The 56977-nt window shown below is 41.1% G+C and carries 53 protein-coding genes, 3 tRNA genes, 2 rRNA genes and 1 pseudogene (1 of these 59 cut by a window edge); 16 read left to right on the top strand and 43 right to left on the bottom strand.

The annotated features are described in order from the left end of the window. Positions 1–689 carry the 3' portion of a hypothetical protein gene (locus Q8N22_00990; protein MDP3052513.1) on the top strand. It extends 88 nt beyond the left edge of the window, so 689 of the gene's 777 nt are visible here — the last part of the coding sequence; the start codon falls outside the window, past its left edge; the stop codon is at positions 687–689. Positions 690–734: 45 nt separating this feature from the next. On the opposite strand, the gene Q8N22_00985 is transcribed toward Q8N22_00990, so the two are convergent. The 3 genes from Q8N22_00985 to Q8N22_00975 form a co-directional block, all read right to left on the bottom strand. Next, on the bottom strand, positions 735–1025 hold the full coding sequence (locus tag Q8N22_00985; protein MDP3052512.1) for a hypothetical protein: 291 nt from the start codon (positions 1023–1025) through the stop codon (positions 735–737). A 46-nt stretch (positions 1026–1071) separates the two neighbouring features. After that, positions 1072–1347, bottom strand: coding sequence for a hypothetical protein (locus Q8N22_00980; GenBank protein ID MDP3052511.1), 276 nt, complete (start codon positions 1345–1347; stop codon positions 1072–1074). Positions 1348–1541: 194 nt separating this feature from the next. Further along, on the bottom strand, positions 1542–1700 hold the full coding sequence (locus tag Q8N22_00975; protein ID MDP3052510.1) for a hypothetical protein: 159 nt from the start codon (positions 1698–1700) through the stop codon (positions 1542–1544). A 43-nt stretch (positions 1701–1743) separates the two neighbouring features. Between Q8N22_00975 and rpmA the strand changes: the two genes are divergently transcribed. Continuing rightward, on the top strand, positions 1744–2016 hold the full coding sequence (gene rpmA, locus Q8N22_00970; protein MDP3052509.1) for a 50S ribosomal protein L27: 273 nt from the start codon (positions 1744–1746) through the stop codon (positions 2014–2016). Here the strand turns inward: rpmA and rplI are convergent. Genes rplI through thpR form a run of 3 tightly spaced genes read right to left on the bottom strand, consistent with a single transcriptional unit; the run spans position 1994 to position 4312 of the window. Continuing rightward, positions 1994–2476, bottom strand: a complete 483-nt coding sequence (rplI, locus tag Q8N22_00965) for a 50S ribosomal protein L9 (GenBank protein MDP3052508.1) — start codon at positions 2474–2476, stop codon at positions 1994–1996. The genes rpmA and rplI overlap by 23 nt on opposite strands. Positions 2477–2483: 7 nt before the next feature. Next, complete coding sequence (locus Q8N22_00960) at positions 2484–3695, bottom strand: S41 family peptidase (protein MDP3052507.1); 1212 nt, start codon at positions 3693–3695, stop codon at positions 2484–2486. 59 nt (positions 3696–3754) lie between these two features. Continuing rightward, on the bottom strand, positions 3755–4312 hold the full coding sequence (gene thpR, locus Q8N22_00955; protein MDP3052506.1) for an RNA 2',3'-cyclic phosphodiesterase: 558 nt from the start codon (positions 4310–4312) through the stop codon (positions 3755–3757). Positions 4313–4333: 21 nt separating this feature from the next. On the opposite strand from thpR, the gene Q8N22_00950 reads away from it, so the two are divergent. The 6 genes from Q8N22_00950 (at position 4334) to obgE (ending at position 8824) form a co-directional block, all read left to right on the top strand. Beyond that, positions 4334–4609, top strand: a complete 276-nt coding sequence (locus Q8N22_00950) for a hypothetical protein (GenBank protein ID MDP3052505.1) — start codon at positions 4334–4336, stop codon at positions 4607–4609. Between the two features lie 2 nt (positions 4610–4611). Beyond that, the gene (gene def, locus Q8N22_00945; protein ID MDP3052504.1) at positions 4612–5118 is read left to right on the top strand and encodes a peptide deformylase; all 507 of its coding nucleotides are present in this window, start codon (positions 4612–4614) and stop codon (positions 5116–5118) included. Between the two features lie 2 nt (positions 5119–5120). Beyond that, the gene (gene fmt / locus Q8N22_00940) at positions 5121–5981 is read left to right on the top strand and encodes a methionyl-tRNA formyltransferase (GenBank protein MDP3052503.1); all 861 of its coding nucleotides are present in this window, start codon (positions 5121–5123) and stop codon (positions 5979–5981) included. Between the two features lie 248 nt (positions 5982–6229). Then, positions 6230–6814, top strand: a complete 585-nt coding sequence (locus Q8N22_00935; protein ID MDP3052502.1) for an LAGLIDADG family homing endonuclease — start codon at positions 6230–6232, stop codon at positions 6812–6814. 86 nt (positions 6815–6900) lie between these two features. After that, positions 6901–7797, top strand: a complete 897-nt coding sequence (locus Q8N22_00930; protein ID MDP3052501.1) for a GDP-mannose 4,6-dehydratase — start codon at positions 6901–6903, stop codon at positions 7795–7797. Positions 7798–7861: 64 nt separating this feature from the next. After that, positions 7862–8824 carry a GTPase ObgE gene (obgE, locus tag Q8N22_00925; protein ID MDP3052500.1) on the top strand — a complete coding sequence of 321 codons (963 nt, stop codon included), beginning with the start codon at positions 7862–7864 and terminating at the stop codon, positions 8822–8824. A 14-nt stretch (positions 8825–8838) separates the two neighbouring features. On the opposite strand, the gene typA is transcribed toward obgE, so the two are convergent. From typA to Q8N22_00905, 4 genes are all read right to left on the bottom strand, one after another. Then, the gene (typA, locus tag Q8N22_00920; protein MDP3052499.1) at positions 8839–10641 is read right to left on the bottom strand and encodes a translational GTPase TypA; all 1803 of its coding nucleotides are present in this window, start codon (positions 10639–10641) and stop codon (positions 8839–8841) included. 90 nt (positions 10642–10731) lie between these two features. Further along, on the bottom strand, positions 10732–12033 hold the full coding sequence (locus tag Q8N22_00915) for a DEAD/DEAH box helicase (GenBank protein MDP3052498.1): 1302 nt from the start codon (positions 12031–12033) through the stop codon (positions 10732–10734). Between the two features lie 285 nt (positions 12034–12318). Then, positions 12319–12624: a hypothetical protein gene (locus Q8N22_00910; protein ID MDP3052497.1), complete on the bottom strand. Its 306-nt coding sequence runs from the start codon at positions 12622–12624 to the stop codon at positions 12319–12321. A gap of 51 nt (positions 12625–12675) precedes the next feature. Next, positions 12676–13842: a hypothetical protein gene (locus Q8N22_00905; protein ID MDP3052496.1), complete on the bottom strand. Its 1167-nt coding sequence runs from the start codon at positions 13840–13842 to the stop codon at positions 12676–12678. Between the two features lie 401 nt (positions 13843–14243). On the opposite strand from Q8N22_00905, the gene Q8N22_00900 reads away from it, so the two are divergent. The 3 genes from Q8N22_00900 to mltG (Q8N22_00890) are packed head-to-tail and all read left to right on the top strand — an operon-like array spanning position 14244 to position 15942. Next, positions 14244–14852 (top strand): alpha/beta hydrolase, encoded by a 609-nt coding sequence (locus Q8N22_00900; GenBank protein ID MDP3052495.1) that lies wholly within the window; start codon positions 14244–14246, stop codon positions 14850–14852. Next, on the top strand, positions 14853–14987 hold the full coding sequence (locus Q8N22_00895; protein MDP3052494.1) for a hypothetical protein: 135 nt from the start codon (positions 14853–14855) through the stop codon (positions 14985–14987). Next, positions 14974–15942 (top strand): endolytic transglycosylase MltG, encoded by a 969-nt coding sequence (gene mltG, locus Q8N22_00890; protein MDP3052493.1) that lies wholly within the window; start codon positions 14974–14976, stop codon positions 15940–15942. Before Q8N22_00895 ends, mltG (Q8N22_00890) begins: the two co-directional genes overlap by 14 nt. Positions 15943–15955: 13 nt before the next feature. On the opposite strand, the gene Q8N22_00885 is transcribed toward mltG (Q8N22_00890), so the two are convergent. Genes Q8N22_00885 through Q8N22_00875 form a run of 3 tightly spaced genes read right to left on the bottom strand, consistent with a single transcriptional unit; the run spans position 15956 to position 18269 of the window. Further along, entirely contained in the window at positions 15956–16864 is a 909-nt protein-coding gene (locus Q8N22_00885; protein ID MDP3052492.1) for a permease-like cell division protein FtsX, read from the bottom strand. Between the two features lie 12 nt (positions 16865–16876). Next, the gene (ftsE, locus tag Q8N22_00880) at positions 16877–17563 is read right to left on the bottom strand and encodes a cell division ATP-binding protein FtsE (GenBank protein MDP3052491.1); all 687 of its coding nucleotides are present in this window, start codon (positions 17561–17563) and stop codon (positions 16877–16879) included. A 10-nt stretch (positions 17564–17573) separates the two neighbouring features. Next, positions 17574–18269: a peptide chain release factor-like protein gene (locus tag Q8N22_00875; GenBank protein ID MDP3052490.1), complete on the bottom strand. Its 696-nt coding sequence runs from the start codon at positions 18267–18269 to the stop codon at positions 17574–17576. A 37-nt stretch (positions 18270–18306) separates the two neighbouring features. On the opposite strand from Q8N22_00875, the gene Q8N22_00870 reads away from it, so the two are divergent. Further along, positions 18307–18687, top strand: coding sequence for a diacylglycerol kinase family protein (locus Q8N22_00870; protein ID MDP3052489.1), 381 nt, complete (start codon positions 18307–18309; stop codon positions 18685–18687). Between the two features lie 5 nt (positions 18688–18692). Here Q8N22_00870 and Q8N22_00865 read toward each other — a convergent pair. The 14 genes from Q8N22_00865 to murB form a co-directional block, all read right to left on the bottom strand. Beyond that, a tRNA-Thr gene (locus tag Q8N22_00865) sits at positions 18693–18765 on the bottom strand. Positions 18766–18773: 8 nt separating this feature from the next. Beyond that, positions 18774–18844, bottom strand: a tRNA-Gly gene (locus tag Q8N22_00860). 10 nt (positions 18845–18854) lie between these two features. Further along, entirely contained in the window at positions 18855–19397 is a 543-nt protein-coding gene (locus tag Q8N22_00855; GenBank protein MDP3052488.1) for a hypothetical protein, read from the bottom strand. Then, positions 19384–19677 (bottom strand): hypothetical protein, encoded by a 294-nt coding sequence (locus tag Q8N22_00850; GenBank protein MDP3052487.1) that lies wholly within the window; start codon positions 19675–19677, stop codon positions 19384–19386. Before Q8N22_00850 ends, Q8N22_00855 begins: the two co-directional genes overlap by 14 nt. Further along, the gene (locus tag Q8N22_00845) at positions 19677–21788 is read right to left on the bottom strand and encodes a DUF4012 domain-containing protein (protein ID MDP3052486.1); all 2112 of its coding nucleotides are present in this window, start codon (positions 21786–21788) and stop codon (positions 19677–19679) included. The genes Q8N22_00850 and Q8N22_00845 overlap by 1 nt, the downstream gene beginning before the upstream one ends. 34 nt (positions 21789–21822) lie before the next feature. Beyond that, entirely contained in the window at positions 21823–22968 is a 1146-nt protein-coding gene (locus tag Q8N22_00840; protein ID MDP3052485.1) for a glycosyltransferase family 1 protein, read from the bottom strand. 57 nt (positions 22969–23025) lie between these two features. Then, positions 23026–24150 (bottom strand): glycosyltransferase, encoded by a 1125-nt coding sequence (locus Q8N22_00835; GenBank protein MDP3052484.1) that lies wholly within the window; start codon positions 24148–24150, stop codon positions 23026–23028. Further along, complete coding sequence (locus Q8N22_00830; GenBank protein ID MDP3052483.1) at positions 24147–24758, bottom strand: sugar transferase; 612 nt, start codon at positions 24756–24758, stop codon at positions 24147–24149. Before Q8N22_00830 ends, Q8N22_00835 begins: the two co-directional genes overlap by 4 nt. Positions 24759–24762: 4 nt before the next feature. After that, complete coding sequence (locus tag Q8N22_00825) at positions 24763–25065, bottom strand: nucleoside triphosphate pyrophosphohydrolase (protein ID MDP3052482.1); 303 nt, start codon at positions 25063–25065, stop codon at positions 24763–24765. A gap of 24 nt (positions 25066–25089) precedes the next feature. Further along, a complete protein-coding gene (locus Q8N22_00820; protein ID MDP3052481.1) occupies positions 25090–25419 on the bottom strand; it encodes a hypothetical protein in 330 nt (109 codons plus the stop codon). A gap of 62 nt (positions 25420–25481) precedes the next feature. Beyond that, positions 25482–25832, bottom strand: coding sequence for a DUF5674 family protein (locus Q8N22_00815; protein MDP3052480.1), 351 nt, complete (start codon positions 25830–25832; stop codon positions 25482–25484). A 78-nt stretch (positions 25833–25910) separates the two neighbouring features. Further along, positions 25911–28388 (bottom strand): preprotein translocase subunit SecA, encoded by a 2478-nt coding sequence (gene secA, locus Q8N22_00810; protein ID MDP3052479.1) that lies wholly within the window; start codon positions 28386–28388, stop codon positions 25911–25913. Next, positions 28339–28707 (bottom strand): ribosome-associated translation inhibitor RaiA, encoded by a 369-nt coding sequence (gene raiA, locus Q8N22_00805; GenBank protein MDP3052478.1) that lies wholly within the window; start codon positions 28705–28707, stop codon positions 28339–28341. The genes secA and raiA overlap by 50 nt, the downstream gene beginning before the upstream one ends. Before the next feature lie 660 nt (positions 28708–29367). Further along, complete coding sequence (gene murB, locus Q8N22_00800; protein MDP3052477.1) at positions 29368–30279, bottom strand: UDP-N-acetylmuramate dehydrogenase; 912 nt, start codon at positions 30277–30279, stop codon at positions 29368–29370. A gap of 418 nt (positions 30280–30697) precedes the next feature. Between murB and Q8N22_00795 the strand changes: the two genes are divergently transcribed. From Q8N22_00795 to Q8N22_00785, 3 genes are all read left to right on the top strand, one after another. Then, a complete protein-coding gene (locus Q8N22_00795; protein MDP3052476.1) occupies positions 30698–33337 on the top strand; it encodes a LamG-like jellyroll fold domain-containing protein in 2640 nt (879 codons plus the stop codon). Between the two features lie 826 nt (positions 33338–34163). After that, a complete protein-coding gene (locus Q8N22_00790; GenBank protein ID MDP3052475.1) occupies positions 34164–34298 on the top strand; it encodes a hypothetical protein in 135 nt (44 codons plus the stop codon). Positions 34299–34362: 64 nt separating this feature from the next. After that, on the top strand, positions 34363–34776 hold the full coding sequence (locus Q8N22_00785) for a GreA/GreB family elongation factor (GenBank protein ID MDP3052474.1): 414 nt from the start codon (positions 34363–34365) through the stop codon (positions 34774–34776). A 490-nt stretch (positions 34777–35266) separates the two neighbouring features. Here Q8N22_00785 and Q8N22_00780 read toward each other — a convergent pair whose 3' ends face one another. Next, positions 35267–36301, bottom strand: a complete 1035-nt coding sequence (locus Q8N22_00780) for a ParB/RepB/Spo0J family partition protein (GenBank protein MDP3052473.1) — start codon at positions 36299–36301, stop codon at positions 35267–35269. A 10-nt stretch (positions 36302–36311) separates the two neighbouring features. Then, entirely contained in the window at positions 36312–37121 is an 810-nt protein-coding gene (locus Q8N22_00775) for a ParA family protein (protein MDP3052472.1), read from the bottom strand. Between the two features lie 263 nt (positions 37122–37384). Here Q8N22_00775 and Q8N22_00770 point away from each other — a divergent pair. Continuing rightward, positions 37385–37468: transfer RNA gene (locus tag Q8N22_00770), tRNA-Leu, on the top strand. 18 nt (positions 37469–37486) lie between these two features. Here the strand turns inward: Q8N22_00770 and Q8N22_00765 are convergent. The 14 genes and pseudogenes from Q8N22_00765 to Q8N22_00700 all read right to left on the bottom strand — a co-directional run bounded on the left by Q8N22_00765 (position 37487) and on the right by Q8N22_00700 (position 56797). Further along, a complete protein-coding gene (locus tag Q8N22_00765; GenBank protein MDP3052471.1) occupies positions 37487–38017 on the bottom strand; it encodes a phosphatase PAP2 family protein in 531 nt (176 codons plus the stop codon). A gap of 47 nt (positions 38018–38064) precedes the next feature. Continuing rightward, positions 38065–38271, bottom strand: a complete 207-nt coding sequence (gene rpsR, locus Q8N22_00760; GenBank protein ID MDP3052470.1) for a 30S ribosomal protein S18 — start codon at positions 38269–38271, stop codon at positions 38065–38067. 4 nt (positions 38272–38275) lie between these two features. Continuing rightward, positions 38276–38734: a single-stranded DNA-binding protein gene (locus tag Q8N22_00755; GenBank protein ID MDP3052469.1), complete on the bottom strand. Its 459-nt coding sequence runs from the start codon at positions 38732–38734 to the stop codon at positions 38276–38278. A 4-nt stretch (positions 38735–38738) separates the two neighbouring features. Next, the gene (rpsF, locus tag Q8N22_00750) at positions 38739–39164 is read right to left on the bottom strand and encodes a 30S ribosomal protein S6 (protein MDP3052468.1); all 426 of its coding nucleotides are present in this window, start codon (positions 39162–39164) and stop codon (positions 38739–38741) included. A gap of 83 nt (positions 39165–39247) precedes the next feature. Next, a complete protein-coding gene (rpoC, locus tag Q8N22_00745) occupies positions 39248–42778 on the bottom strand; it encodes a DNA-directed RNA polymerase subunit beta' (protein ID MDP3052467.1) in 3531 nt (1176 codons plus the stop codon). 36 nt (positions 42779–42814) lie between these two features. Then, positions 42815–45940, bottom strand: a pseudogene (locus Q8N22_00740) (DNA-directed RNA polymerase subunit beta). A 17-nt stretch (positions 45941–45957) separates the two neighbouring features. Then, the gene (gene mltG, locus Q8N22_00735) at positions 45958–46980 is read right to left on the bottom strand and encodes an endolytic transglycosylase MltG (protein MDP3052466.1); all 1023 of its coding nucleotides are present in this window, start codon (positions 46978–46980) and stop codon (positions 45958–45960) included. A 7-nt stretch (positions 46981–46987) separates the two neighbouring features. Then, the gene (locus Q8N22_00730; protein MDP3052465.1) at positions 46988–48052 is read right to left on the bottom strand and encodes an FtsW/RodA/SpoVE family cell cycle protein; all 1065 of its coding nucleotides are present in this window, start codon (positions 48050–48052) and stop codon (positions 46988–46990) included. Positions 48053–48089: 37 nt separating this feature from the next. Beyond that, on the bottom strand, positions 48090–48872 hold the full coding sequence (locus Q8N22_00725; GenBank protein MDP3052464.1) for a hypothetical protein: 783 nt from the start codon (positions 48870–48872) through the stop codon (positions 48090–48092). A gap of 42 nt (positions 48873–48914) precedes the next feature. Continuing rightward, a 5S ribosomal RNA gene (rrf, locus tag Q8N22_00720) occupies positions 48915–49024 on the bottom strand. Positions 49025–49128: 104 nt separating this feature from the next. Continuing rightward, a 23S ribosomal RNA gene (locus Q8N22_00715) occupies positions 49129–53210 on the bottom strand. Positions 53211–53614: 404 nt separating this feature from the next. Further along, complete coding sequence (locus tag Q8N22_00710) at positions 53615–54307, bottom strand: hypothetical protein (GenBank protein MDP3052463.1); 693 nt, start codon at positions 54305–54307, stop codon at positions 53615–53617. A gap of 119 nt (positions 54308–54426) precedes the next feature. Next, positions 54427–55119 carry a type II secretion system protein gene (locus tag Q8N22_00705; protein MDP3052462.1) on the bottom strand — a complete coding sequence of 231 codons (693 nt, stop codon included), beginning with the start codon at positions 55117–55119 and terminating at the stop codon, positions 54427–54429. A gap of 16 nt (positions 55120–55135) precedes the next feature. Beyond that, positions 55136–56797 carry a hypothetical protein gene (locus tag Q8N22_00700; protein ID MDP3052461.1) on the bottom strand — a complete coding sequence of 554 codons (1662 nt, stop codon included), beginning with the start codon at positions 56795–56797 and terminating at the stop codon, positions 55136–55138. Between the last annotated feature and the right edge of the window lie 180 nt (positions 56798–56977).

Below are 56977 nucleotides of genomic sequence, written 5' to 3'. Positions count from 1 at the left end.
AAATCAAAGCCAAGCCGGCGCTTTATCGCTTTTACGCCGAAATGAATAATTTTAACGCAGGGGAAGCGGTCAAAAATGCATCAGCCGCCGAAGGCACTTTAATGCACGAAACAGTTGAGCAGTTTCTTATCGGTCAGTCCCCCGTTGTTGACCCGACAATTGCTCCGGCGGTTGACGCATTTTTAAAATTTAAAGAAGCCAAAAACATCCAGGTTGATGAACAGTTCGTGGAAAAACAAATTATTAATTTTGATGAACGCTACGCCGGCACTATTGACGCCTTGGCCCTTATTGACGGCAAATTCGGAGTTTTAGACATTAAAACTTCCCAGGCGATTTATCGCGATTATAATCTCCAAACATCCGCTTACATAGCGGCCGTCCAAAATGATTTTAAAAATATTCAGACACGCTGGATTTTAAGAATTGACCAGATTAAAACTTGCCTTAACTGCGGCGCCACTTTACGCCAAAAAGGCGGCCGGGAAAAAATAAAATTGCCGTGGCTTAACGGCGGCTACAGCGCAAAAGCCAGAAATTGCGAACACCAGTGGTCGGAACTCAAAGGCGACATCGAACTAAAGGAATTTCCTTATTGGCAGGAAGATTTTAAGGCGTTTTTGGGCGCCAAGAAACTTTGGGAATGGGAAAATGAATACTGGCTGAAACAGACCGGATATATATCATAAAAAATAGCCCGTAAAATTTTACGGGCTATTATAATTAATATTTCTTTAGTTTCGCCGTTTTTCCTCTCTTTTTTCTTTTTCTATGAGGGCTTTATAGATTTTATTTAGCCCAATTTTTTTCAGAGAAAACGGAAGATTGTCCGGCCTAAAAATTATCATCTCGTCTATTGATTTCTTGAGATGAGACTTAAGGACTTCGATAAGCTCCGGATAGGTCATAAATCCATGGTCGATTGATTCTTGGAGCCGTTTTATGGCTTTCTGTGCTGTATATTCGGCCTGTTTCATTATTTCTTCCGGGGTCATTGCTTTTCCAAGAGTTTCTTTCTTGCTCATTTTGCACCTCCTTTGATAGATTTGCGTTATTAATTTTCGGGATTATTTAAGTAAATCCTTGTCGGCAATCCATTCTAGCTAATTTCCGTGACTTTTCGTTCGTCATAATTCCGAGCATTTCCGCATGTGCCATTATCCAGCCAATCCATCTGCCAGCTTTCACTGAATCATCGAATTTTTGCATCTCTTGCATCATCCAAAGAAGATATGCCGGGGTGTTTTTCAGATTTTTCCTCGGCTTAACTTTCGGAAACTTTTCTCTCAATCGTTTGGATATGAATCCTATTACATTCGGATAATATTTTATATGATTACCCTTCATGGTATTTATCCCTCCTTTTTTATATTTCTTTTTTTAAAGAACAAATTATTCAAATATAAAATTATTATAATACATCGTTTTAATTTTAGCAAATCTATCTGTCGTAAAATAAGGGTTGTTGCAACGAATAAATTATTCGTCGCAAAACCCCAAAGAGATTTTGCAACGCTATAAATATCGTCGCAAAATTTCTTTTATCCCGAGCATTTTTCAATAATAATCGGGGCGTGGTTGTTCTCTTTGGCGAAAAGATAACCCAAACCGAAGCTTAAAGAGATTACAAGAATCAACAGAAAAGTTATTATGATATTTCTTTTATTTTCCTGAATTAAATTTTTGAAACTTGACAACATATATTATATAAATTAGAATTTAATCTGATTTTGATTTTTTAATATGGCACATACAAAAGCAAAAGGCTCAACAAAATTAGGCAGAGATTCAGCGGCTCAACGATTGGGTATTAAAGTGACCGACGGCCAGATAGTGAAAATAGGCGACATCATTGTTCGCCAGCGGGGTACTAATTATTTCCCCGGTCTTAATGTCCGCCGCGCGAATGACGACACGCTTTACTCTCTTAAAGCGGGGAAAGTTAAGTTTGCTCATAAAAGACACACTCGTTTTGACGGCGTCAACCGGTCAGTTAAGGTTGTGAGTGTACTTTAATTTTAACTTTTGATTTAATTCCTTTTCCGAGGTTTATTTCCACCAAGTGTTCTCCTAATTCTTTAATCGGTTTCTCCAGTATTACTTCAAAATTTTTTATTTCTTCGGAATACTTTTTTAAAGTATCCAAGTCTTTAATGGCCTTTATGATTTCCGCGGCGCTGACTGAACCGAAAATTGATACTTTCTCCCCTGCCTGCGCAGGCAGGCTTACTTTCATGGGAAAATCCAAGACGGCGCTTTTAAGCTGATCGGCGATTTTCTCAAAGTGCTCGAGAATCTCTTTTTCTTTATTTTCCCAAACTGTTTTTTGCTGAGTAAGAATTTTAAGATTGGCTTCGTTTGCCGCTTTGGCTAATTTTCCGGGTATTAAAAAATTTTTGGCGTATCCGTCCTTGACTTCCTTGATTTCAAATTTTTTACCCAGTCCCTTGATGTCTTCTGATAAAATTATTTTCATAATTAGATTATTTAATTTCTGCTTTTATAATTTCCATTGCTTTGTCCAGTTGGGGGTCTTTTCCGGCCGTAGCGTCTTCCTCGGTTAATTCAACGACAATATCTGGAGTTATGCCTTTTTTGTCAATTGTTTCGCCGTTAGGCAAAAGCCATTGGGCAATTGAAACTTTCATTTCCGAGCCGTCAGTAAATCTTTTAAGTTCCTGAACCGTTCCTTTGCCGAAAGTGGTCTCGCCGATGATTTTGACATGACGGTTGTCCCGCAAGGCACCGGCTAAAATTTCAGAAGCCGAAGCTGAACCGCCATTGACTAAAACAACCACCGGTAAATCGGCTAAGGCGCTGTTGCCTTGGGCTTTAAGAACATCCTGTTTACCGGAACTGAATTCTTCTCTTACGACCACATCCCCGCTTTTCAAGAACCAGCCGGCGATATTAGTCGCCGCGTCTAAATAGCCGCCGGGATTGTTGCGAAGGTCTAAGATTATACCTTTAGCACCGCTTATAAGAGCCGGCAGGGCGGCTTTATAAAATGCCAGGGGAGCGTTTTCGTTGAAACTATAAAGCTGAATGTAAGCGATATTGTCTGATTTCATTTCCCAGTCAAGAGTAGGCACGGCGATGGTGTCTCTGATAATAGATATCTCTTTAGGCAATGCCCAGCCGTCTCTTAAAATTGTGAGGACAACCGTCGTTCCTTTTGTTCCGCGAATCAGTTTTACCGCTTCTTCAATCGTGGCGAGAGTGTCGGTGGAGGTACTATTAATTTTCAGGATTTTATCACCGCTTTTCAGGCCCACTCGTTCAGCCGGCGAATCTTTCAAAGGAGCAACGACCATTAATTGACTATTGCGGATATCAATTTGGGCGCCGATTCCTCCAAAGTTTCCGTTTAAATCCTCTTCGAATTTATTGGCATCGCTGGGCTTAAGAAAAACAGTGTAAGGGTCGTTGCCCGCGTTTACCAGGCCGGAGATGGCTCCGTAAAGCATATCCTGGTCGGTTATATCCTTGCTATGAACGAAGTTTTGTTTAAAAGTATCCCAGGCCTTCCAGAATGTAGAAAAATCAGCGGCGATTTCCGGATTATCTTTGTATACGGTTTTCGGTTCGGCATTACGAAGCCCGCCTTGGAAACCAAAAGAATAGGAAACGCTGACTAGCAAAGCAATCCCGAGGATTAAACCGTAATTTTTATTGGATGTTTTTTTGTTTTCCATTTTTGAAATTTGCCAAGAATCTATCTCTTGTCCATGATTTATAAATTTTATATTAAAAATTAATGAAAATCAAATTCAGAAAGTACTTCATATTCCGCGCCGGTTTGCTTGAGATGTGATTCCATTAAATCAAGAGTTTCGGCTTCAAAAGACAATGATAGTGGAGTTATTAGTTTATCGGGCAATTTTCCCAAGGGATCGGGAAATCGCACTAAAGTAAGATGCGCGTTAAAACGCCGGTTGTCTTGCTTGAATTTTATGCCATTCTCAATAAGCGTTTCGTCTAATTTTATTTTCAGTTCGTTTAATTTTTCGGAAGTTTTTTTAACGCCGGTCAGCCAGACCATCCGAGCCGGTTTGCCAGGCGGCCCGTAGCTGATGCTTTCAAAATCTATTTTTACGTGGGTAAATTGTGCCGCGGTTTCTTTGATTGATTTAAGAATAGAATCCAAGGCCTCCGGCGGCTGGTATCCTAAAAAAGTGATGGTCAGATGCCAATTGTTTTTCGGCGAAAAGTGGGCTGAATAATTATCAAAAAGTGGCTTGATTTTATTAACCGCTTCTTCTATGACATTTTTTGTTTTTTCAGGCAGATTTATGGCAATAAAGAGACGCATACGGTATAATTTTATCATAAAATGTCCATAAATATAGACAAAGATTATCTGAATATCATCAAAGAACGGAAAAAAACCAGCCGGGTTTATGAAAAATTTCAGTTTACCGGTTTAACAATCGCTCAAATACTCGGCGATGAAAAACATAAATCGCTTTATATTAAAATGGCTAAAAAACATGACGAGCATAAATTAATTACCACAGCCAAGAGTGTCGCCGAAAGAAAAAATATAGAAAATAAAGGCGCTTATTTTATGAAGGTTTTTTATCAAGAAATAAAAAATAGCAAAAAATAATAATGAATATTTTAACTGTCAACAATAAAAAAGAAGAAAAATTTTTACGGCGAAAAACGCCTGATTTTGATTTCGCCAAACATAAAAAGGCAGAAATTAAAGAAATAATCAAAAAAATGCGAGCGGCGATAAAAAAAGTAAAAGGCATCGGCTTGAGCGCTAATCAGCTCGGCTTTGACTGGCGGCTTTTTATCGCGGAAATCCCAAGCGATAAAGGCAAGCCGAAATTTTATGCTATTTTCAATCCCGGCATTGTTAAGGTTTCAAAAGAAAAGATTGAGCTTGAAGAGGGTTGTCTTAGCGTGCCGGGGATTTGGGGTTTAGTGGAAAGGCCGGAACAGATAACGCTGGCGGGTTTTGATAAAAACGGAAAGAAAATAAAGATTAAGGCCTGGGCATTGCCGGCACGGGTATTTCAGCACGAAATAGATCACTTGAACGGGATTCTTTTTGTTGACAGGACTAATAAACTTTTCAAAGAAGCCCTAGAGGAAACGGCAAAAATATAATTATGAAATACGCATTTTTCGGCACGCCTGATTTTGCGGCTGTTATTTTGGAAAAATTGATTAAATCCGGTTTTCCGCCGGCGGCGGTTGTTTGCAACCACGATAGGCCGGTTGGCAGGAAAAAAATCATCACTCCCCCGCCGACTAAAGTTCTGGCCGAAAAATATGAGATTAAAGTTTATCAGCCGGAAAAATTAGAAATTAGAAATTTCCAATTAGAAATTGGCGAAATAGATTTTGCTGTCGTCGCCGCTTACGCCCAAATTATTCCCAAAGAAATTTTAGAAATGTCGCGGCTGGGAACTATCGGCGTTCACCCTTCGCTTTTGCCGAAATACCGCGGTTCCTCCCCTATTCAATCGGCTATTCTTAGCGGAGAATCCGAAACCGGCGTCACTTTGTTTTTGGTGGATGAGAAAGTAGACCATGGCCCAATTTTCGCCCAGCGAAAATTGGAATTTTCAATTTCTAATTTTCAATTTTCAAAATTACAGCAATTACTGGCGGAGTTGGCTGGATATTTACTGATTGAAACCCTGCCGAAGTTTTTAAAAAGCGAAATCACTCCCCTTCCGCAAGACGAAAGCCAGGCTACTTACACGAAAAAATTCAAAACCGAAGATGGCTATGTTGATTTAGAAAAGGATGATCCTATAATTATTGAAAGAAAAATCTGCGCTCTTAATCCGGAGCCGGGAGTTTGGACTATTTTAATTCCGGAAGAGTTATCTTCTCTAATTCGCGCGAATAGTTCCATACAAAACAAAAAACGGGTAAAACTTTTGGAGGCCGAATTGGTTGACGGAAAATTGAAATTGACTAAAATCCAATTTGAAGGCGGAAAACCTCAAATAATACCCTAAGTCCAATCGATTGGACTTAGTTTTTAGATTTGCGAAGCTAAGGAGATTTTGGCAGTATTATGCTAGATTAATAGATATTGCCTAGTCGTCTAATGGTAGTAATTTTATACTTTTTATGGTAAAATTACTACGTAATGAAGTCAAGTTGGAATAAAGGATTCACTAAAGATACACATCCCTCTGTATTGAGGACAGCTAGGACAATGAAGCGGAAAAAAATTGATAATTTTAAGGAATGGCGGGAAAGAATGCGAAGAATTGGAAAAATTCCTCAAAATTATCCTCCCCTTTCCTTGTCTGGTAATTTAGCGGAATATATTGGAGTTGTTCTTGGCGACGGCAATATTAGTAAATTTCCACGAACAGAAAGAATTATAATTTCAGCAAACTCTAATAATTTAGGTTTTGTTAATCGTTATACTAAATTAACTAAACAAATATTTAATAAGAAACCAACAGTTAGCAAGGTTTACAATAAAAACAATATAAGAATCGGTCTTTATCAAAAAGAAATTTCAAAAAGATTAGGTATCCCTTCAGGCGATAGAGGTCGTTTAAACATAAAAACTCCTAATTGGATTTTAAAAAACCAAAGTTATTTAATCAGATATTTAAGAGGGTTATTTGAAGCGGAGGGTTCTTTATCGGTTCATAAACCGACATGTACTTATAACTTTCAATTTTCCAATAAAAACCAAAGTTTATTAAAAAATGTTGAGAATGGGTTAAAATTACTTGGTTATAATCCCGAGATTAGAAAAACTTCAACTAGACTTCGTAAAAAATTAGAGGTTGAAAAATTTAGAAAATTGATTAAATTTAGAGTATATTAAATGTAATTGCGGGGTCTGCTAATGGTAGGCAACATGGCTCTGAACCATGGAATCTAGGTCCGATTCCTAGCCCCGCAGCTAAATTTATGAAAATATTACTTACAGGCGGTTCGGGATATGTTGGCACTTGCCTTAGGCGCAAGCTCGGCCATATTTATTCATTTATTAATTACGACATAAAAAATAATCCCAAAGATGACGTTCGCGACTTAGCGCGATTAGAGAGAGCGGTCAGGGGCGTTTCCGGAGTTATTCATCTTGCGGCCATATCGCGGCCGAAGGTTGCGTTCATAGATCCGCATACTTGCCTTACGACGAATATCGGCGGGACGGCAAACGTTCTTGAAGCGGTAAGAAAGAAAAATCCGAAGGCATGGGTGGTATTTTCATCAAGCCGAGAGGTTTATGGCGGTCATACCAAATTTCCAGTAACCGAAAAAAGTTTGCGTCTGCCTTTGAACGCCTACGCCGTTTCCAAGGTTGCCGGCGAAGATCTAATGCAACAGTACGCCCGTAATTACGGCTTGCGCGCGCTCATTCTGCGCTTTTGCGGGGTTTATACCGGAGCCGACGATATTCTGGACCGGGTTATCCCCCGTTTCATAATTCTCGCCTTGAAGAATAAGCCGATAACTCTTGAGGGCAACGGCAAGAAGAAGATGTTTGATTTTGTTTATATTGATGACGTAATTAATGGAGTGAATAAAACTATCGGGTATGTTAAAAATAAGCCGAATGGCTTTTGCGATGACTTCACTCTAAGCGCCAACAATCCTATCTCGCTCTATGATCTTGCAAAACTCATAATAAAAATCACGGAAAGTCGCTCAAAAATAGTTAATATTCCGGAGCGTTCTTACGATGTTTCCGGCTTTTGGGGCAGTTATACCAAGGCAAAAAAACATCTCGGCTGGGAACCTAAGGTAAATTTTGAGAACGGTTTAGTTAAAAGCATAAAAGAGATAATCCAGCGTATCGGTTAAAAATACCAAGACGCGGCTAGTTTGGCCGTTAGGATAACCTCCGAAGAACGCTTATACTGTTTTTATGTTAATTGACGACGTAACAATTAAAGTTGAAGCCGGTAACGGTGGCAGAGGCGCCGTGGCTTTCAACAAAAATATGATGAGTTTGGGCCCAGTTGGCGGAAGCGGCGGTCGCGGCGGCAGTATTTATTTTGAAGGCGTTTCCGACTTAAATGCCTTGAGCCAGTTCAGATACAAAAAAAATATTAAGGCCATAGATGGCTCAAACGGGCAAGGGCAATTCAGAGACGGCCCTGACGGAAGCGATATTGTTTTAAAAGTTCCCGTGGGAACGATAATCCAAAAAATTGAGACGGGGAAAACCGAAGAAGTATTAAAAATCGGCGAGAGAATTTTCATCGCAAAAGGCGGCCACGGCGGAAAAGGAAATTTTAAGTTTCGTTCTCCCAAAAATACCACTCCGAAGCAATTTCTAGAAGGAATACCCGGCGAGCAGTTCACTCTAAGATTAGAACTCAAACTCATAGCTGACGTGGGTCTCATAGGATTGCCGAACGCGGGAAAATCCAGTTTGATAAACGAACTTACAAAAGCAAACAGCAAAGTCGCGAATTATCCCTTTACTACATTAGAGCCGAATCTTGGAGTATATTATGAACTTATTCTCGCGGATATTCCAGGGCTTATTGAAGGCGCGTCAGGCGGCAAAGGTTTGGGCATAAAATTTCTCCGCCACATTGAACGCACAAAAATTCTTTTTCATTTAATTTCCGCGGAATCGGAAAATCCCGTGAAAGATTACAAAATAATCAAAAATGAGCTCAAAACATACAGTAAAGAGCTGATAAAGAAAATTGAATATGTATTTTTGAGCAAAAGCGACACAATGCCGGCAAAAGAAATAAAAAAGAAAATCACCGCCCTGAAAAAAATTAACAAAAATGTTCTCCCGATTTCCGTTTATGATTGGGACAGTTTGGAAAAAGTGAAAGAGATTCTGAATAAAATAAAATCGGAAAAATAGTTATATAAAATTATTTATCTATTATGTCTTTTTCTTTCAATTTCGGTTAAGAATAATTTTCTGATTCTGATGCTTTTGGGCGTTACTTCTAAAAGCTCGTCATCGCCGATGTACTCAAGCGCTTGTTCCAATGAAAGAACGCGCGGCGGGATTAAGTCGTCAGTCACCGCGTCGGTTTTTGCCCGGAAGTTGGTAAGCTGTTTTTGCCGGCAGACATTCACCGAAATGTCCTCCGTCTTGGCGTTTTGCCCCACTACTTGGCCTTCATAAACTTTTTCACCCGGCCCGACAAACATCACTCCCCTTTCCTGGGCGCGCAAAAGCGCGTAGGCGGTGGTCACGCCTGCTTCGTGAACAACAAGTGAACCGTGGGGATTCCCCGGGACAGAATCAAATTTCGGGAAATAACCCGAGAAAAGCGAATTGATAATGCCGGTACCTCGGGTTTCTATCATAAATTCATTTCGGAAGCCGATGAGACCGCGGGTGGGAATAAAAAAATGAAATGAAACCGTGCCGTTTTCAATACTCACATTTCTTAATTCGCCTTTCCGTTCGCTCATTTTTTGGAGAATGAGGCCGTAATGTTTTTCTGGCACTTCAATCCAAACATCTTCCGCCGGTTCCGAGATTACGCCGTTTTCTTCTTTAAAAATAACTTCCGGTCTTGAAACCTGAAATTCATAACCATCGCGCCGCATCTTCTCAATGAGGATCCCGAGGTGCAGTTCGCCGCGCCCGCTTACTAAAAATCTATCGGATGAGTCGCTTTCTTCTACACGAAGCGCCACATCGTTATCAAGTTCTTTAAAAAGCCGTTCGCGGAGATTGCGCGAGGTGCAGTATTCCCCTTCTTTGCCGGAGAAAGGAGAATTATTGACCGAGAAAATCATTTTAACTGTCGGTTTTTCAATGGTAATTAATGGCAAGGCCTCGGGATGCTCCGCGTCCGCCAAAGTGTCGCCGATATTCACTTCCGGTATTCCCGCAAGCGCTATAATATCCCCTGTTTGCACAGAAGGAACCGGCACGCGTTTTAGCCCCAAAAAAGTCATAAGCTCCGTAATTTTGAAATTTTTTATTGTTCCGTTACTTCGGATGTGCGCGATTTGCATTCCGTTTGTCGCTACGCCGCGTTCAATCCGGCCCACCGCGATTTTCCCCTGGAAATTATCATACTGGATTGAGACCACAATCATTTGAAATGGCGCGTCACTCACGCCTTTCGGAGCAGGAATATATTTAAGGATGGCTTCATAGAGAGGTACAATATTTTCCATAGCGGAGAGATCGGACGATGTGCCCGCCATTCCTAATCTGCCCGCCGCGTAAATGATGGGAAAATTTAATTGTTCGTTTGTCGCGCCAAGCTCCATGAAAAGCTCAATTATTTTTTCAAGGACGTGATTTACGCGGGCATTCGGTTTGTCAATTTTATTTATAACTACGATAATTTTATGTTTAGCATCAAGCGCTTTTTTCAGCACAAAACGGGTTTGGGGCATCGGCCCTTCCTGGGCGTCAACAAGCAGAAGCGAGCCGTCCGCCATATTTAAGACACGCTCAACTTCCCCGCCGAAATCGGCGTGGCCGGGCGTATCAATAATATTAATTTTTGTTTCCCGGTAAATCACCGCGGCGTTTTTGGAAAAAATAGTAATGCCGCGTTCCCGCTCCAGTTCGTTTGAATCCATAATAAGCTCGTCATTAACGAGCTTACCCAGATTAGTCTCAGATTGTTTCAAGAGTGCGTCAACTAAAGTGGACTTGCCATGGTCAACGTGAGCGATGATACTGATGTTTCTGATTGAATTCATAGATAAAAATTAAGTGCCGCATTGCAAGCGGCGTTATAGATAAATAATAACCTAAAAGACCGATAAAGTCAATCTTTTATTAAAAAATCATTATCGGAAATATCCCCCATTATTATTTGAGGATCGCTTTGGCCGAAAAGATCCGGAACGAGAACTCGGGCGCGAAGAATGTCCGAAGTCCCGCTTAGCGGGGCTGAAGCGAGAGCTGGATTGAGGCCGGCGGCTGTAACCAAAACGAGGCTCGCGATCTTCGGCTGTTTGCTCGCTTTTACGCGCCGGAGGAAGCTCGGGAAGTTTTGAGAGCGGAAGCGTTGCCCGGATAAGACGCTCAATTCCTCTTACGTCGCCTTTCTGGTCCGGTGTTGCGAAAGAAATCGCATGCCCTGCGCCGCCTGCCCGGGCGGTGCGGCCAATGCGATGAATATAGTCCTCTGGTTTCTCCGGGAGATCGTAATTTAAAACAACTTCAATTCCCTTCACATCAATGCCTCGGGCGGCAATATCAGTTGCGACAAGCACGCGGTATTTTCCGTTTCTGAAACCTTCAAGCGCTTCCCGGCGCTGGGTAAGAGAACGGTTTGAGTGAATTTCGGCCGCCGTATGGCCCATCGTTCGGACGTTTAGCGCAATACGTTTAGCGCCATATTTTGTCCGTGAAAATACTAAAATTGATCCCCGATATTCATAAAGAAGTTTTTCTAAAAGTCGTGACTTGTCGTGCTTTTCAACAAAGAAAAGTTCTTGTGTCACTTCTTTAACCGTGGTGCCGGACGGGGCGATTTCAACTCTAAGGGGTAATTTCATATAGGCCCTTGCCATTAAAACAATATCCTCGGGCATCGTTGCCGAGAAAAGCATTGTCTGTCGTTCGCGAGGAAGAACGCTTAGTATTCGTTTCAGTTGCGGAGCGAAGCCCATATCAAGCATCCGGTCGGCTTCATCAAGCACAAGAACCTCCACTGATTTCAAAGAAAGCGTTTTTTGTTCCAAATGGTCAATAATTCTTCCAGGCGTTCCGATAATAATGTGCGGTCTTTTTTGAAGCGTTTGGATTTGGCCCCTGATTGATTCTCCGCCGATTAAAACCGCGGTTCGTATTCCGAACGCCGCTCCAATTTTACGAAGAACATCATGTACCTGAAAAGCAAGCTCCCGGGTCGGCAGGATAACGAGCCCCTGTTTACCGCAAAGAGCCATCTGAAGCATAGGCACACCGAAAGCCAGGGTTTTCCCTGTTCCTGTTTGCGCGACGCCCACGAGGTCTTTCCCGTCAATCGCCGGAGGAATTGACTTCACCTGGATAGGCGTGGGGGTTATAAAGTGAAGGCGATTAAGCGCCTCTAAAATATTCGGCGCAATGCCGAGATTGTGAAAATTTGAATGTTGGTCCATGTTATGAATATTTTAACATGAAATCTTGATTAAGACGAACCGGTTAATTTTCTATAAATATTCGGCGCAATTCATTAGCTCAAAAAATTTGTTCGGATAACAGGACTTCCGCCATTGCCTTTCAGAACCAGAATATTCCGACTCCAGCGGTCGGGATTTCTTTTCCCTCGGCACTGAAATTCGCCTGCGGCGAAACCAAGCTTTCAGCGCCTGCGGGATATTCTTCAAGGCAACGGCGTAAGTCCTCAACAAGAAAATAAAAAGTCCTGACTAAGCCGGGGCTTTTTATTTTTGCTGCAAAACATCTCCTGTTTTCGGGCCGCCTGTGGTTTTCATGGGAATACTTTGTAATTCTCCGGTAGGAGAAAATTGATAGCCCTTGGAAACAAGAGATGAGCCGATTAAAGCGTAAACGACGCCCAAAACTACGGCCAAAAAAATAATCAGATAGGCCTCTTTGACTTTTTTTTGAATGAAATTTTTTTCGGTCAAGAGAGCGATGCCGTAAATCAAGCCAATCAAGGGGAAAATAACAGCCGAAACCGCTCCTATCCAAAACCATTTTTTACCTAATTTAAATTTATCTTCCATAATATTTAGTAAATTTTATTTTATATTTATTGACCTTTAGTTTTTAATGTTTTACGGTTTAATTTCTTTTATTTTGAAATCGGGCGTTGGCTGGGCCGGTTGTACTGCCGGAGTTTGAAACCCCTCTATTGTTGAGGTCGCTATTGGCGGCATTGTCAATGTTGAGTCTGTTGAAGTTGAATAAGAATAATCCGGCACATAAACAAGAGTAAGCTCTCCCCCGTCAAGATTGGTCGTTTTCCCCAAGGCCTGCGAAGTCAAATATCCCCCAAGCATTGTCAGGTTGGCAAAAATACTGCCGCTTATCACTGGCATTGCTGAAGCCAAAAAAGAGCCAAAAATTCCCAAAACCGGAAGAAAAGGAGTAAGAAACGCTCCAAAAACAGCTCCTATGATAGCAAAACCCCATCCTCCCCAGGAAGTTTTGCTTTCTTCTTGGTATTTGTGATACCTAAAAATAGAACCGTAAGCGGTTAAAAGATAGGCCTTATAGTCAACATGAGAAGTGACCGTGGTTGAAAACCAATCTTCGTCTTCATCGGTCCAACTAAAAGTTCGTTCGGTTTTGTCTACCACCTCCATTACGTCTTTAGTAATAAGATTCTCAAAATTTTTCTTTTCCGAAGCCCAATATACACACTTTCCCAGTCTACCCCAAATATTACAATCTTTTGTCAGATAAGGTATATCTTCAGAAGAAAGAGTTTTTTCATATTCATCTAAATAAACTATTTCGCCCGTGCATTCTCCGCCCGTATATTGGGTACAATGCGTATATCTTCCATCTGCTGCCGGATAAAATCCTAAACTTTTTCTTTTCATTTCGCCTTTCTCTAAAATAACCTCATAGCCATTTTCGGATAAACCGGCAATTCTGCTTTTAGTATAGGGATAGATTCTATCCATGTATATCCGATGACGAGACCAACCACCTGTACGAGAAATGCCTTTACACCTTAGAATTGTTCCTTCCGGAAAGGGAAGTTTTGGTTCGGCCGTGGAAAAATTTGCAGTGCCCCTTATACTTCCTACTCCATACTCACAAGAACCTCCATCGCCCCGCAATCCTTTATAACAATCATCACTTCCTTGCAAACCGCCGTTGTAAGCTGGACAGCCCGTAAAATCAGAAACACCAGCTAAGGCATTAGCCGGCCAAACTAAGTAAAACGAAAGACAGCTAAATATTAGAAATAGAGAAATTATTTTATTTTTCATAAAGTTATTAAAGAAACTAACGCTAGCTGGGTTCGACATTTTAGCTTTATGAAAACACAAAGCTCCCAGCCAGCGAGGTCTTGCGACCCCCATACGGGTTTCCCCATATGACCAGTAACGGAGCTCTGACTAGGAGCTTTTTATCCGTTACTGGTTTTTATAACCCTGCCGTAGGTTGCCCCTACGGGTTAGGTCTCATATTTAGTTGTATGAAATAATAATAACGCCTTGGCGGGTAAAGTCAAAATAATAAGCAACCGCCATAGCTACTCTAACAACGGAAAAAGATTTATAATATTTACAAGGTTAGATTATCAGACCTGTAAATTATCGAGGTCGAACCTCGATAATTTAAAAAATGGCGAGTTTGTTTTATAGCAAGAAACTGGAAAATATCAAAAATGAAACAACAAATTGTTTTAATTCACGGAGGCAATACTTATAAAACTTACAGAGAATATCTTTCTTTCTTAAAGAAAAAGAAAATTGATTTTGAAAGGTATAAAAATGCAAAAAGCGACTGGAAAAAGACGCTTGGCGGAAAACTCGGCAAAAAATTTGAAGTTATTTCTTTGGATATGCCGAACAAAGCAAACGCCAAATACGCCGAATGGAAAATTTGGTTTGAAAAGTTTATCCCTTATATAAAAACCGGAGTTATTTTAGTAGGCCATTCGCTCGGAGGAATTTTTTTGGCGAAATATTTATCAGAAAATAAATTTTCTAAAAAGATACGCGCGGTTTTTTTGGTGGCGGCTCCTTATGATACTGAGGATACCGGTGAATCTTTGGCGGATTTTATTTTGCCCAAAAAATTAAGCAAATTATCGCAGGCAGCGGAAAATATTTTTATTTATCAAAGCCAAGACGACCCTGTTGTTCTTTTTGTCAATGCCTTAAAATACAAAAAAGCTTTGCCGCAGGCAAAAATGAGAATATTCAAAAACCGAGGTCATTTTAATCAGGCCAGCTTCCCGGAAATGATAAAAGAAATTAAAAAACTTTTATAAATGAGAATCAAAGATTTTTCGCCGGTGTTTTATATTGATACCGATGAAGCCAATGCCGCCTTAAACTTTAATCGCGGACAAAAAGTAATATGGCTTAATAGTAGTCAAATCAAAATAACCAATGGCAGTAATTGATAATATAAACAAAAAAAATCTGATTCTGGCCGGATTAATTTTAGTTTTAGCAGTTAGTGTTATTATTTTTCTCAATCAATTTTCGGCGCCGCAGCGAAAAGCGGCAGAAGAACGGATTGTGGTTAATCTAGCCACAACCGAAGCCGAGCTTATTCCTAAACTGAAACAGCAGGGTTATATCAGAAGCGAGTGGGCTTTTAATTTCGCGTTAAAAATAAAAAATTGGCGGGGCAAAATAAAATCGGGGGGATACACTGTATCAAAAAGCATGAGTGTTTGGCAGTTGGCCGATATATTGGTAAATCATCCTTATCAAAAATGGGCGGTAATACCGGAAGGATTAAGAAAAGAAGAAATTGCGTACATAATCCAAAATAAAATCGGCTGGCCTGACAGCGAAAAAGAAAAATTCATTAAAAACAGTAAAGAAGGATATTTATTTCCGGACACTTATCTTTTTGACCTCGCTTACAAAAGCGATGACGCGATAAAAAAGATGGAAAATAATTTCAACGAGAAAACCGCCGATTCAATTAAAGAAGCTAAAGTAAAAAATATCAGAAATGACACTCTAATCGTCCTCGCTTCCCTGATTCAACGGGAAGCAGCCAATGAAAAAGAAATGCCGTTAATCGCCAGCGTTATTTGGAACCGATGGACGAAGAGCATCCCCTTCCAGATAGATGCCACCGTCCAATACGCGCTGGGAGAGCCGGGTAATTGGTGGAAAAAAGTAAAATTGGAAGATTATAAAATTAATTCGCCTTACAATACTTATATTCATCAAGGCCGGCCGCCGGCGCCGATTTCCAATCCCGGGTTAGCGGCAATTAATGCCGTGATTAATCCGGAAAAAACGGATTATCTTTATTATTTGCACGACAGCGCGGGGCAAATTCATCTTGCCAAAACTTATGAGGAGCATCTGAAAAATATTGAAAAATATCTAAAATAGGGAAAAGAAAAAATTAAATTTGCAAATGGCGGCGGACGGCGATGAAGCTGGAAACAGTGCCTAGAATGATTCCGAAAAGAAGCTGATAGCCCAAAAGACGTAAAAAATTTGAAGCAAAGTAAGTTTGAAGATTCATATCCGGAATGAAATTATTCACATAAGGAGAGGCATAAGTGATCAAAGGCACTATCACGGCAAAGCTTAAAACGGCGGCTAAAATTCCATAAAGAACTCCTTCAACAATGTAGGGGCCGCGAATAAAATTATTAGAAGCGCCTACCACTCTCATAATACCAATGGCGTCCCGGTTGGTGTAGATCGCCAGCCGGATGGTATTAAAAGCCACTAAAACGGCAATTATGGCGGCGATAATTGAGAGGATTATGCCTCCGCTTTTTGCGGTATCAACAATACTGATTAACCGGTTGATTACTACCTGGTTCTGGGCGTAACTTACTTTTTCAATTATTGGCGAAAGGGATTGGTTATTGAGATAGTCGGCGATGGCGGCGTACTCTTTGGGATTATTGGCTTTTATATTAAGAGAAGAAAGAAGCGGATTTGTCCCGATCACCTCTATGGCCTGAGAGACGGCTGAATTTTCTTGATGGCGGGCCTTAAATTCGGCTAAGGCCTGGTCTTGGGAAATATATTCCACTTTTTTGACTTCGCTTAATCCTTCCAGGGATTTTTTGAGATTTAAAATTTCGTCTTCGGCGACATTGCTTTTGAAATAAACGCTGATATCAATTTTATTCTGGACGGAAGTGATGGCGGTTTTGGCGACGACATTAAAAATTATCAAACCTTGTAAAACAAAAAGAGCCAAAAACATAACCGCAATAGTGGCCGTGCTTAGCCATCCGTTTCTTAAAAAATTTTTAAATCCGTATTTAATTATCCGCGAAAGAGTAAGAAACATTTATTTTATTTTTTAGTTAGTAAGGATGAAGCGACCGTGTTCTTCGTCCCTGATAATTTTCCCTTTGTCCAAAGTGATAACCCGGTGACCCAAGGTGTTTATAATTTCTTTGTTATGAGTAGCCAGAATAACGATACTGCCCATTTCGTTGATTTTCATCAGAAGTTTGATTATTTCCCAGGTATTAAACGGATCAAGGTTTCCCGTCGGTTCATCGGCGACAAGCACCTCGGGCTGGTTGATCATAGCCCGGGCGATAGCCACCCGCTGTTTTTCGCCGCCTGACAATTCATATGGAAAACTCTGTAATTTTTCTTTTAATCCCACCAGTTCAAGAATCTCGGGAACAAACTTATTTATTTCTTTTTGAGGCCTGCCTTCCACTTCCAGGGCAAAAGCGATGTTTTCAAAAACCGTTTTTCCGGTCAAAAGCCGGAAATCCTGGAAAATGGTTCCGATTTGCCGGCGATATTGCGGAAGCTGGGAATATTTTAATTTATTGACTTCCTGGGAATCAAAAAAGATTCTTCCCCCGCTTGGTTTTTCTTCACCGACAACAAGTTTGACGATGGTTGATTTGCCGGCTCCGGAGCGGCCGACAATAGAGACGAATTCTTTGGGATTTATTTTGAAGCTGATATTTTCCAGAGCCGTTGAATTTTTGCTATAGGTTTTAGTTACGTTTTGGAAAGTTATCATAACAATAATATTATCCTTTTTGGATGAATTTATCAAGATTTCCTTCTAAAACTTCATTGGCATTACTGACTTTGACGCCTGTCCGGTGGTCTTTAACCATCTGATAAGGGTGAAGGACATAGGAACGGATTTGATGGCCCCAATCGGGAGTCACTTTGATTCGCAGATTACTCAACTCTTTTTCCTGTCGTTCGGTCATTAATTTGAAAATTTTGGATTTAAGCAATTTCATGGCTTTTTCCCGATTTTGGCCCTGAGAGCGTTCAATTTGTGAAGCGGCGGACAAACCGGTCGGCAAATGAATCAATTTTACCGCCGTTTCCCGTTTATTGACGTTCTGGCCGCCCGGGCCGCTGGAACGACAGAGTTCTATTTTTAAATCTTCTTCTGGAATATTCAAATTTTTTGCTTCCAGCTCCGGCAGTTCCGGCAGAACTTCAATCAAAGCGAAAGAAGTATGGCGAAGTTTTTTGGCGTCAAAAGGAGAAATTCTGATTAAGCGGTGAACTCCGGATTCATTTTTAAGCAGGCCGTAAACATTCTCCCCTATTATTTCCAGGGCGTTGTTGCTAATCAGGTGGAATTTCCAATTATTCCGCTGGGCGAATTTCTGATACATTCTCAAAAGCATTTCCACCCAGTCCTTGGCGTCTTCTCCTCCGACACCGGCATAAATAGAAATGGTTGTTGAATTTTGGTTAATCATATATGCTTATTATACTCTCATTTTTAGATTTAAAATAATGAATAAATTTTTAAATAACAGAAAAAAAAATATTATTTTGAGTTTTAAGACCGCATGGAAAGGCATTTGGACAGTTTTGGTTTACGAGCCGGCTTTTAAGTATATGCTCGCGGTTGCCTTGATAGTTATCGGGGCGATGCTTTATTTTCCAACCAGCCGGGACGAAAAGGCCACGCTTTTGGTTATGATTTTTTCGGTTTTAATTCTGGAATTAATTAACTCCGTGATGGAGCGATTTTTAGATTTTCTTCAGCCGGCGGATGATCAGCGCGTCCGAATTATCAAAGATCTTTTGGCGGCCATCGTCCTTGTAGTTTCTTTAGCGGCGATTGTTATCGGCATTCTTGTTTTCTGGCCTCATATCACAGCTATTCTTTAACTTTGAGCCACCTCCGAGATTCGAACTCGGGACCTTCACTTTACGGAAGTGCTGCTCTACCAGCTGAGCTAAGGTGGCGTTTATTGAGCGGGTGATGGGAATTGGACCCACGATTCAACCTTGGGAAGGTCGCGTATTGCCACTATACTACACCCGCGCTTATATATTTATCGCGCTAGAACCCCGCCTTGCCAATAAAATCCTGGCGCTAAAATTATCGGGTGGCAGGATTTTTTAATTTCCCTGAGATCAATCCCCTGCTCTTTCAAGATTTCTCTTTTTGCTTCAGGCGTTAAAACCAGATCCCTGAAGTCGTTCAATGATAAATTATAAAGAATTTGGCTGGCATTGGCAATTTCGCCGTTAAGAGATAAATTCGCCAATTTCTCATTGACTGATTTTTTCAATTTTTCAGCGCCTAATTTTTTTGTCAGGGTATCCTCAATAATTTTATCCTCAATCATTTTATCCAGAGCCGCCCGTTTGATTTCCTTTTTTAATTCCTCGCCAATTATTGGCGTGCCGGCGGCATAAACGGAAAGAGTTTTTTGATAATAAACCAAAGAAGCGGCCGTAATTTTATCCAATTGCTTTTCGGTAATAAGCCAATTTGAGGTAAAAGCGACCGGATAGAGATTTAATTTCAGAAGAACAAAAAATGCCAGAATCAACAATCCGATTGAACTGATAATTATTTTAATGATTTTCATTTTGGGAAGGAATAATAATCATCATTTTTTCTCCGGGTTGGCGATAATTGAACAACGATTTTGATTCTTTCAGCAGATTCTCCGGATGGCTGTAGTATTCAATATTATCTTTAAAGGTTTGATTCTCTTTTTCAACAGCCGTGGCATTAGTTTGCAGGTTTTTGGTTTTGGTTTCCAGGCCGCGGCTTTGTTTTCTTAGATTAAAAAGACCCCATCCCAAAAAACCGATTACAATAATCAACGCGGATATTTTTAGAAAACGCAGTATGTTTTTGATCATTATACGCTTAATAAAGTGAGATTTATAATCAGACGAGACGGCGGATTATCGTTCTGGTATTCATAAATATAATTTTTACTTTCTTGCCATTTATATCCCGGCGGCGTTTCAATACTCACCTTTAATTTTCCATCCACGCCGGATTGTTTGTCAAAAATAAATTGGTAGGTTTTGCCAGGTTTGACGGATGAATAAACATTAGCTAATGTTTCATATTCTAATTCCAGGGTTTTAGTTGCGCCAGCTGGCACGTTAAACCAGCTTGACCAGGTCGTTTTTCCGGCTTCTTCGCCCGACCAGACATTAGAATCTTCCGAAAATTGCTGGTTTTTTTCAATTGCTTGGACCACAAAATCGTTTTGATAATTTTGTTTTTTGTAGTCTATCGGCGGATTGACGACTTTTTGACTGTTCCCTTTGATTTCTATAAGACGCGATCCGGGCGAGGCAAAGATTTTAAGGAAATTTTTGTTAGTAGCCCGCCACCAAGACGCTTTTTCGGTATTGCCGTAATGGGTTCTTTTTATTTTTAGCTGACTGACGGCTTTGCCGTCGCTGTCCAAACTTATTTGAAGATCAGTTTCTTGTTTTATGAAAAAATCACTTTTTCCCCCGGCGATATTGGCGTTGACGACCGCCAGATAACTGCCGTAAAAATTGTCCGGCAGTTTATAAACTTCACCGGCGAAATTATTTTGAGAAAAGAAATTTTGGAGCCGCCGGTCTTCGGCAAAAAGCATAATATCTTTATTGGCTAAATGAAATTTGAGTTTTTCCGTCAATTCTTTTTTTTGAATTTCGTCAAAATTATTTATTTTTTCAAGCAGCGCCGGCGCCAAAACCTGGAGAATACGTTTCGGTTGTCCCTTAGCCTTATCCGGCCCGGCTTCAACTTCTCTTTGGATTTCTGCCATAAAATTGTCTTTATTTATTTCCGGATAATCGGCAAGTTTCATCGGCCCGGTAATTCCCAGAATACTTTCCAGAATTCTGATATTTAAAGCGATAACTCCCGAAAATTTAATGTTTTTTTCCTGATAAATTTTTGAGGCCTCCAAAAAACTTATTACTTTTTGGGCGGACAAAGGAAAATCAAAAAACCAGTTGGCGTCGCGGGCCCCCCAGGAAGTGGTGATGGCTTGAAGCGGCATTGGCGGAACCACTTTTAATTCCAATTGACCGTCAGGGTCATAAATATCCCGAACATCAATATTGGCCAGCCAGCCGGAACTGATTGTCAGATCGGCATAGCTTCCCAAAAATCCTCCCGCCGGTCTGATTTCGGCCGGGTTTTGGAAAAAAATCAGCCAATGAACATCGTTTACTGACTGCAGGATATTGAGTAAGCCGGCTAAAACATCTTCTGTTTGATAAAGTTTGGCGCCATAATTGATATATTCATCAGTAGCTATTTTATTAATTTGACTAAAATCAAATAAATTCCCTTGTAAAAAATTCATTTTATCGCCGACAGAAGCTATTTGATTGCGGATTAAATTGGTGTCCTGTTGGATGTTATCAATTTCTTTTTGAAGGTTTTTGATTATTCCGACCAATTCTTTGCCGTCGCCGTTTAAGAAAAGATTTAACCCATTTGTTTTAAGAGTCTCCAGATTCCGGGAAATAGCCAGCGCCGATTGGTTCAAACTCAGGGATTTTTCAAAAAATCCGCCAAGATTTAAAATTTTTGTTAAAAGAAAATTTTGAAATAAATTTTTGACGGCAATTAGCTCGGAATTATTTTCGTCAAAAAGAGCTATCGCTTTTTGCGGGTCAAAATTATTTAATGAACTAACGGCTTCCTGGAAGTTGTCAATAATTGAATGAATTTTCGCCGAAATAACCGGCTTAGAAGCGTTGAATTTGGCGAAAAATAAGGAGCCGCCGATAAGCAGGGTCAAAACAATAATGCCCAAAAAAGTCAAAATTATTTTTTGAAAAGGAATTTTATTCCGCCGGCGCAACAAAATTTTGCGGGGTCTTTCCCCGGCGATTTTCTTTAAAGGAAAGATTTGTCGGCAAAAATTCACCGGCTTGCAGGCGATTTTTTTGCCCGGATGCTTAATATCGGCAAGAACCGGAGAGATATTTTTTTTGGGAACTCTCGCCATTGATTCTCATTATAAAAGCTAATGCCCAAAAACACTAATAACCTAATTTAGAAAATACCTCTATGGTTTCCCGCGCGGTTTTATCCCAATTGAATTTTTTGATGTTAAGAAATCCAGCTTCTCGGAGATTTTTTCTGAAATGTTCGTTGGCTAAAATTTTTTCTATGGCGGTTGCCAAATCATCAATACGCCAGGGGTCAACCATTAAAGCGGAATCCCCCATTACTTCGGGCAAGGAAGAGCGATTGCTGGTTATTACCGGCAAACCGCAGGCCTGGGCCTCCAATGGAGGGAAACCAAAGCCCTCAAAAAAAGACGGATAAACAAAAACCTCAGCCAAATTATAAAGACAAAGAGCTTCTGCGGGTGTAGCCGGTCCCCAGAATACAATTTCATCCTGAAATTTTGATTTTTTGGCTTCCTTAAAAATTTTATCGTAAAGCCAGCCATTGGAGCCGGCAATAACAAGTTTTAAATCTTTGAAATTTTTATCGGTTTTTAAAATGTTGAAAGCCCTGATAATCGCCGGAATATTTTTTCTCGGTTCAATCATTCCCAGATAAAACAAAAAAGGTTTTTCTAAATTATGGCTTTGTTCAAATTCTTTTAAACCTTTGTCTTCAGGGGAAAGTTTTTTATAAATTGGATTAATGCCCGAATAAATTTTAGTTATCCGTTCCGGCGAAATAAAAAGATTATCAATAAGGTCTTGGCGGGTAAATTCGGAAACGGCGATTAAATGGCCGGCGGTTTGGGCTTGGCGTTTGTAATTCTGGAGCCAATGCCAAAAATTATCGCGGTTGGAAAAAAAATTAGGATAGTGAATAAAAGAAAGGTCGTGAAAAGTGAATATTCTTTTTCGCGGGTTCGCCAAAGACAAAATGTTGAAATGAGGGCTGAAAAAGACATCAGCTTTTATTTTTTTGTCAATTTTCGGCAAATTGAAAATTTTATTGCTGAAACTCCAAAGGCGGTTCGGAATTGACGAATTAATGACTTTAATTTGGGGATTATTAACCCATTTTTCCGGAAGAGGGGCTTTTTGAAAACCGTTATAGAAAAGAATATATTCGTTTTTTTTATCGGCCGACAACAGATGGTTGACTAAAGATTTGGTATATTCGGTGATGCCGGAAAATTGCGGCCGGGTTAAAACACGAAGATCAATTAAAATTCTCATATTTTTTGTTTTCTTTAGTCATTATAAATTTACTATTGTAATTCCACGATCGCGGAATTACAATAGTAAATGATTTATTTTGTTTTCTTCATTTTTTATTTTATTGATTATTTCTTGAAATTTTGATTTAAAATTTTCTTTGGAAAATCGTTGGGCATTTTCAATGATTTCCGATTTGGAAAAATCAGTTTTTTCAAATAAATAAACTGCCTTTATCAAGGCTTCCGGCGTTTGCTCGTTAAATAATAAGCCGGTTCTCCCTTCTTTAATAATCTCTTTAACTCCTCCGGTGTTATAGCCTATTACCGGCAAGCCGCAGGCTTGGGCTTCGGCCGCCACCATCCCAAAGTCCTCAATCTGGGGGAATATTAAAGCTTTAGCTCCGCTATAAATTTTCCGGAGCTCGTCCAGGTTCTCAATATAAGAGCAAAATTCTATCAAAGGAGATTTAACCATTGATTTTAATTTTTGAAGTTCCGGACCTTCACCGACTATTTTTAAAGGAAGCCCTAGTTGATTAAAGGCCTCAATGCCGAGGTCAAAACGTTTGTAATGAAGCAGTCGGCCTACCATCAAAAAATAATCACCGGTTTTTTGAGAGGGTTCGGGATAGAATTTTTTCAAATCAATCGGCGGATAGATTACTTCGGCTTCCCGATTATAGAAATTCTTGATTTTTTGGGCGATAAAATAAGAATTGGCGATAAATACATCCACTCGGCGGCTGGCTTTTTTATCCCAGCTTCTTAAAGCGGCGCGTACTGGTTTAGCCAAAGTTTTTAATAAGGGTATATGGAATAAATCCAATCCTTGAAGATAATTTTCCTCCCAGGCATAGCGGAGCGGAGTATGGCAATAACAAATATGGAAGGCGTTTTTGGAATTAAAACCTTTGGCATAGCCGGCGCTGGAAGATATAACCAAATCATATTCAGGTTCAATCTTTAAATTGCTGCTGGCCAACGGCAGTAAAGGGATAAAAGCCCGATGATGATTCCTGACGATTCCAAAATCAAGGAAACTGGTTTTTTTGACGCGGTTTTTAAAATAACTCCGGGTTTTATTTTCGTCGTAGAAAAGAGTATAAATGGGCGCTTCGGGAAAAATTTCGGCTAAAACTTTCAGAACGTTTTCCGCTCCACCGCACTGGTTTAAATAATCATGCGCTAAAGCTATCTTCATACCGCTGTTGGGTCAAAAAATAAGATTAATATGGTTTTGATGATGATTTTAAAATCTAACCAGAGAGATTGGTTTTTAAGATAATAATTGTCCAATGTTAATTCTTTTAAAAAAGGCAAACTGGAAGCGCCATTAACCTGGGAAAGGCCGGTGACGCCGGCTTTGGCCAAAAAAAGGTGCTGGAATTCCGTCGGGTAAGCCGAAACTTCTCCGGGTTCATGGGGACGCGGGCCCACTAGAGAAAGCTCGCCCTTCAAAACATTGATTAATTGAGGAAATTCGTCAATCCGAAATTTACGGAACAGCTTCCCTACTTTTGTTATTCTGGGGTCTTTTTTTATTTTGAAAAATGAGCCGTCTTTTCGTTCGTTGAGACCCGCCAAATCCGGTTTAATTTTTTGGGCGTCTTTAATCATGGAACGGAATTTATAAACCTTAATTACTTTTCCCTGACTTACTCTGTCTAATTTGACGATAATCGGCCCCTTGCTTTCCAATTTAATCGCCAAAGCAATAAAGGGATAAAAAGGCGCAAGAATTATCAGCCCTAAAGAAGCGCCGATAATATCCATTGTTTTTTTATAAAATTTTGGCTGATTATTTTCCATGACCCTATGATTCGTCAAGAATTATCCGCTTTTTGAATTTTCCTTTTGCTTCCGCTTTTTCCGCCTTTATTTTTTCTATCTCTTTTTTATCAAATTTTTTATAGTCGGCAATCGCGTCCAGCACTTCCAAGATATCGGCAAATTCTTCAACACTTTCATTTTTATTGAATTCCTCAATTTCCTCAATCAGTTTTTCTTTCAGTTTTTGCCAATATTCCGTTTCATCCGCGATATGCGTAATCGGCGTTTCGCCTTTTTTGCGAATGTATTCGGGTATTTTATCTCTTACTAATTTGTTATATTTCATATTATTTTCCGTGGCAATGGCGGATTAATATTTATTTCTCGCGGCAAAAGCGAAAATATCAAAATAACGCGTCAAATCCTGAAGTGAGCTTTTGTAAAGCTTCCCGCCGTAAACGGCGTCGCAAAAAACTTCTCGGGCCCTGGCAATTTCCCAACAGCGACCTTTCCAGCGAGGGTCGTCCAGCGTCAAATCAAAAAGCTCCAAAGCTCGCTCCACTGCTCCCCAAAATAATTTTTCGTTTTTGCCTTCTTGGCGCGAAACCCTTAGAATTTCACTGCCGATATTGCCCAGTTGCTCTACCAGCGAAAGTTTTTGCCATTGACCCGTTGCCAATTCTTTATGTTGAAAAGCCATTCTTGAAAATATTTTAAAATATTTAAAACCATTACCCTAAGTCCAATTGATTGTACTTAGGTTTAAACGGTAATTAATTTTTTGACGATATCTCTGATTTTTTCTCTTATTTCCGGATTTTCCACATCGCGGGAACGATTGCCAAAATGCGGCTTAAGATTAACCATTGAATCAAACTCAATCCATTTGTTTTCTGATTTTTGGGGATAAATGTTTATTCCCCAGGTATTTTCTCGTTTTGAATCTTCTTGTTCTGTCAGTAAAACTTCCTCATCGGCGTGAAGTTCTCCGCCAACAGCCATAATTCCTTGCCCAATGTCTACAACCGCTTTAACAATATCGCCGAATCCTTCACTTGCTATTTCCAAAAGCTCCGATTTTTTAATTGTAGTTTTTACTATTCTAATAACCATAATCAAATTTTACCATTTTTTTATTTCCCATGACACTTCTTGCATTTGCCAACGGCTCAACGCGTTGAGCCGTTGGCTTTATTTCCCATGGCAATGCTTGTATTTTATCGGAGTTCCGTCTGGCTTTTTCGCCCCGCACCAACAGGGGTCGTTGCGGCCGATTTTTTTATGAGTGTCGTCAGGCGGAGGAGTCGGCGCAGACATAGCGACTGCCGCGGGATTGGCTAAAATTTGGGAAGTAATTTCTGCGACCATCCCCTGAAAATTAGCTTGGAAACTTTTGAATAAACGATAACTTTCCTGGCGGTATTCAACTATCGGCTCGTGCTGGCCGTAAGCCCTTAAACTGACTGATTCTCTCAATGATTCCAGATTTTCCAGATTTTCCATCCAAAGCAAATCCATAATTCTTAACATCTGTTGGCCGAGAAAAGTTTTCAATTCGGGATTTAATTTGGTTTTTTCTTCATCGCTCAAATCTTTGTTGGTAGTTTCTTTAAATAAAGATTCAAAATCGCCTTTTTCAATGGCGTTTAAAATTTTCTGACGCCGGCCGTAAATAAAACTTCGCTGTTTGTTTAAAATATCGTCAAAATCAAGAAGATGACGGCGAATGTCAAAATTAAATCCTTCAATTTTTGCCTGCGCCTGATTGACGGCGTTGGAAACCAAACCCGATTCAATAGGCATATCTTCCGGCAATTTAAAAGCTTGCATAATATTTTTTATTTTGTCGCCGCCGAAAATTTTCAATAAATCGTCTTCCAGCGATAAGAAAAATCGGGAAGCGCCCGGATCTCCTTGGCGGCCGGCGCGTCCTCGCAACTGATTGTCAATGCGGCGCGCTTCGTGTCTTTCCGTGCCGATTATGCAAAGTCCGCCCAAATTTCTGACTTTTTCCGCTTCTTCCGGGTTGACGGGATTGCCTCCGAGCACGATATCCACTCCTCGACCGGCGCGGTTTGTCGCCACGGTTACCGCTTTCAATTTTCCGGCTTGAGCGATAATAGCGCCTTCCCGTTCGTTATTTTTAGCGTTCAAAACCTCATGAGGAATGCCGCTCTGGAACAATAAACCCGAAAGTATTTCATTTTGGTCAGTGGAAGGCGTTCCCACTAAAATCGGCCGGCCCTGGTCATGATATTTTTTTATTTCTTCAATCGCCGCCTGGTATTTCGCTTCCCTGGTTTTATAAATGGCATCGGGAAAATCTTTGCGCGTCAGGGGTTTATTTGACGGGATGCTGACTACCTCCAAGTTATAAACTTTATGAAATTCTTCGGCTGAAGTTTGAGCGGTGCCGGTCATTCCGGAAATTTTTTTGTACAAACGGAAATAATTCTGAATGGTAATTTGGGCCAGGGTTCGGGATTCCAATTGGACATTCACGCTTTTATCAAAGAGCCATTCTTTGGCTTCGATTGCCTGATGAAGTCCGACGGAATAACGGCGGCCGTGCATTAAGTGCCCTGTGAACTCGTCAATAATTATTACTTCGCCGTTTTTCACAAGGTAATGTTTGTCGCAGCGAAAAAGAGCTTTGGCTTTCAAAGACACTTCAAGATAATGAACCAGTTGGAAGTTTTCCGGACCGTAAAGATTTTTCAGCTGGAGATTTTTTTCCACTTTATTAATTCCTTCCTGGGTGATATTTACGGCTTTCTGTTTTTCTTCAACCAGATAATCTTCTTCCGGTTTAAGGTCGTCAACGATGCGGGCGAAAATTTTGTAGTATTCGCTTGACTGGGCATCAGGCGAAGCGATAATCAGTGGTGTTCGGGCTTCATCAATTAAAATGCTGTCAACCTCGTCAATAATGGCGTAATTAAGCGGCCTTTGGGATTGGTCAATTAATCTTAAACTTAAATTATCTCTTAAATAATCAAACCCAAATTCGTGGTTGGTGCCGTAAATAATATCAGCCGCATAGGCCTCTTTCCGTGAAATCGGCCGCAGAAATTCCTGGACTATTTTGAAGCCGCCCAAGACATCGCGTTCTTTGTCTAAATTATTTTCATTATTTTTTATTTCGGGCGCTTTGTCATTTTCAACAGTAAAATTGGAATCGTATAAATAAGCCGCATCATGTGTTATGCAAGCGACCGAAAGGCCAAGCGCCTGGTATACCTGCCCCATCCAAATGGCATCCCGGCGCGCCAAATAATCGTTCACTGTGATAACATGAACGCCTTTGCCGCTTAAAGCGTTTAGATAAGCCGGCAGAGTGGCGGCGAGAGTTTTGCCTTCGCCGGTTAACATTTCGGCGATTTTTCCTTCGTGTAAAACCAAGCCGCCTATAAGTTGAACATCAAAATGGCGCTGATTTAAGGTTCTTTTGGCGGCTTCTCTTATTAAAGCGAAACTTTGGCAAATAAAATTAAAATCATTCAGGTTTTCCTCGTTTTCCTGAATTATTTTTTTTAGGTAGTTGCTTTTCTCTTTTAATTCCTGGCCGCTTAATTTTTCCAGTTCCGGTTCCAGGCTGTTAATTTCGGCAACAAAATTTTTATATTTGCCCTTTCCGCCTAAGAACTTCTCTATAAGCTTTTTTATCATTTTTAATGTTTAATTTTTGATTATGTTTTTTTATTTCCTGCTGTAATTCGTCTCTGACTTTGTTGATAGCCAATCTGATGTCTTCCTTTTCGGCGACGCTTCTTAAGATTTTTTTAGGCAGGTCAAGGTTGACCTCGGCTTTAAATACATTGCCGCTATGATGGTGCCGCGTAGTTCGGGCGACTTCCACGCGGGCCTGGATTTCTGATTCAATTTCATAATTTTTAAGAAATTTCGAAAGCGAGCCGATTTTATCTTCTATGTATTGGTTAAGGGCCGGCGTTAAATCCAAATTAATGGCTTTAATGTTTATTTTCATGCCTTAATTATACAAATTTCTAATCCGTTGAGCAAGGCGGAATAAAAATCGCTCCGATAATTATCGGAGCGATTTTATGAAGAGACAACCTCACCATCTCTTCTTTTTTCTATAAGGTTTATTCTATCATATCGGGAAATAAAGTAAACCCCGTCAGAAGTCCGATAAATACTTATTAAGCAAGCATTATCTATAATTATTAAAAGCTTATGTTTGATTTATCTGTTATAACAGATAAAAATTAGAAATTTTTTTCTGTTCAGGATTTCTAACGGGGTAAATGGGGATAACTATGTGACGGGTACGGGCTTCCGCCCACCGAAGCGGGGCTACGGCACCGCGAAGGCGGGCAGGGTCCCCCGATAGACATCGGAGATAAAATAAACCTTTGCGACGGGTACATTGGGCTTAGTCTATGTTGCCGGAGCGATATACTTAAGTATATCGCTGTTGGAAGAAATGTAAAATGGAAATAAATGAAAATATTGTAAATATAGGAAATAAAAATATAGGAAATATCGGGTTTGTTCCGATACTAATACTCTAATCTAATGCTTTAAATCCGATATTCTAATCAAGAGGATAATCTTATACTGATATACTTAAGTATATCAGTATAAGATCTCGGACAAAGCGAGGCCGAGGGCAAGTTTGGTTCGCTTAGCCCAAATAAATTATTTCCTCTTCTAATTTAACCCCGAATTTTTTCTTGACTTGTTTTTTAGCTAAATCAATTAACGAAGAAACGTCTTTTTCTCTGGCTTTATTAAAATTAATAATAATGTTGGCTTGTTGTTCGGAAATTTTCGCTCCACCGCTACTTTTTCCTTTTAGCCCGCAGTTTTCAATAAGATAGCCCGCCGGCACCATGCCGCCTTTGATTTTATTTTTGGGAATAATTTTTTGGATGTCTTTGTTTAAAGATTTGAATTTAAGATTTTTGAAAACACTTCCGGCCGAGTAATATTCAGGGATTCTTTCTTTTCTTCTTTTTAAATATCCTCTAATCGTTTCCAAATTATTTTTTGATTTGTTTTGTTTCAACTGCAATTCCACCGAAAGAATGATATTTTTATTTTTTTTAAAAATACTGTCCCGATAGCCGAAGCGGCATTGCTTGCCGGAATATTTTTTAATTTTAAAATTTTTCGGATTTAAGGCGGTGACGCTTTTTACGGAGTTGGAAATAGAAGCGCCGAAGGCCCCGCTGTTGCCGTGAATAGCGCCGCCGATTGTGCCGGGAATGCCAATCGCCCATTCCAAGCCGGTTAAGCCGTTTTTAATTGACGCGGCTACTAATTTATTTAAATTAACTCCCGCTTCACTGATGATTCTGTTTTTTTTAATTTCAATTTTTGAAGTTTGAATTTTTATAACTAACCCCTTGATGCCCTTATCACTGACTAATATTTTAGTTCCTCCAGCAAAAATGAAAATTGGTATTTTATTTTGTTTTGCTTCTTTAACGGCTTCAATAAGATTCTTTATTTTTCTAACTTTAAAAAAATAATCGGCCGGTCCGCCGATTTTGAAACTGGTGTATTTTTTTAAAGGAATATTTTTCTGAAACATAGAAAAAGGCAGATAGTGGTGACCTCCGTTTTTTGTTTTATTAAGTGAGTGCTCAGCTACCTGCCTTTTTTATTATAGCAAAATCTATTTTGATTTTCATTAATATATAATATGTTATAATTTTATTATGAAACTATTTAACTTCTTCCAATCTTTGTCCATCGGGTCGCAGAGAGAGAGAGAGAGAGAGAGAGAGAGAGAGAGAGAGAGAGAGAGAGAGAGAGAGCAAAAGCGGAGTCAGTAAACAAGTCCGCCGCTTAGCGGTCATCAATCTTCTCCTGATTCTTACGGTCGCCTTTTTAATCAAGGTAGTTTTTGATTTGAACAACAGTTTGGCCAACCCGCCTCGTCAGAGCGGGGTTTTTATTTCCCCTTCCCAGGCCAGCCAAGGTCGTCCAATAAATATTAATCAATAAACATGGATCACCCCAACAACAAAGGTTTCACTCTGATTGAATTGTTAGTCTATACCGTGATCTTCTCCATCTCCGTCGGCGTCTTTTCCGGCGTCCTCATCACCTTCACCAGAGTTCAGACCCAAACCTCGGCTGATTCCGAGCTCACCCAGCAGTTGGCTTTTGTCCAATCCACTATTCAAAGGTTGGTCAGAGAAAGCGCCAACATTGAAAATCCGGCCGGAGTCGCTTCGTCCAGTTTGGTCTTGAGGATGGCTTCCTCCTCTTTAGACCCCACCATCATTTCCTCCGATGCTAACGGCATCTACCTCAAACAGGGAACCGGAGCCATCGCCCCTCTGACCAACAGCCAGGTCAAGGTTTCCCAGTTCCAGGCCACCAAGTATGAGAACCCCGACGCCCACGCCATTGTCCAGATCAACCTGGCTTTGACCTATAACAGCCAGAATCCCTATCAGCAGATAACGCGAGCTCTCAAAATAGCCATCGGCAGAGTGAGCGCTGCCACCTTTGACGATAGTTTGATTCCCAACGCCGACAATTCTTTTTCCCTGGGTGATGCCACTTACAAATGGAAAGATGTAAACATTTCTAATCTTCTTAACGTGGGACAATTGACTATCGACCCCGTGGCCGGAGCCCAGAACGGGTCTATCTACTACAACACCGCGAGTAATGCTTTCCGGGGTTATAAGAGTGGCTCCTGGGCTGATTTGGGCGTTGGTTGGGCCGCTTCCTCCACCAATATCTACAATACCAACGCCGGCAAGGTCGGCATCGGGACGGCGAACCCGGGTTTAAAATTAGACATTTTAGGAGATAACGGACTTCCGGCAACAACTGGCTCAACACAAACAGGAAGTTTTCGTATAGGGCAAGGATTAAATAACGGTGTTATGGATTTTGGATATTACGGAAGTGGACCTACTGGCTGGATACAATCTACCAACAGAGCAACTCTTGGCGCTTATCATAATTTATCGTTAAATCCAAACGGCGGCAACGTCGGCATCGGGACGGCGAGCCCAGGTTTCATGTTAGACGTTGCTGGATTGATAAACGCTTCTCAAGGATTGCAGACAACAGATAGCTACAACAAGTTATTGCTTCATATGGAGAGTTCAGGAACTTCCTTCAGTGATTCGGCCACCGGCAAAGCCGTTACCGCTGTCGGCTCTGCCACCCAAACCACGGCTCAATACAAGCTTGGTTCCAAGAGCGGCTTATTCAACGGAACCACGGATTATCTTACTGTTCCAGATTCCGCAGATTGGGCTTTTGGAACGGGGAATTTTACTATTGATACTTGGGTGAGATTTACTGGAACACTAAATGATTATGCCCCTATTTGGAGTCAGTATAATGATGGAGCTAATCTTATAGTTATAGATGGAAATACGAGTCCAGATTTGGGTAAATTTAGGTTTTTGGTTGTAGAAGGAGGCGTTGTTAAAATAAATGTTATTTCCGATACAGCCATAGTTGCAGATACTTGGTATCACATTGCTGTTGTTCGTAACGGAGATAATCTTAAAATGTATTACAATGGCATACAGGTAGCAACTGGAGATTTTTCAGCTTCGTATTCTATACCTGATTTTACAGGTAACTGGACCATAGGATGGCGTGGCTCAATTAGATATTTTAACGGCTATCTCGACGAACTCCGCATCTCCAAAGGCATCGCCCGCTGGACTTCCAATTTCACTCCGCCCGCCGCGCCTTACGGCGTGATAACTGCCAGTGATTTGAATGTTGGCAATGTGAATGCAAGTGGAAATATTAATTGGAACGCCTCTAATATGAACCCCACCAATCTCCTCTCTAACGGCAACTTTGAGAACTGGTCAGCAGGAACAAGTGCGGCCCCTGATGGGTGGGTATTTGGTGGAGATGCTGTATCTAGAGAATCAACAACTGTTAAATTAGGAACATACTCTGCGAAAATGACTGGTGCAAACTTTAATGGGTTGTATCAGCTTATGGGGATAGCGGCTTATAGAGGTAAAACAGTAACGATGGGTTGTTGGGCTTGGAGTAATGTAGCCGATAGATTAAGAGTTGTCGCTTACGAATTTGGGTCAGGTATTGCAGACTATTCACCCTACCATACAGGAGATTCAACTTGGCAAAGGTTAACTGTTACGCATCTGGTGTCTAATAATGGAGGTTCAACTAATTTTGGTCCTTATATCTTTTTTGGTGCTGGAACGACTGTAACTGCTTACCTTGACGGATGTATGGTAGTAGAAGGCTCAACGCCGTTTGCGTTTAGCCCGAAACCGGCGGAAGAAGGTGTGTGGGCGGATTACTTTGCTATTTCTACGAAGGTAGGTTGGGTTACTCCAGTCGGATATATTTGGACTAAGAAAATTGGAAAAACAGTGTTTGTTCAATATAAATTAACTGGAGTAAGCAATAGTACAGTCACATCCTTCACAGTTCCTTACACAATTTCAATGCCATCCAATTCAATGGCATTTGGGCGGACTTATGATACTGCTTCTCGTATTGCAATAATAGATATAACTAATGGAGGGGGAGCGATTATACTTCTCAATAAAGATATGGATGGTAGTTCTTTTGCTGCTACTGGAGATAAATATTCTTATGGCCAATTTTTTTATGAAGCGGCAAATTAAGGAGCAAACGAATGTCTGATTACCGACTATCGAGGTTTAACCTCGATAGTACTTCATACTAGATTAATTCTTACAGTATTATCCCTCCGATATTAAAGCAAAGTTTTGGGGATTTTATCCGCCCATTTTAATCTTTGCTCGCGGCTATATCAAGTAAGAGAAATTAGAATCTATAGGTAGCCCAAAACTCATCGCCGTCTCATCCACGAATCTGCCCTCAAAGCCTTTTAGCGCGGACAGCCTACCGCCTATAATTTAATCCTGCTTTTTGTTCCCCTCTCCCATTCCCTTTGATTTCCTTAGTTCTTCCCCGATTTCCTCAAAAAATCCCTCATAGAATTTCTTGTCTTCTATGGTTATTTCCCCTTCCTTTAGTCTCTCCGCACTTTCACCGCCGCCACCGGGTAATAAGTTCCCTCACTGATATACTTAAGTATATCAGTGAGGGAACGCAGGTCTATCCTTTCGCGCCTGTTGCGAGGGTTTATCTTACGGGGTGAAAATTGGGGTTGACTTTCTATGAAATTTACGCTATACTTAATTTTAAGTGAGTGATTGTTTTTCTGTGTTGGATCAATATTATCCAATCTAAGAAAAACCATTCTGTTTCCCCTCCGACGCAAGTCGGAGGGGTTTTGTTTGTTCTCGCTTGCCCCCGTTAGAAACCTCTGAAGAAAAAATTACTTGAGTAATTTTTTCTTATACCATTGTCTTTATCTGATTTATTTGTCAAATTAGTGTTTTACACAAAAAATAGGGAATTCTAAGTCAGTTTCTAACGGGGTTGACAACCTTTCTTGCCCGCCTATAATTAAATTAGATAAAAATGAGTCAGAAAATAGCAAAAATCAATCTTTGGAATCTTCACGCTGGCTGCTATATGCGCGGCTTGGTTTTTGGCGGCGTCATTACCCCGACCAAAGGCCTACATCGGAGATTCAACAGGATAAACCAAAAATAAAAAACAAAAATAAAAAACCTGATGAACCTCCGAAACCAAGGAGGTTTTTTAATATAAACTATATATGTCAGAAAAAATTTATTTAACTAAAAAAGGACTGGAAAGGATAAAAAAAGAATACCAGGATTTAAAGAATTTAAAGATAATCCGGCTGGCCAAAGCCGAGGAAAATTTTGATTTGTCGGAATCTAAAATAGCGGAACTGGAATACGTTTTTAAAAACGCCGAACTTATCAAAATTCCTTCTAAAGAAAAACAAGATACCGTCAATTTAGGGGCCACTGTTACCCTGGAAAATTCCGATGGTAAAATTAAAGAATATGAAATCGTGGGAACACTGGAAGCCAGTCCCAGCGAAGGAAGAATATCTTCGGAGTCGCCGGTAGGCAAAGCGCTCCTGAATCACAAAGTTTCCGATGAAATAGAAATCAATTCCCCGATAAAAATAATTTATAAGATTAAAAAGATTAGATATTAATTAATCTAAGGTTGTTGAGGAAAAAATAATAAACAAACCAAACTTGCCTTCGAAAACCAGAATAATTTTGCTCCAGCGGCAAAATTTTCTTTGCCCTCGCCCCGACGGCTCGCCTTCGGCGAGACCCAGCCCGTCGGGGTTGCGGGATATTTTCTCAGACAAGTTTGGTTTGCTCCTGAATTTCTTTTCAGGAAAGTTTTGTAAGGAAGATTTTTTTCACAAAACCTTTTTTTAGCCAGCCTGTTGAAGTGAAGTTATAAATTACTGAGCGAGGACGAAAGAAGTAGAAAAATATTCGCTGTCTGAATCCCAATCTTATGAGGTTAAACCTCGTAAGATTGGGTGAGTTCGATATTTTTCGTTACCTTCTGAGGACGAGCGAAGATAATTTATCTGAACGGAAATTTGCTGGCGGAAAAGGTTTTGTGAAAAATCACATTAATTAAAAGTATGGTTTTCGAAGGCAAGTTTGGTTTGCTCCTGGACAAAATTATTCTGACTCTGGCTGGCAGATTTTTTTGATAATGGCGTCAAGTTCTTCCGGTGAGAAAAATTTAATGACGATTTTGCCTTTATTTTGATTTTTACTGATATTGACTTTAGTGCCGAGCGCTTCTTCCAGCCGGTTTTCCATATATTTACTTTCCGGGTCTTCGGTACGGCCGGTTGTTTCTTCGGGATTTATTTTTTCCCGTAAATCTCTGACACTGAGGCCGCCGTTTATTAATTCCTGAAAAAGCGCTTGTTGTTGGTTTAAATCACTGACGGTTAAAAGCATCCTGGCCTGGCTTTCGTTTATTTTCTTTTGGGCCAGGGCATCCTGGATATTTGAGGGCAAGCTTAATAACCGCAAAGTATTGGCTACCGCTTCCCGGCTTTTTCCCACTCTTTGGGCGATTTCTCTCTGGGTTAAGCGGAATTCGTCCTGGAGTTTGGCAAAAGCGCGGGCTGATTCTATCGGATTGAGGTCAACACGCTGGATATTTTCAATGATCGCCATTTCCAGGTTATTGGTTTCAAGGTCAATTTTTTTAATAATTGCCGGCACCCGTTCCAGGCCGAGCATTTTGGCGGCCATAAACCTTCTTTCACCGGCTATCAATTGGTAGCTTACCTTGGTGCCGTTTTCGGTTTCTTCTTCAATTTTGGAAACGAGAAGCGGCTGGAGAATGCCGAATTCCTGAATGGAGGCGGCTAATTCTTTCAATGATTCTTCGTCAAAATGGCGCCTTGGCTGATGAGGATTGGGTTTGATTTCATCAACTTCAATCAAAAATATGGCTTCCTGATGTTTTCTGGGGAGTTCCTGAAAATCTTTTTTCGGCGCAGGTTCTTGGATGTTTAATTTCAAATTTTCTTCCGGCTTAGGTAAGACACCAGCTAAATCTTTTTTAAGTTCCGGACTATCGGATGAAAAAAAATCCGAAGCCGGCGCCGACGCCGAAGACGCATTTTTTTGTTCGGTTTCCGGCGTTTCTTTATTATCTTTCCGTGGTATTAAAGATTCTAAACCTCGTCCGAGCATATTATAAAAATTATGTTATTAGGTTACCAAAAACTTGATTAGCGAATTGACTATTTGCGCCTTTCTCTTGTTGGCTGATGATTTCTTTGGTTAAAAGCAGATAAGCCCGAGCCGCTTGGGTGTTAGGAGCGTAAAGAATAATGGGTTTGCCGAAACTTGGGGCTTCGGCCAAAGCGACTGCTCGGGGTATTTCAGAGTTAAAAACATGATAAGGAAAATGTCTTCTAACTTCTTTAACCACTTCCCGAGAAAGCCGTTCTTTTTTATTATACATCGTTAAAACCGCACCCGCCACGTTTAATTTATAGCCGAGATTTTCGCGAATAAGGTCAATAGTTTTTAAAAGCTGGCCTATCCCCTCCAAACTGTAATATTCGCATTGAATCGGCATCAAAACTTCATCGGCGGCTATCAACCCGTTAACAGTCAGAAGATTAAGCGAGGGCGGCAAGTCAATTAATATAAAATCGTATAAATGCCGGAGTTGATTGATAGTTTTTCTTAACTGATATTCCCGCTCGGGCAAAGAAATTAATTCCACCAAAGCGCCGGCTAAATCCTGGGAAGCCGGCAGAACTTCGTAGCCGAAAATGGCGGTTCTTCTGATCAAATGGCTGGGGATTAGACCGCTCATCAAAGCGGTGTAAACTGACTCTTGTGGCGGCGTTATCCCCAAACCGGAAGTGGCGTTGGCTTGGGGGTCAAAATCAACCAAAAGACAGCGCCGTCCCAAAGCGGCTAAATAAGCGCCCAAGTTCATCGCCGTGGTTGTTTTTCCGACTCCCCCTTTTTGATTACAGATTGCAATAACGCGGGCCATATTCTTCTTTACTATAGCTAAAAATTATGGCATTATCAATATACATTTCCGAATTGATTTTAGTTTTAGCCAAACCAAACTTGCCTTCGAAAACCAGAATAATTTTGCTCCAGCGGCAAAATTTTCTTTTCCCTCGGCGCTGAAATTCGCCTACGGCGAAACCAATCTTTCAGTGCCTGCGGGATATTTTCTCAGACAAGTTTGGTTTGGCTATGAATTTCGCGAGTTGGCTGTTAAAATTTATGCGTTATAATTAAAAAGGAGCCCGGGTGGCGGAATGGCAGACGCGATGGACTCAAAATCCATTGACCGTTTAGGTCGTGAGAGTTCGACTCTCTCCTCGGGCACAAGAAAAATAAAACCGCTTAATTGGCGGTTTTATTGTTTGAGGGAAGAATTTTTTTGACAATAAAATAACTGATAATAGCAATTAGAATTCCGCCTATAATATCCGAAGGCCAGTGAACGCCGGCGGCGATTCTTGCCAGGCCCATCAAAATAACGCTGGCGACAAAAAACCAGGTCCATTTTCGGCTTATCAAAAAAATAGTTAAAGCCAGAGCGAAATACAAAGTCATATGGCCGGAAGGGAAAGAGCCGCTGAAATCTTTGACTAGGGGCGTAAGATTGAGAGCCAAAAATGGCCTTAATCGGTGATAGAAAAATCGGATAATTTCCGTAATCAATCCCCGGCTGATAATAGCCGAAAGTAGAAAAACCGAAACGATATAAAGCTGATGGCGCCAATCTTTTATTTTCGCAAGCAACAGAAAAATCGCCAAAGCTAATAAAACATACTGGAGGTAGCCGGCCAAAAAAACAATCAGCCCATCAAAAAAATTAGACTTATTGGCTAAATTATGGAAAGCTTGAAAAATATAAAAATCGAAAGACATTTTTTATTCAATTACCGTAATTACGGTAATTACAGTAATTACTGTAATTATCTTGAAACAAACGGCAATAATCCTAAATACCGGGCTCTTTTTATCGCTTGCGCCAGTTTTCTCTGGTGTTTGGCGCAGATGCCGGAATATCGCGGGTCAATGATTTTGCTTTGGCCGGACACAAAACGCCGGAGTAATTCAATCTCTTTATAATCAACGTCTTTTAAATTTTGGGAACAAAAAAAACACTGTTTCTTATTCATAATTTTAAAATGGTAAATCTTCCGGTCTTATTTCGCCTTCGTCAATATTAATTTCCGGCAATTCTTCGCGAATTGGCGGATTTTGATTCACGACTTTTGGTGTTTCATTTTTAACAAATCCTTCCTGTTTTGCGGCGCTTCGCGGACCAAACTGGACTCTTTCTGCCACGATTTCCGTTTTGTATTGCTTAGTTCCATCTTTTCCGTCCCATGAGCTGGTTTGAATCCGGCCCTCAATCAACGCCAAGCTTCCTTTTGTTAAATATTGGTTCACGATTTCAGCTTGACGGCCGAAAACAACAACATTATGAAACTGCACATCTTCCTGCCGTTCGCCTTGCTGATTTTTCCAAATCCGATTAGTGGCTATCCCGAAAGAAGCAACTGCCGCGCCTGAAGGCAGAGCTCTAAGTTCCGGGTTCCTGGTTAAATTACCGATAAGAAATACTTTGTTTAAATTCATATTTTTATTTTAATATTTCTTCAATTTTCTTTTCCAACGCTTCATTGGTTAAGATTGATTCAATAGCCGGACTTCGTTTAGCGACAGGCGGAGTGAATTTCATTTCTCCGGATGTTTCGGAAAACGCGGGGTTTCTCCAGGCGAGTTTTTTTATGAAAGGCGGAGTGATTATCAAATAACGCAGAACTTCCGGGTTGAGCTTAAGATCTTCTTTCAACTCTTTAATAGCGGCCGGATCGCCTTCAAAATGGGAATAACTGAAATAAGCGTAACTTTCTTTTTTTATGAGATAAGCCAGCTGAATCTTTTCTAAAGGATTTTCAGCCAAAACAACAAATCCCCTGTTTTTCAAGGATTGAGAGATAATCGCCGCGTCTTCGGTTTTTATCACGAAACCAATCTCGTATTTTCTTTTTTCAATTTCTTCCATAAAGTACGCTGATTTATGCGGATATTTATTAGCGCTTATCCACTTTCATCATTAGAATATCAAACTTTTTCCCAAAGTCAAACTTATTTGTTGCCTTCTTCAATCTCTTTATTTTCTTCTTCGTCGCTGACGGCTTCCACGGGTATTCCCCGCCAGCCGATGCCAGCCGGAATCAAGCGGCCGATAATCACGTTTTCTTTAAGGCCGCGGAGTTTATCAACCTTGCCGCTGATGGCCGCCCCTACCAAGACGCGAGAAGTTTCCTGGAAAGAAGCCGCCGAGAGGAAACTTTCAGTGGTTAAGCTGACCTGGGTGATGCCCATCAAAATAAGCTGGGCTTTTGCCGGTTCGCCTTTGAGTTTTTTGGTTTGCCGGTTAACTTCCAAGAATTTTGATTTTTCAATGACATCGCCGATGACAAAATTAGTATCTCCTTCTTCTTTAATTGTTACCCGAGAAAACATTTGGCGGATGATTATTTCAATATGCTTGTCATTGATAATAGTTCCTTCGGGGACATAAATTTTTTGAATTTCGTTGACGATATAGCGCTCCACTTCTCGGCTATTTTGGGCGATTAAAAGCTCTTTTAAATTAATTGAACCTTCGCTGACTTGCTGGCCCTTAACGATTTTGTCATTGGTTTTTACCAAAAGGATGGTCGTCCGAGGAATCGTATATTCAAAATATTTGGCTTTTTTGCCTTTTGAAGCCGAACTTTTTATTTTTACGATTTTTATTGAATTATCTTCTTTAATGGATTCAACAACGCCATCAGTTTCGGCCAGGATGGCTTTCCCGCGAGGCGAACGGGCTTCAAAAACCTCTTCTACCCGCGGCAAACCGTGGGTGATATCAATCCCGGCCACGCCGCCGGAATGGAAGGTTCTCAAAGTAAGCTGAGTTCCGGGCTCGCCGATTGATTGAGCGGCGATAATCCCGACAGCTTCTCCCAGTTTTATCGGCTGGTTAGTTCCTAAATCCAAGCCGTAACAGCGCGAACAAATTCCGTAAAGAGTTTTACAGGTAATCGGCGAGCGGACCTTAGCTGATTCCACTTTTGATTTATCAATAAGCTCGGCGGCTTCGCGGCCGATAACTTCACCGGCTTTCACGATAATTTTGCTTTTAATTTTTATATTTTCCAAAGCCGTTCGCGAATAAAGCCGCTCGGCAAAATGATAACCGTATTCGTCCCCTTCTTTTCTGAAAATTTCAATTCCTTCTTCTGTTTGGCAATCCTCCTCCTGGATTATTACGTCCTGGGCTACATCAATCAAACGGCGGGTCAAATATCCGGCTTCTGCCGTTCTGAGCGCGGTGTCGGCCTGGCCTTTGCGGGCGCCGTGAATGGAAATAAAGTATTCTAAAATGTCCAATCCTTCTTTATAAGATGATTTAACGGGCAATTCAATGACTTCTCCACTCGGGTTGATAACCAATCCTTTCATGCCGGTCATCTGGGCCGTTTGCGCCCAGCCGCCGCGGGCTTTGGAATCTAAAATAATAAAGACAGGATTGTCGGGATGGAATGTTTTAGGAACAAGACTGGCGATTTCTTTATTGGTTTTATCCCAAATAATAATAACCTGATTTTTTCTTTCTTCGTTAGTTAATAATCCCTGGCGGAATTCGTCATTGACCGTGGCTACTTCTTTTTCCGCTTTTTCAATGATTTGAGGTTTTTGTTCCGGTATTTTCAAATCGTCCATTCCCCAGGTAATTCCGGAAATGGTGGCGTATTCAAAGCCGATATTTTTAATGTTGTCCAAATAAACGGCGGCTTGATTGATGCCCACTTTTTCTATAATCAAGGAACTGATTTTTGAGAGAGCGGTTTTATTGAGCAGTTCGTTGATAAAATCAAAATTTTTCGGAAGCTGATTATTGAAGATTAAACGGCCATAAGTTGTATCTATGAGTTTTTTGCTTCTTTTCGGAAGGGCGATTTTAATCGGCGCGTTAAGGTCAAGAAAACCGCGCTCATAAGCCAAAGTGGCTTCGGCAAAGCTTGAAAAGATTGAATTTTTTCCCTTCGCTTCCGGCTGGAGTTTGGTAAGGAAATAACAGCCCAAGACGATATCCTGAGTAGGACTGACGACCGGGTGGCCTGAAGCCGGTTTCAAGAGATTAACCGTAGAGAGTATGAGTTCTCTGGCTTCATATTGAGCTTCTTCGGAAAGCGGCAGATGGACGGCCATTTGGTCGCCGTCAAAGTCGGCATTAAAAGCCGCGCAAACCAGCGGCGGAATTTTAATAGCCAATCCTTCCACAAGAATCGGTTTAAAGGCCTGGATGCTCAAACGGTGGAGAGTCGGCGCCCGGTTAAGCAGTACTTTTTTGTCCGCGATGACTTCTTCTAAAATCGCCCAGACCTCGTCCGAACCCTGGTCAATAAATTTATTGGCGTTTTTAATATTATGAGCCAAACTGCGTTCAATAACTTTATGGATAATAAAAGGACGAAAAAGTTCCAAGGCCATTTTTTTAGGCAAACCGCATTCGCCAAGTTTTAATTCGGGGCCGACGACAATTACGGAGCGGCCGGAATAATCAACCCGTTTGCCCAAAAGATTTTGGCGGAAACGGCCCTGTTTGCCCCGGAGCATATCAGCCAGGGATTTTAATGGACGGCGCTGAGCGGAAAGTTGTTGGGCGCCGATGGAACTGGCGTTGTCTATTAAAGCGTCAACGGCTTCCTGCAACATTCGCTTTTCGTTAGTGACAATCACTTCCGGCGCTTTCAATTCAAGCAGTTTCTTCAAACGATTATTGCGATTAATAACTCTCCGATAAAGATCGTTAAGGTCGGAAGTGGCGAAACGACCGCCGTCTAAAGCGACCATCGGCCTTAAATCGGGAGGCAAAACCGGCAAGACATTCATAATCATCCATTCGGGTCTGATGCCGGATTTTATCATGGATTTTACCAAATTGAGCCGTTTTAAAATTCGTATTTGGCGATTGGCGTCTTTGGTCTCTTCTAGTTCTTTTTCCAGCTGATGAACCAGAGTTTTAAGGTCTAAGTTCTCTAAAATTTTCCGAATCGCCTCGGCGCCGGATTTAATTTCCAAGGTTTTTTCAAAACGTTCGCTTAAATCAAGATATTCGTTCTCGTTCAAAATTGTCCCTGGTTTGATATTTTCGGCAAGCAGTTCTTTCTTTTTAAATTCATAATCTTTGCTGTCTTTATTAATAGCCGTGACAATATAGGAGGCGTAATAAATGACTTTTTCCAGTTTCGGCAGGGGCGCGTCAAGAATCAAACTTAATCTTGAAGGGACGCTTTTCAGAAACCAAATATGAACAACCGGAGCGGCTAAATTAATGTGCCCCATCCGTTCGCGTCTGACTATTGAGCGAGTGACTTCAACGCCGCACTTGTCGCAGACCACGCCTTTGTAACGGATTTTTTTATATTTGCCGCAATAACATTCCCAGTCCTTGGTCGGTCCGAAAATTCTCTCGGAAAATAATCCGTCTTTTTCGGGTCGTTGGGTGCGGTAGTTGATGGTTTCGGCTTTAGTGACTTCTCCTGAAGACCAAGAAATAATTTTTTCCGGCGAGGCCAATTTTATGGAAATAGCCTGAATATCTTTAAGGTCTTTTTCCAACCTGTCTTTTTGGTCGTTGGATTTTATTATTTCCACGTCCAATCCCAAGCTTTTAATTTCACTTACCAAAACATTGAAGGAAGCCGGTAAACTGGGTTTTTTGATTTTTTCTCCTTTGATTATGGATTCAAAAGTTGAAGAACGGCCCATTACGTCATCGGATTTAATAGTAAGCATTTCCTGAAGCGTATGACTGGCGCCGTACCCTTCAAGGGCCCAGACTTCCATTTCTCCGAAACGCTGGCCGCCAAGACGCGCTTTGCCGCCCAAGGGCTGTTGAGTGATAAGAGAGTAGGGGCCGGTAGACCGCATGTGAATTTTATCTTTAACCAAGTGGTTAAGCTTCATTACATATATGTAGCCGACCGTTATCGGATTACGGAAAGCTTCACCGGTCCGGCCGTCAAAAATTTTTACTTTTCCGTCTTCCGGCAGACCGGCTTTCTTGAGTTCTTCTCTTATTTGGTCTTCAGAAGCGCCGGTGAAAATCGGAGTAACCGCCTGATATCCTAATTTTTTGGCGGCAAAACCCAAATGGGTTTCCAAAATTTGGCCGATATTCATCCGGGAAGCAACGCCCAAAGGATTAAGAATCACGTCAACCGGCGTTCCATCTTCAAGATAAGGCATGTCTTCAACCGGTCTGATTTGAGAAATGACGCCTTTATTTCCGTGGCGGCCCGTCAATTTATCGCCGACCTGGATATTGCTTAACTGGGCTACCTGGATTTGGATTCTTTTTATGACGCCCGGGTCAAGTTGGTCTCCTTTTTCACGGGAAGAAATTTTTATGCCAATAACCCGCCCTTGTTCTCCGTGAGGCATTACCAGAGAAGTGTCTTTAACATCGCGGGCTTCTTCGCCAAAAATAGCCCTCAATAAACGTTCTTCGGAGGTTAATTCAGATTCCCCTTTTGGAGAAATTTTTCCCACCAAAATATCATCCGGGTTAACTTCGGTTCCAATTCTAACAGTTCCCTCTTCATCAAGGTTTCTTAATTTATCTTCGGATACATTGGGAATATCAGGAGTAGTAATTTCCGGGCCAAGTTTGGTTTCGCGGACGTCACAGTAGTGATCTTCAATATGTATGGACGTGAAACGGTCATCATTCACTACTCTCTCCGAAAGAATAACCGCATCTTCAAAATTGGCTCCTTCCCACGGAGTGAAAGCCACTAAAAGATTCTGCCCTAATGCCAACTGGCCATTGTCTATTGAAGAGGCGCTGGTTAAAAAATCCCCTTTCTTTATTTTTTGTCCTTTTTTGATAACCGGATATTGAGAGATGCAGGTTGATTGATTGGACCGTTTGAATTTAATCAAATCATATTTTTTTGTTCCCGCGGCAGTTTTCAGCTCAATATGTTTAGCGTCAACGACGGTAATTTCTCCGTCAGCCGGAGCGGTAATCACTTGGTGGGAATTCTCGGCGATTTTTCCTTCCAGCCCGGTGCCTACTAACGGAGCTTCCGGTTTAATCAGCGGAACGGCTTGTCGTTGCATGTTTGAACCCATTAACGCCCGGTTGGCGTCATCGTGTTCAATAAAAGGAATCAAGGAAGCGGCCGGGGAAAAAACCTGATGCGGAGCGGCATCAATAAAATCAAGTTCTTCTCTTAAACAAGTGGCCGGCTCGCCTTTAATTCTCGCTTCAACCGTGGATTCTAAAATTTTTCCTTTTTTATCAATATCAATGGCGGCGTGAGCGATGTTATATTTTTCTTCCTCAAAAGCGTCAAGCCAGATCACTTCCAAACCGACTATCCCATTTTTAACTTTATAATATGGCGCCTCCAGGAAACCGAATTCATTCACCCGGCTGAGATTGGCTAAGTGATTGACCAATCCAATATTAGCTCCTTCGGGAGTTTGAATCGGGCAAATACGTCCGTAGTAAGAACGATGAACATCGCGGACTTCAAATCCGGCCCGCTCGCGAGTCAATCCGCCGGGACCCAAAACCGAAAGCAAACGCTTATGCTCAAGTTCGGCCAAGAAATTTTCTTGGTTCATAAACTGAGAAAACTGGGAAAGCATAAAGAATTCCTTTACCACCGCTATCAAAATTTTGGGATTAATCAACTGTGTCGGCATTGATATTTCCATAGCGTTTAAGGTTGACATCCTGTCCTGAATAACCCTGCGCATTCTGGCGAACCCGACCCGCAATCTGTTCTGAACCAATTCTCCCACCGCTCTCACGCGGCGATTACCGAGGTGGTCAATATCATCGGCTTCGGCCATCGGTTCGTTATTAAGTTTTACAATTTCTTTGATAATTGCTATCAGATCTTCCAAATCAAGTTGTCGCGATTCTTTTTTAAGATCCAACCGCTGATTAATTTTAAAACGGCCAACCGGAGAAATATCATAACGGTCAAATCGCGAAAACATCGGCTGGATTAAAGAACGGGCATTGTCAGCCGTAGCTAAATCGCCGGGACGCAATCTTTTATAAATTTCCACGAAAGATTCGTCATCATTGGAGGCGGTATCTTTCAGGAGAGTCGGTTCAATCGCTTTGCCGAAAATTTTAAGAATTTCTTCATTGGTAAGCGATTTCTTTTTATCGGCAACCGCGGCAAAAATTCTCAAAAGACAGGTAATCGGAACTTTTCTTTTCCGGTCTATTTTTACGCCGATGAAACCGTTGGGTTCGGATTCTATTTCAAGCCACGCGCCCCTATTAGGAATCACTTTGGCGCCGAAAAATTTCCGTCCCCGGAAAATATCGGCCGAGAAATAAACGCCGGCGGATCTGATTAACTGGGAAATCACCACTCTTTCCACGCCGTTGATAATAAACGTTCCCCGCTCGGTCATCATCGGGAAATCGCCGAAATAAATTTTTTGGGTATTGCTGGTTTTAGAGAGATTGTTTACTAATTTTAATTTAACCCGGAGAGTGGCTTCGTAGCTTTGCTCTTTGTTCTGAGCTTGAATTTCATCATATTTGGGTTCGTCAAAATCAAAATCAAGAAAATGAAGTTCCAGTTCTTTTCCGGTTCGGTCCTTAATCGGAAAAAATTCTTCAAAAAGGTCTTTTAAGCCGGCGGTTAAAAGCCACTTATAGGATTTAGTTTGAATTTCTATTAGATTTGACTCCTCAATAAACGGTTTTTGATAAGAAGAGAAATTTTTCTTTGTTAAAGAATTCATCTTAATCTTAAATAATTTTATAGATATTTTTGACGATTTTTGTTTTGATCTTCCAGAGTTTCGGAAAAAATCGTTTCTTTCGTTTGGGAATCTGAAAGATAAAACCAATAATTTGAAGCCTTAGGACTTAAAGCGGCCTGTATCGCCATCTGACCAGGATTGGCAATGGGTGTCGGCGGCAAGCCTAAATTCAAATAAGTGTTATAAGGCGAATCCAATTTCAAATCGCCCGTTGATAACTTACGCTGAGAACAGGAATAAAAATCCCCTTGGCATTTAGTATAAAGAACAGTCGCGTCAACTTGGATAGGCATTCCCACTTTTATCCGCTTATTGAGAATCCCCGCCACCAGTTGCTGATCGTTAAAAACCGGAACTTCTTTCTCTAAAATAGAAGCTAAAATCAAAATTTGATACCAATTATTTTTTTGGCTTATTAACGGCCAAGCTTTGTTCTGAAAATTATCAAAAAATTTTTTAGCTGCCTCTTCGACTGAAGAGTCAATTTTGAAACGATAAGTATCAGGATAAAGGAAACCCTCTAAATTGTCAATACCTTCCAAGAAAGGATAAGCTTTTATTAGTTCGTCATTTTTTCCGCCTGCGGCGGACCCGCCATGGACGGGAAAATAAAAACTAACTAATGAATTTTTTGGGATAATATTTGCCGAACTCAAAATCCGGTCTATTTCTTTAAGAGTTGAGCCTTCAGTGATAGTGATGGAAACTTCTTGGCTTGAATCATCAATCAAAAAATTAATTATTTCCGGAACGCTCAAGCGGCCGTTCAATTGATAAATGCCTGATTTCAAATGCCGGGCTTTGCCCGTAAAAATAGCGTAAAGTTTAAAAACAGTTATTGAGCGGATTATCCGGGCTTGAGAAAGAGCGGCGGAAATTTCTTTCAATCCCTGCCCTTTTTCAATTTTCAATTCAAATTTTATATCCGAACCTATCGGCTTCAACCCGTTAAAATAAAAAACAGAAAACAAAATCAGGACTGCTGCCAGTATTATTCCGCCAACCAAAATAAAACTCACCCTTTTGTTAAAACGAGGATTCAATTGCAATATTTTGTATTATACCGATGAGCAAAGCGTTAGTCAATAAGCTAGATCCTCCGTAACTGAAAAAAGGAAAAGTTATCCCCACCACCGGTGAAAGCCCCAGACAAGAACCGATATTAAAGAAAAATTGCGAACCGAGGGCGATAGCGGCGCCCAAACAAATAAATTTGGCGCAGTTGCCTTCCGATTTGATGCCAATTTTAATTATTCTGAAAATAATCAGCAAAAAAGCGGCAATCAAAAGAAGGCCGCCGACCAATCCCCATTCTTCCACGAAAGCGGAAAAAATAAAATCGGTTTGGGCTTCAGGCAGAAAACCCAGCCGGCTTTGCGTCCCCTGCTGGAAGCCTTTTCCGAATAATCCCGCCGAACCGATGGCGATTTTTGACTGAATGACATTATAATTCGTTCCCAAAGGATTCCGGTCCGGAAAGATAAATCCCAAAACCCTTTCTTTCTGGTAGGGCCTCAGAAAAGTCATCCAAAGAAAAGAAAATACCAAAATAAAAATTAAAAAACTGGCGAAAATCCTCTGCCATTTCAAGCCGCTTACTATCAAAAAACTGAACCAAATACCGAAAAAAATTATAGCCATACCCAAAGCCGGTTGAAGCGCTACCAGCGCCGCCGGAATAAAAAAATAAAAAAATGAAGCGGCTATGTTTTTAATCAATGAAACTTCAAGATAACGGCGCGAGAAAAAACTGGCGAAAATAAGAATCAGGGAAATTTTTGCCAATTCCGATGGCTGAAACTGGAAATTTCCGATTATCAACCAGCTTTGGGCGCCTCGGATAGGCCTGAAAAAAAAGGCGGCAATCAATAAAATGATCGTCAGCCAATAGAAAGACAGCAAAAACCAATTTTGGGTTATAAGCCAACGCCAGTTAATTTTTGCCGCAAAAAAAATAATCAAAAAGCTCAATGCGTACCAAATAAGTTGGATTTGAAAAAGCGCCGGTTTGGTAGACGAAAGCGATATTAAACTGGCCGCGGCCATAAAAATCAAAGCGCCGATAAGCCACCAATCAAGTTTCTTAAACATAAAAATTTAATTACCGTAATTACGGCAATTACTGTAATTACTGTAATTTGGTAATTTGGGGTTCAATAAAAATCTTGGTTCTGTTTGTATCTATTTTTTTGGTCCAATCGCCTTTCGGGAATCCAATGGAAAAGGCCCGCTGTTCATCCCCTTTGAGGCCAGCTAAGGTTGTGTAAGACGCGTTTAGGATTTGGCTTCCATCAAAATTATAAATAAGGGCTATGATTTTTGTTTGAGATATTAAAAGAGGACTTTTATTTCTAATAATACCTTTCACTATTACGCTTCCGTTTGAAATTACTGTTTGATGAGAGGGATTCGCTAAATCAGGTTTGGGCATTTTTTCCTGCGATTGCCAAACAGTACTGGAGGCAGATATTTCCAGTTCCACCCGTTTTGCGTCTTGAGGATTAACCGGAACGGCGGTTGCTATTAAATATTTTATTTCGCCGCTGTAAATAGATGACTGACCTCCAACGGTTTTCAGTAAGCCGAAAGGGCCGATGATTTTGAATTGGTAAGAAAAACTTTCAGCCCCGAAATTCAAATTGGGATTAGTAATCTCAGCCAACAGCGTTATCCCGTTTTCTCCAGCCGGCAAAACTAAAGCCCAATCACCCGCCAAATTTTTCAATTGGGTTAATTCACAGGACGGACAAAATCCGCCACAATCAATGCCGATTTCGTTTTGATTCCGATGTCCATCGGAACAAGTGGGCGCGGGTTTCAAAAATAAAATATAAATCAGCCAAAAAATAATAAATATTATTAAAAAATAGAAAGCGCCGTAAAGCAGTTGTTTAACCAAGCGAGGGGTCATATATAAATATTACAACTAAATACTAAAATATTAAAATAAAAATCCCCGGCAAAGCCTACTTTCGCCCCGAAGGACTATCATTGGCGTTTATGGCTTTTACTTCCGTGTTCGGAATGGGAACGGGTAGGACACCATAAACTGTATCACCGAGGAATATTTTCGTGCCTCGCTATCGCTCGCCACTGACGCTGATAAATGCTGATAAAGCCGATTTATGCCGAACAATAGTGAAGCACGATTTTAGACAACTTTTTGAGGTAGAGAATAGATGGTCTATTAGTACCTCTCGGCTGAACTCCTTACGGAGCTTACACCTAAGGCCTATCAACCCAGTAATCTTCTGGGGACCACCTAAATAATAAATTATTTAGTGATACTTAATCTTGGGAGGGGCTTCGCGTTTAGATGCTTTCAACGCTTATCCCGGCCGAACATAGCTACCCGGCGGTTCAGCAGGTGCTGAAGCCGGTAGACCAGAGGTTCGTTCAACTCGGTCCTCTCGTCACGAATTCACATATCACTATGTGCGCAGACTATATCTTCACCCGCCTAAATTTTTACAAAAATAAAATTTTAGCGGGGCCGGCGTATTATAATATCAAAATTGATATTATCTTCATCCGCCAATCGGCGGAATTCAGTCGTTACGGGGTCAAACCTAAATTTTTTAGCAATTCTCTTTTGGTTTTCTTTCTTTTAGTTGTGTAATTTTCTGATTGAATTTTCAGAATATTATCAACCAATCTCTTTAATTCGTTACCGGTTAGTTTGCTTTTTTGAAGCAACTTCGCCGATGCCAAAAGAATTTTAGCTTGGACTTTCTTGAATTTAATGAACGGCGACAGAGATTTGATTATCTTTTCCGTTTGGCGGAAGCCATTGATTCTTAATTCCGACATTCCGTCTTTTCTTTTGGAAAGATAACCTATTCCCAAAATTTTTCTAATCCATAAAAGGGGCTTATCATGGCGCGAATCTTGATAAAAACAAATCGTTAGCATGAAACGCCTCTTGGATATATTCCCCTCTTTACGTTTTTTGATTTGAAGCATTAAGCTTCCATCGCCATCAAGAAATCCAGCTATATAAGCTAAGTTGATTTTAGATTGACTTCCCACGGTATTATCTTAGCATTTCTTGGTCCTCAAGTAAATTATCACAAGACCGATTGTAATAATTAAATGGTAAGATTTCACCGTTATTAGCCGAATTTTCAATCCGAATTACTTCGGAAAGTAGCAAATTTTGTTTACTAGAGTCGACTTCCCTCAAGTATTCATCGCTGACAGTAGATAGAGACCAACCTGTCTCACGCATATTGGTCACTTATTACTAAGTGTATTGGACTATATCTTCATCCGCCCATTTTTTTACAAAATTTTGGCGGAGGCTAACGCTTAGTCTCTACGGGCTTCTTTAATTTATAAAGAATTCCCTCGGTATTGCCCTAATCATCAATTAGGGTTCCACCGATATTAGTTAGCTAAATTAATTAAACTATTGGAATATAGAAATTACTTTCTATAACCGCCGTGATTGATGTCATAATCCTCGGATTCAAACCGTTCAATTCATAAAAATTACAGTAATTACTGTAATTACGGCAATTACCGTAATTATGTTTATGAACTCAACGGTTTGAACCCAGCTCGCGTACCCTTTTAATTGGCGAACAGCCAAACCCTTGGGGCCTTCTTCAGTCCCAGGATAGGGTGAGCCGACATCGAGGTGCCGAGCGGAGCCGTCGATATGGACTCTCGGGCTCCACCAGCCTGTTATCCCCGGGGTAGCTTTTATCCGGTGTCTCCGACCTTTCTATAAAGAATCGTCGGGTCACTAAGTTCTGCTTTCGCATCTGCGCGACTTGTCAGTCTTGCAGTTAAGCCGGCTTTTGCCTTTACGCGTCCAGCCCGATTTCCATCCGGGCTAAGCCGACCTTAATAAACTCCTCCGTTACTCTTTAGGAGGATAACGCCCCATTAAAACTGCCCGCCAGACAGTGTCTCCGAACGTTTTTGCCGTTCAGATTAGATTTTAAAACTCGAAAGATGGGTGTTTCATTGTCGGCTCCATTCCGCCCGAAAGCGAAACTTCAAAGCCTACCCACTACACTACGCATTAAAGTTCTAAAAACAATATCAAGCTGCAGTAAAGCTCCCGGGGTCTTTTCGTCTTACTGCCAGTACCCCGCGTCTTCACGGGAATCGCATTTTCATCGGGCTCTTCGTTGAGACAGTTCTCCGATCGTTACGCCATTCGTGCGCTTCAGAACTTACCTGAAAAGGAATTGCGCTACTTTAACACAGTTATAGTTACTGCGGACATTGACGAGGGCTTCGGGCAGTGGGCACTCCAACTTGCGTCAGAGCACTCCCGCCGTTAACCTTCTCGCATCGGTCAGGCGTCACCCCCTATACATCCTCTTACGAGTTAGCAGGGAGCTGTGTTTTTGGTAAACAGTCGCCAGAGATTCTTTCGCTGCGGGCTGACTTGCGTCAGCCAAGACATATTGCGAACTTACGTCTGCTTTTTTGCCGAGTTCCTTAACGAAGAATTACCCGTTCCCCTGAGGCTCCTCGCCTCACCCACCTGTGGCGGTTTACGGTACGGAGCCCATTAACATAACTCTTAGAAGGTTTTCTTGAAAGACTCTTCAATCGCATTAGCCAAGTAAAAACTTAGCCTTACTTCGATAAACGATTGGGTGCCACTAAAGGCTTGCACCCGGATTTTCCTGGATGCCCAATCTTATTATTAATGACGCCAAACCATTAAGGCGCGCGATTTTATTTTCTTTGTCACTCCATCGATAATTAATGGGCAGGTCGGAATATCAACCGACTGTCCTTCAGCTGCGGCTTTCGCCATTGCCTTAGGGCCGCCTAACCCTCCGTCGATTTTCGTTGCGGAGGAAACCTTGGATTTTCGGGGATCAGATTTCTCATCTGATTTGTGATTACTCATGCCAACATTCTCTCTTCCCAGCGCTCCAGTCGCCCTCGCGGGTCAACCTTCACAGCGGCTGGAAATGCTCTCCTATCACTCGTTTTTTGTAAACAAAAAACGAATCCGCGTCTTCGGTAGTATGCTTAGCCCCGATAAATTTTAGACGCCCCCAACCATCGGATAGTGAGTTGTTACACACTCTTTAAAGGATGGCTACCTCTAAGCCAACCTCCTATTTGTCTCTGGTTGGAGACTTTCTTTAACACTTAGCATACATTTTGGGACCTTAGACGGCGGTCAGGGCTTTTTCCCTCGCGACCACGGAGCTTAGCCCCCGTAGTCTGACTGCCGGAGAACAAAATCTGGTATTCGGAGTTTGATTGATTTGTCGAACTTTCGTCCTTTACAAATCATCCAGTGCTCTACCCCCAGAAATCTATTTATCCGACGCTAGTCCTAAAACTATTTTGGAGAGAACCAGCTATTACCAAGCTCGATTAGCTTTTCACTTCTTATCCCAGTTCATCCGAGAGTGTTGAACGGCTCACCGGTTCGGACCTCCAGCCGAATTTCTTCGGCCTTCATCCTGACCAGGACAAGCTCGCTTGGCTTCGGGTCTTACTCGCACTGCTATTAGCGCTATTAACACTTGGTTTCCCTTCGCTTCCCTCGCTTCGCGAGGTTAAACTTGCAATGCAAATAAAGTCGTTGGCTCATTCTTCAATAGGCACCTCGTCACCCGTTATTTCTTGCGAAATTGTAAGGCTCCGAGTCCTTGTAAGTATATGGTTTCAGATTCTATTTCACCGGCCTCAACGGCCTATTTTTCACCTTTCCCTCACGGTACTTGTTCACTATCGATCACAAAGTGTATTTAGCCTTAGGAGATAGTACTCCTGGATTCCTCCGAGGTTGTCTGGCCTCGGAGTACTTAAGAATGAAAAACTAAGAGTTTGCCGACTTTTGTCTACGAGGCTATCACTCTCTTTGGCACCGCTTTCCAACGGTTTCGACTAGCCAACAAATTTGTAACTCTTATCTTAAGTTTCAAGCTTTAAAACTTAAGAAAAATTTCCATCTTGCAACGTTCATTAAAATCTTCTTGCGAAAATTTTAACAAATTTAGGCTCTTCCCGTTTCGCTCGCCGCTACTCAGGGAATAAAAATCTTTTTTTTGTTCCTCCGCTTACTGAGATGTTTCACTTCAGCGGGTCTGCTATTCCAAAATTTATATTTGGAATCATTTGCATTTTATGCAAATAGGTTTCCCTATTCGGAAATCCCCGGGTCAAAGGTTGCTAGGCACCTCACCGAGGCTTATCGCAGCTACGCCACGTCCTTCATCGCCACTTTGTGTCAAGGCATCCACCATATACCCTTATTAATTCTCTACCTCAAAAAATTGTCTAATTTAATTCCGCGCCAAAAAAAAGACTTGGCACGGGGGTCATATTAATTTTTTAAATTTCTTTCCGATTCAATCTTTTCTTCTTTACCCACACACCGATTGAGCATTTATTTTTTACGGTAGACATTAATGCTTAATTGGTCTGGGGGCAAATTGTCCGGCTATAAAAATAAAATTCCCGCCGTTTTCAGGCGGGGTATACAACAAACTTTAACTTAATAAAGTTTTTCACCTCGCCCGTTATAGTGAAAAATATACATATATGTATAAAGTATTGGGTAAATTATAAACTTTGTCAACCCCGCATCTTTTCTGGATACGAATTTCGCTTTCGCGAATTCGTACGTGAAATAATCCAGAAAAGATGCGGGGTTGATTAACTTAACTTTTATCTTTTATGCTCTATTTCATCTTTCATTTTATTAAGAAGATGAGAAGCATAATCTTTGCCTCCTAAGCCGAAAGCGATTCCGCCGGCCAAGGCAAACATAGCCACCAAACCGGAAATGATTATATTGAACAAACTGCTGGCAATCCCCAATTGCGCCAAAGCGGCCAATGATCCGAAAACCACCACTGTCCACCAGGCAAGAGCGCCTAAAAAGTGCGCTACTTCAAACCGGGCGCCGGCAACGGAAACCTTAACTATTGATTTGAGGAATCCGGCAATAATGAAGGCCGTCAATGAAATCAAAACGGCTATAATGATGTTGGGAATGTAATTAAGAATTGAGCTGAGGAAACCGGAGAAAGCGTAAAATTTCAAAATATCGGAAGCAGCCAGGACAAACGCGATAACCACAAACCAATAAACAATCTTTCCCAGGAATTTTCCGGTATCAAGCTTCCAACCGCCCCGTTTCAAGTACTCCTCCAATCCCGAGCGCATCAAAAGATTATCCAATTTTATCAAGCGGACAACTTTTATCACTATCATGTCCAAAACCGAAGCGACGATCAAACCGACAACAAAAATTATCAACGCTCCTAATATCATCGGAATAACGCCCAACACCTGAATCCAAAGATTGCTCAAGGCCTGCAAGGTAACATCACCCCAACTTTGTAATAATTGTGCCATAATTTTTTAATTTTAATTTTCTAAATTATATTTTTTCGACCTTTTTGTTCACTGATTTAAGTATAGCAAAAATCCATTAAATAAACAGCGCGGTGGGATTGTGGATAACCCTGAGGTAATTATTTTTTCAAAACAAAACTATTCGCGGTGTTATAAAAAGATTCTTTATATCCATCCCAACTGCTTTTAATCGTGTTGAAAGTTATAATCCAGACATTTTCTTCTTTTTCATCCTTGACGAATACCGTCAAAATTTTGAAATTTACTCCTTGTTGAGAAAGTTCCACTTCCATTGCATGGCCGAGTTTGCCGCTTATTGTCATATCCTGTTCTTTAGTGAAAACAGTATTCGGAATAGTTTGCAGAAGCGAGTTTTTAAGGTTCTGCAGGTATTCATCCAGAGTTTTTCCCTGAAGCGCGTCAAAAACCACCGCCAAATAACTTTTGAAATTAATTTTTTGGGCCGCGGAATCTTTTATGATTTCATTCGTGTCAAAAGCCATTGCCGAAACCCCGGCCGCGGCTTCGGTTTTTGACCAGCCCGGAGGAAGATTAATGGAAAAATCATCGGTTATTATTTTATTTTGAGATTGTTCGGGGCTGGGCTGATTATCTGTTACAATGCCATTTTCTGTTTTTCCTTGATTCGTTGTCGGTGTTTGATTTTCCGTTGCGTTATCCGCGGTCTCTTCCGCCGTGTTGTTCAAATTCAGTTGCGCGGTTTTCTGAAAAAATAGGAAATAAACGCCGATTAAGACCGCCAATATGACGCCGATAATTGCCAAAACAATAATAATCTTTTTGTTTTTCATAAACTTGCGCGGAAAACTATTTCGTGGTCAGGAAATAATACCAGGGGCGTTTTTCACTTATTAAATTTCCGTTGTCAGCGCTGACGGTCTGCGTATTCCCGGTATTTATTTTTATGAATCCGAAAAGGTTTCTTGATTCGCTGACTTCCATTTTATATACCGGCTGGTCATTCTCTGTGGTTAGTTGGACGGCTGTCGGCGCAATATTTAATTTTTCCGCCGCCTGGCTGGCCGTCATCTTAACTTCAACATTTCCTATTTTCAGTAAATTATCGGATATGGAAACATTGTCAGTTGTGACTTCCAGATTTTTATCTTTAATAATGACAATGCTCCCGTTGGATTCCACGCTTATCGGCCTGTCCCCCACGTTAAGCAATATTCTTTTTCCGGTGGCCTCCACTATTATCACGTTATCAATTTTCATTTCATTTTTACTGACTTTTATATCCGTAGCCACTTGATTAATTTCACTCGCTTCAATTTCGTTCCGGTTTTTAATCAAATCGCCGACCATCTGGGTTTTTTCATACTTTAAGGTCTGAAGCTCTTTAACTTGTTGCGAGGTGTTTTGAATGGCGCTGATATTTTCAATTTTGGCTTTATAATAAGTGTCTATTTCTTGGGCCGATTGGATTGCCACCGGTTTTACCGGCTCGGCGATTATCGCCCGGTTAGAAACACTTGAAACGCCAGCCACAGTTTGAAGACTACACTGCGCTTTTACTTTTTGGAGGCCATCTTCCAAATTAGTCAGATTGTTTTTGATTCCGTCTCTTGAAAGACCGGTTTTGTTCTTTAACTCGGTGTCACTCAACGCGTTCAACTCTTGATAATAAATAATTTTTTCTTGCCATTGTTTGACTTCGCCGCATCGGTTCACTTCTACTGCCGTAGCGGTAGCGGGAGAAATTGTCAGCGTCGACTGAACAACGGTGGGCGATTGCAATTGTGTTGTCGCAGTATTACACCTTTCTTTGCTTGCGGTAATTTGTTTTTTGAGTTCCAAAATTCTTTGAGTTATCGCATCGCTTTTTTCCGTGTCGCCATTGGCTTGGGTCGTCTGAAGGTCGGAGAGAAGAATATCATATTGTTTCATCAAATCATTGCCGATATAACAAACGGAAATGACCTGAGGGGTAGCCGCCGTAACGGGAATTCCCGGGGAAACGGTTTTCGTTGAAGTTATCGGAACATTCTGCCCACTGGAAGAACCGGCAGAAGAACCGGCGCTGGGAGCAGATGACTTCGTGTTTGTGGTTGTATTGGTGATCGCGCAATGATTAACGCAAACGCTTTTGGCATATTCCTGCCAAAGCGAGGAAGGTTTACAGGAACTATCCCCTCCCTGATTTTCCGTATATCCGTCATAACATTGGACATAGGAATTTTTAAAAGCGCCAACGCCGCATTCATTGGAAACGGAAAAACTATTCACTCCGCATTTAGTAGTAGCAGTGTTTGACGTTGAAACTGATTTCGTTTCGGCAGGCATCACCTGAGTAGTAACTGTGTTTGACACTGGAGCCGACTTTGTTTCGGTAGGTACCGCCTGAATAGCCGTCGGCGGGACTGAAACGGCCGTTCCGGAAATATTCGTAGTCTGCGCTAAAGAAATCACCGGCATCACTACGACAAAAGCCAACAGAATAATAATAAAAGGTTTAATGTTTTTCATATTCTAATTATAGCAAATTTAAGTTTGATTTTCTCGAAAGTGGACTTCGTGCGAACCAGTTGGAACCAAATTATACAGGAATTAAGGGCTTGGCAGGCATTACAAGGCGAAATAGCGTCTGCTTGTTAGATTACCAAAATTAAAGCATGCCTAATGCTCTCCATATATCATCTTCACGAA

It is taken from the genome of bacterium (assembly GCA_030693325.1).
Classification (GTDB): domain Bacteria; phylum Patescibacteriota; class Minisyncoccia; order UBA6257; family MFKM01; genus MFKM01.
Note: the sequence above shows the minus strand (reverse complement) of the source record. Positions and strands in the feature narration are given on the sequence as shown.

Excerpts from the sequence above, each read along its gene's own strand:
- Q8N22_00985 (MDP3052512.1), bottom strand. The coding sequence starts at position 1,025 with ATGAGCAAGAAAGAAACTCTTGGAAAAGCAATGACCCCGGAAGAAATA.
- Q8N22_00980 (MDP3052511.1), bottom strand. The coding sequence starts at position 1,347 with ATGAAGGGTAATCATATAAAATATTATCCGAATGTAATAGGATTCATA.
- Q8N22_00975 (MDP3052510.1), bottom strand. The coding sequence starts at position 1,700 with ATGTTGTCAAGTTTCAAAAATTTAATTCAGGAAAATAAAAGAAATATC.
- rpmA (MDP3052509.1), top strand. The coding sequence starts at position 1,744 with ATGGCACATACAAAAGCAAAAGGCTCAACAAAATTAGGCAGAGATTCA.
- rplI (MDP3052508.1), bottom strand. The coding sequence starts at position 2,476 with ATGAAAATAATTTTATCAGAAGACATCAAGGGACTGGGTAAAAAATTT.
- Q8N22_00960 (MDP3052507.1), bottom strand. The coding sequence starts at position 3,695 with ATGGAAAACAAAAAAACATCCAATAAAAATTACGGTTTAATCCTCGGG.
- thpR (MDP3052506.1), bottom strand. The coding sequence starts at position 4,312 with ATGCGTCTCTTTATTGCCATAAATCTGCCTGAAAAAACAAAAAATGTC.
- Q8N22_00950 (MDP3052505.1), top strand. The coding sequence starts at position 4,334 with ATGTCCATAAATATAGACAAAGATTATCTGAATATCATCAAAGAACGG.
- def (MDP3052504.1), top strand. The coding sequence starts at position 4,612 with ATGAATATTTTAACTGTCAACAATAAAAAAGAAGAAAAATTTTTACGG.
- fmt (MDP3052503.1), top strand. The coding sequence starts at position 5,121 with ATGAAATACGCATTTTTCGGCACGCCTGATTTTGCGGCTGTTATTTTG.
- Q8N22_00935 (MDP3052502.1), top strand. The coding sequence starts at position 6,230 with ATGCGAAGAATTGGAAAAATTCCTCAAAATTATCCTCCCCTTTCCTTG.
- Q8N22_00930 (MDP3052501.1), top strand. The coding sequence starts at position 6,901 with ATGAAAATATTACTTACAGGCGGTTCGGGATATGTTGGCACTTGCCTT.
- obgE (MDP3052500.1), top strand. The coding sequence starts at position 7,862 with ATGTTAATTGACGACGTAACAATTAAAGTTGAAGCCGGTAACGGTGGC.
- typA (MDP3052499.1), bottom strand. The coding sequence starts at position 10,641 with ATGAATTCAATCAGAAACATCAGTATCATCGCTCACGTTGACCATGGC.
- Q8N22_00915 (MDP3052498.1), bottom strand. The coding sequence starts at position 12,033 with ATGGACCAACATTCAAATTTTCACAATCTCGGCATTGCGCCGAATATT.
- Q8N22_00910 (MDP3052497.1), bottom strand. The coding sequence starts at position 12,624 with ATGGAAGATAAATTTAAATTAGGTAAAAAATGGTTTTGGATAGGAGCG.
- Q8N22_00905 (MDP3052496.1), bottom strand. The coding sequence starts at position 13,842 with ATGAAAAATAAAATAATTTCTCTATTTCTAATATTTAGCTGTCTTTCG.
- Q8N22_00900 (MDP3052495.1), top strand. The coding sequence starts at position 14,244 with ATGAAACAACAAATTGTTTTAATTCACGGAGGCAATACTTATAAAACT.
- Q8N22_00895 (MDP3052494.1), top strand. The coding sequence starts at position 14,853 with ATGAGAATCAAAGATTTTTCGCCGGTGTTTTATATTGATACCGATGAA.
- mltG (MDP3052493.1), top strand. The coding sequence starts at position 14,974 with ATGGCAGTAATTGATAATATAAACAAAAAAAATCTGATTCTGGCCGGA.
- Q8N22_00885 (MDP3052492.1), bottom strand. The coding sequence starts at position 16,864 with ATGTTTCTTACTCTTTCGCGGATAATTAAATACGGATTTAAAAATTTT.
- ftsE (MDP3052491.1), bottom strand. The coding sequence starts at position 17,563 with ATGATAACTTTCCAAAACGTAACTAAAACCTATAGCAAAAATTCAACG.
- Q8N22_00875 (MDP3052490.1), bottom strand. The coding sequence starts at position 18,269 with ATGATTAACCAAAATTCAACAACCATTTCTATTTATGCCGGTGTCGGA.
- Q8N22_00870 (MDP3052489.1), top strand. The coding sequence starts at position 18,307 with ATGAATAAATTTTTAAATAACAGAAAAAAAAATATTATTTTGAGTTTT.
- Q8N22_00855 (MDP3052488.1), bottom strand. The coding sequence starts at position 19,397 with ATGAAAATCATTAAAATAATTATCAGTTCAATCGGATTGTTGATTCTG.
- Q8N22_00850 (MDP3052487.1), bottom strand. The coding sequence starts at position 19,677 with ATGATCAAAAACATACTGCGTTTTCTAAAAATATCCGCGTTGATTATT.
- Q8N22_00845 (MDP3052486.1), bottom strand. The coding sequence starts at position 21,788 with ATGGCGAGAGTTCCCAAAAAAAATATCTCTCCGGTTCTTGCCGATATT.
- Q8N22_00840 (MDP3052485.1), bottom strand. The coding sequence starts at position 22,968 with ATGAGAATTTTAATTGATCTTCGTGTTTTAACCCGGCCGCAATTTTCC.
- Q8N22_00835 (MDP3052484.1), bottom strand. The coding sequence starts at position 24,150 with ATGAAGATAGCTTTAGCGCATGATTATTTAAACCAGTGCGGTGGAGCG.
- Q8N22_00830 (MDP3052483.1), bottom strand. The coding sequence starts at position 24,758 with ATGGAAAATAATCAGCCAAAATTTTATAAAAAAACAATGGATATTATC.
- Q8N22_00825 (MDP3052482.1), bottom strand. The coding sequence starts at position 25,065 with ATGAAATATAACAAATTAGTAAGAGATAAAATACCCGAATACATTCGC.
- Q8N22_00820 (MDP3052481.1), bottom strand. The coding sequence starts at position 25,419 with ATGGCTTTTCAACATAAAGAATTGGCAACGGGTCAATGGCAAAAACTT.
- Q8N22_00815 (MDP3052480.1), bottom strand. The coding sequence starts at position 25,832 with ATGGTTATTAGAATAGTAAAAACTACAATTAAAAAATCGGAGCTTTTG.
- secA (MDP3052479.1), bottom strand. The coding sequence starts at position 28,388 with ATGATAAAAAAGCTTATAGAGAAGTTCTTAGGCGGAAAGGGCAAATAT.
- raiA (MDP3052478.1), bottom strand. The coding sequence starts at position 28,707 with ATGAAAATAAACATTAAAGCCATTAATTTGGATTTAACGCCGGCCCTT.
- murB (MDP3052477.1), bottom strand. The coding sequence starts at position 30,279 with ATGTTTCAGAAAAATATTCCTTTAAAAAAATACACCAGTTTCAAAATC.
- Q8N22_00795 (MDP3052476.1), top strand. The coding sequence starts at position 30,698 with ATGGATCACCCCAACAACAAAGGTTTCACTCTGATTGAATTGTTAGTC.
- Q8N22_00790 (MDP3052475.1), top strand. The coding sequence starts at position 34,164 with ATGAGTCAGAAAATAGCAAAAATCAATCTTTGGAATCTTCACGCTGGC.
- Q8N22_00785 (MDP3052474.1), top strand. The coding sequence starts at position 34,363 with ATGTCAGAAAAAATTTATTTAACTAAAAAAGGACTGGAAAGGATAAAA.
- Q8N22_00780 (MDP3052473.1), bottom strand. The coding sequence starts at position 36,301 with ATGCTCGGACGAGGTTTAGAATCTTTAATACCACGGAAAGATAATAAA.
- Q8N22_00775 (MDP3052472.1), bottom strand. The coding sequence starts at position 37,121 with ATGGCCCGCGTTATTGCAATCTGTAATCAAAAAGGGGGAGTCGGAAAA.
- Q8N22_00765 (MDP3052471.1), bottom strand. The coding sequence starts at position 38,017 with ATGTCTTTCGATTTTTATATTTTTCAAGCTTTCCATAATTTAGCCAAT.
- rpsR (MDP3052470.1), bottom strand. The coding sequence starts at position 38,271 with ATGAATAAGAAACAGTGTTTTTTTTGTTCCCAAAATTTAAAAGACGTT.
- Q8N22_00755 (MDP3052469.1), bottom strand. The coding sequence starts at position 38,734 with ATGAATTTAAACAAAGTATTTCTTATCGGTAATTTAACCAGGAACCCG.
- rpsF (MDP3052468.1), bottom strand. The coding sequence starts at position 39,164 with ATGGAAGAAATTGAAAAAAGAAAATACGAGATTGGTTTCGTGATAAAA.
- Q8N22_00730 (MDP3052465.1), bottom strand. The coding sequence starts at position 48,052 with ATGTTTAAGAAACTTGATTGGTGGCTTATCGGCGCTTTGATTTTTATG.
- Q8N22_00725 (MDP3052464.1), bottom strand. The coding sequence starts at position 48,872 with ATGACCCCTCGCTTGGTTAAACAACTGCTTTACGGCGCTTTCTATTTT.
- Q8N22_00710 (MDP3052463.1), bottom strand. The coding sequence starts at position 54,307 with ATGGCACAATTATTACAAAGTTGGGGTGATGTTACCTTGCAGGCCTTG.
- Q8N22_00705 (MDP3052462.1), bottom strand. The coding sequence starts at position 55,119 with ATGAAAAACAAAAAGATTATTATTGTTTTGGCAATTATCGGCGTCATA.
- Q8N22_00700 (MDP3052461.1), bottom strand. The coding sequence starts at position 56,797 with ATGAAAAACATTAAACCTTTTATTATTATTCTGTTGGCTTTTGTCGTA.